The sequence below is a fragment of the Enterococcus sp. DIV1298c genome (genome assembly GCF_017316315.1).
Taxonomy (GTDB): domain Bacteria; phylum Bacillota; class Bacilli; order Lactobacillales; family Enterococcaceae; genus Enterococcus_B; species Enterococcus_B mangumiae.
The window spans coordinates 57,672-108,634 of sequence record NZ_JAFLWG010000010.1 but is presented as its reverse complement, the minus strand read 5'-3'; the positions used below and the strand labels follow the sequence as shown (position 1 = coordinate 108,634).

48 protein-coding genes and 1 other annotated feature are annotated in these 50,963 nt (G+C 39.4%); of the genes, 14 read left to right on the top strand and 34 right to left on the bottom strand.

Annotated features, from left to right (window positions below; all coding sequences use genetic code 11):
• Window positions 1-384 precede the first annotated feature (384 nt).
• Window positions 385-2,190: a DUF262 domain-containing protein gene (locus JZO83_RS02530; protein ID WP_207114907.1), complete on the bottom strand. Its 1,806-nt coding sequence runs from the start codon at window positions 2,188-2,190 to the stop codon at window positions 385-387.
• A gap of 126 nt (window positions 2,191-2,316) precedes the next feature.
• Window positions 2,317-2,796, bottom strand: coding sequence for a 23S rRNA (pseudouridine(1915)-N(3))-methyltransferase RlmH (gene rlmH / locus JZO83_RS02525; protein WP_206856814.1), 480 nt, complete (start codon window positions 2,794-2,796; stop codon window positions 2,317-2,319).
• Between the two features lie 427 nt (window positions 2,797-3,223).
• Between rlmH and JZO83_RS02520 the strand changes: the two genes are divergently transcribed.
• Window positions 3,224-4,525, top strand: coding sequence for a trypsin-like peptidase domain-containing protein (locus tag JZO83_RS02520; RefSeq protein ID WP_207114906.1), 1,302 nt, complete (start codon window positions 3,224-3,226; stop codon window positions 4,523-4,525).
• A 55-nt stretch (window positions 4,526-4,580) separates the two neighbouring features.
• On the opposite strand, the gene ytpR is transcribed toward JZO83_RS02520, so the two are convergent.
• From ytpR to pepA, 4 genes are all read right to left on the bottom strand, one after another.
• Window positions 4,581-5,186, bottom strand: coding sequence for a YtpR family tRNA-binding protein (ytpR, locus tag JZO83_RS02515; RefSeq protein ID WP_207114905.1), 606 nt, complete (start codon window positions 5,184-5,186; stop codon window positions 4,581-4,583).
• A gap of 263 nt (window positions 5,187-5,449) precedes the next feature.
• The gene (locus tag JZO83_RS02510) at window positions 5,450-5,905 is read right to left on the bottom strand and encodes a universal stress protein (protein ID WP_206856819.1); all 456 of its coding nucleotides are present in this window, start codon (window positions 5,903-5,905) and stop codon (window positions 5,450-5,452) included.
• Window positions 5,906-5,929: 24 nt separating this feature from the next.
• Entirely contained in the window at window positions 5,930-6,268 is a 339-nt protein-coding gene (locus JZO83_RS02505) for a thioredoxin family protein (protein WP_339093310.1), read from the bottom strand.
• A 102-nt stretch (window positions 6,269-6,370) separates the two neighbouring features.
• Entirely contained in the window at window positions 6,371-7,450 is a 1,080-nt protein-coding gene (gene pepA / locus JZO83_RS02500) for a glutamyl aminopeptidase (RefSeq protein ID WP_206856824.1), read from the bottom strand.
• Between the two features lie 198 nt (window positions 7,451-7,648).
• On the opposite strand from pepA, the gene JZO83_RS02495 reads away from it, so the two are divergent.
• Complete coding sequence (locus JZO83_RS02495; protein WP_206856830.1) at window positions 7,649-7,999, top strand: PepSY domain-containing protein; 351 nt, start codon at window positions 7,649-7,651, stop codon at window positions 7,997-7,999.
• A gap of 141 nt (window positions 8,000-8,140) precedes the next feature.
• Window positions 8,141-9,097, top strand: coding sequence for a glycosyltransferase family 2 protein (locus JZO83_RS02490; RefSeq protein ID WP_206856833.1), 957 nt, complete (start codon window positions 8,141-8,143; stop codon window positions 9,095-9,097).
• Window positions 9,098-9,248: 151 nt separating this feature from the next.
• Here the strand turns inward: JZO83_RS02490 and JZO83_RS02485 are convergent, their stop codons facing one another.
• A complete protein-coding gene (locus tag JZO83_RS02485; RefSeq protein ID WP_207114904.1) occupies window positions 9,249-10,709 on the bottom strand; it encodes an NAD-dependent succinate-semialdehyde dehydrogenase in 1,461 nt (486 codons plus the stop codon).
• Window positions 10,710-10,926: 217 nt separating this feature from the next.
• On the opposite strand from JZO83_RS02485, the gene JZO83_RS02480 reads away from it, so the two are divergent.
• Window positions 10,927-11,307 carry a PH domain-containing protein gene (locus JZO83_RS02480; RefSeq protein ID WP_206856837.1) on the top strand — a complete coding sequence of 127 codons (381 nt, stop codon included), beginning with the start codon at window positions 10,927-10,929 and terminating at the stop codon, window positions 11,305-11,307.
• A gap of 115 nt (window positions 11,308-11,422) precedes the next feature.
• Here the strand turns inward: JZO83_RS02480 and JZO83_RS02475 are convergent, their stop codons facing one another.
• From JZO83_RS02475 to pepV, 6 genes are all read right to left on the bottom strand, one after another.
• Window positions 11,423-11,608, bottom strand: coding sequence for a hypothetical protein (locus JZO83_RS02475; RefSeq protein ID WP_206856838.1), 186 nt, complete (start codon window positions 11,606-11,608; stop codon window positions 11,423-11,425).
• Between the two features lie 140 nt (window positions 11,609-11,748).
• Window positions 11,749-11,928: a hypothetical protein gene (locus JZO83_RS02470; protein WP_206856840.1), complete on the bottom strand. Its 180-nt coding sequence runs from the start codon at window positions 11,926-11,928 to the stop codon at window positions 11,749-11,751.
• Between the two features lie 225 nt (window positions 11,929-12,153).
• Entirely contained in the window at window positions 12,154-13,545 is a 1,392-nt protein-coding gene (locus tag JZO83_RS02465) for a glycoside hydrolase family 1 protein (RefSeq protein WP_207114903.1), read from the bottom strand.
• Between the two features lie 49 nt (window positions 13,546-13,594).
• On the bottom strand, window positions 13,595-14,926 hold the full coding sequence (locus tag JZO83_RS02460) for a PTS transporter subunit EIIC (protein ID WP_207114902.1): 1,332 nt from the start codon (window positions 14,924-14,926) through the stop codon (window positions 13,595-13,597).
• Window positions 14,927-15,095: 169 nt separating this feature from the next.
• A complete protein-coding gene (locus JZO83_RS02455; protein WP_206856843.1) occupies window positions 15,096-15,800 on the bottom strand; it encodes a GntR family transcriptional regulator in 705 nt (234 codons plus the stop codon).
• A 313-nt stretch (window positions 15,801-16,113) separates the two neighbouring features.
• Entirely contained in the window at window positions 16,114-17,532 is a 1,419-nt protein-coding gene (pepV, locus tag JZO83_RS02450) for a dipeptidase PepV (protein ID WP_206856848.1), read from the bottom strand.
• 142 nt (window positions 17,533-17,674) lie between these two features.
• On the opposite strand from pepV, the gene JZO83_RS02445 reads away from it, so the two are divergent.
• The 3 genes from JZO83_RS02445 to JZO83_RS02435 all read left to right on the top strand — a co-directional run bounded on the left by JZO83_RS02445 (window position 17,675) and on the right by JZO83_RS02435 (window position 19,218).
• Window positions 17,675-18,502, top strand: a complete 828-nt coding sequence (locus JZO83_RS02445) for an NAD(P)H-hydrate dehydratase (protein ID WP_207114901.1) — start codon at window positions 17,675-17,677, stop codon at window positions 18,500-18,502.
• Window positions 18,503-18,515: 13 nt separating this feature from the next.
• On the top strand, window positions 18,516-18,974 hold the full coding sequence (locus tag JZO83_RS02440; RefSeq protein WP_206856850.1) for an acyl-CoA thioesterase: 459 nt from the start codon (window positions 18,516-18,518) through the stop codon (window positions 18,972-18,974).
• A 73-nt stretch (window positions 18,975-19,047) separates the two neighbouring features.
• The gene (locus tag JZO83_RS02435; RefSeq protein ID WP_206856860.1) at window positions 19,048-19,218 is read left to right on the top strand and encodes a hypothetical protein; all 171 of its coding nucleotides are present in this window, start codon (window positions 19,048-19,050) and stop codon (window positions 19,216-19,218) included.
• A 168-nt stretch (window positions 19,219-19,386) separates the two neighbouring features.
• On the opposite strand, the gene JZO83_RS02430 is transcribed toward JZO83_RS02435, so the two are convergent.
• The 4 genes from JZO83_RS02430 to infC all read right to left on the bottom strand — a co-directional run bounded on the left by JZO83_RS02430 (window position 19,387) and on the right by infC (window position 22,785).
• On the bottom strand, window positions 19,387-21,207 hold the full coding sequence (locus JZO83_RS02430) for a DUF6056 family protein (protein ID WP_206854244.1): 1,821 nt from the start codon (window positions 21,205-21,207) through the stop codon (window positions 19,387-19,389).
• A 368-nt stretch (window positions 21,208-21,575) separates the two neighbouring features.
• Window positions 21,576-21,935: a 50S ribosomal protein L20 gene (gene rplT / locus JZO83_RS02425; protein WP_104871857.1), complete on the bottom strand. Its 360-nt coding sequence runs from the start codon at window positions 21,933-21,935 to the stop codon at window positions 21,576-21,578.
• A 53-nt stretch (window positions 21,936-21,988) separates the two neighbouring features.
• Entirely contained in the window at window positions 21,989-22,189 is a 201-nt protein-coding gene (rpmI, locus tag JZO83_RS02420) for a 50S ribosomal protein L35 (protein WP_010736566.1), read from the bottom strand.
• Window positions 22,190-22,260: 71 nt separating this feature from the next.
• A complete protein-coding gene (infC, locus tag JZO83_RS02415; RefSeq protein WP_010736567.1) occupies window positions 22,261-22,785 on the bottom strand; it encodes a translation initiation factor IF-3 in 525 nt (174 codons plus the stop codon).
• A 43-nt stretch (window positions 22,786-22,828) separates the two neighbouring features.
• Window positions 22,829-22,959, bottom strand: a sequence feature (ribosomal protein L20 leader region).
• Between the two features lie 479 nt (window positions 22,960-23,438).
• On the opposite strand from infC, the gene JZO83_RS02410 reads away from it, so the two are divergent.
• Together JZO83_RS02410 and JZO83_RS02405 are read left to right on the top strand one after the other, a co-directional pair.
• A complete protein-coding gene (locus JZO83_RS02410) occupies window positions 23,439-24,809 on the top strand; it encodes a lytic polysaccharide monooxygenase (RefSeq protein WP_206854294.1) in 1,371 nt (456 codons plus the stop codon).
• Window positions 24,810-25,468: 659 nt separating this feature from the next.
• Window positions 25,469-26,872 (top strand): lytic polysaccharide monooxygenase, encoded by a 1,404-nt coding sequence (locus tag JZO83_RS02405; protein ID WP_206854296.1) that lies wholly within the window; start codon window positions 25,469-25,471, stop codon window positions 26,870-26,872.
• A gap of 126 nt (window positions 26,873-26,998) precedes the next feature.
• Here the strand turns inward: JZO83_RS02405 and JZO83_RS02400 are convergent, their stop codons facing one another.
• Window positions 26,999-27,649, bottom strand: a complete 651-nt coding sequence (locus JZO83_RS02400; protein ID WP_206854297.1) for a deoxynucleoside kinase — start codon at window positions 27,647-27,649, stop codon at window positions 26,999-27,001.
• A 300-nt stretch (window positions 27,650-27,949) separates the two neighbouring features.
• Between JZO83_RS02400 and mvk the strand changes: the two genes are divergently transcribed.
• Genes mvk through fni form a run of 4 tightly spaced genes read left to right on the top strand, consistent with a single transcriptional unit; the run spans window position 27,950 to window position 32,005 of the window.
• Entirely contained in the window at window positions 27,950-28,897 is a 948-nt protein-coding gene (mvk, locus tag JZO83_RS02395; RefSeq protein ID WP_206854299.1) for a mevalonate kinase, read from the top strand.
• Window positions 28,890-29,867: a diphosphomevalonate decarboxylase gene (mvaD, locus tag JZO83_RS02390; protein ID WP_206854300.1), complete on the top strand. Its 978-nt coding sequence runs from the start codon at window positions 28,890-28,892 to the stop codon at window positions 29,865-29,867. Before mvk ends, mvaD begins: the two co-directional genes overlap by 8 nt.
• Window positions 29,868-29,879: 12 nt before the next feature.
• Window positions 29,880-30,965 carry a phosphomevalonate kinase gene (locus tag JZO83_RS02385; protein WP_206854303.1) on the top strand — a complete coding sequence of 362 codons (1,086 nt, stop codon included), beginning with the start codon at window positions 29,880-29,882 and terminating at the stop codon, window positions 30,963-30,965.
• Window positions 30,962-32,005, top strand: a complete 1,044-nt coding sequence (fni, locus tag JZO83_RS02380; protein ID WP_206854307.1) for a type 2 isopentenyl-diphosphate Delta-isomerase — start codon at window positions 30,962-30,964, stop codon at window positions 32,003-32,005. The genes JZO83_RS02385 and fni overlap by 4 nt, the downstream gene beginning before the upstream one ends.
• Window positions 32,006-32,046: 41 nt before the next feature.
• Here the strand turns inward: fni and JZO83_RS02375 are convergent, their stop codons facing one another.
• The 15 genes from JZO83_RS02375 to tgt all read right to left on the bottom strand — a co-directional run bounded on the left by JZO83_RS02375 (window position 32,047) and on the right by tgt (window position 47,246).
• Entirely contained in the window at window positions 32,047-32,850 is an 804-nt protein-coding gene (locus JZO83_RS02375; protein ID WP_206854311.1) for a gluconate 5-dehydrogenase, read from the bottom strand.
• A gap of 15 nt (window positions 32,851-32,865) precedes the next feature.
• Window positions 32,866-33,708, bottom strand: coding sequence for a 5-dehydro-4-deoxy-D-glucuronate isomerase (kduI, locus tag JZO83_RS02370; protein ID WP_206854313.1), 843 nt, complete (start codon window positions 33,706-33,708; stop codon window positions 32,866-32,868).
• Window positions 33,709-33,724: 16 nt separating this feature from the next.
• The gene (locus JZO83_RS02365) at window positions 33,725-34,732 is read right to left on the bottom strand and encodes a sugar kinase (RefSeq protein WP_207114900.1); all 1,008 of its coding nucleotides are present in this window, start codon (window positions 34,730-34,732) and stop codon (window positions 33,725-33,727) included.
• Between the two features lie 6 nt (window positions 34,733-34,738).
• Window positions 34,739-35,383 (bottom strand): bifunctional 4-hydroxy-2-oxoglutarate aldolase/2-dehydro-3-deoxy-phosphogluconate aldolase, encoded by a 645-nt coding sequence (locus JZO83_RS02360; RefSeq protein WP_207114899.1) that lies wholly within the window; start codon window positions 35,381-35,383, stop codon window positions 34,739-34,741.
• A gap of 93 nt (window positions 35,384-35,476) precedes the next feature.
• Entirely contained in the window at window positions 35,477-36,238 is a 762-nt protein-coding gene (locus JZO83_RS02355; RefSeq protein WP_206854322.1) for an IclR family transcriptional regulator, read from the bottom strand.
• A 51-nt stretch (window positions 36,239-36,289) separates the two neighbouring features.
• Window positions 36,290-37,201: an AraC family transcriptional regulator gene (locus tag JZO83_RS02350; protein ID WP_206854325.1), complete on the bottom strand. Its 912-nt coding sequence runs from the start codon at window positions 37,199-37,201 to the stop codon at window positions 36,290-36,292.
• Window positions 37,202-37,258: 57 nt separating this feature from the next.
• Complete coding sequence (locus tag JZO83_RS02345) at window positions 37,259-38,098, bottom strand: sugar phosphate isomerase/epimerase family protein (RefSeq protein ID WP_207114898.1); 840 nt, start codon at window positions 38,096-38,098, stop codon at window positions 37,259-37,261.
• A 13-nt stretch (window positions 38,099-38,111) separates the two neighbouring features.
• Window positions 38,112-39,407, bottom strand: a complete 1,296-nt coding sequence (locus JZO83_RS02340; RefSeq protein WP_206854330.1) for a TRAP transporter large permease — start codon at window positions 39,405-39,407, stop codon at window positions 38,112-38,114.
• A 10-nt stretch (window positions 39,408-39,417) separates the two neighbouring features.
• The gene (locus JZO83_RS02335) at window positions 39,418-39,897 is read right to left on the bottom strand and encodes a TRAP transporter small permease (protein ID WP_207114897.1); all 480 of its coding nucleotides are present in this window, start codon (window positions 39,895-39,897) and stop codon (window positions 39,418-39,420) included.
• Window positions 39,898-39,900: 3 nt separating this feature from the next.
• Window positions 39,901-40,908, bottom strand: a complete 1,008-nt coding sequence (locus tag JZO83_RS02330; protein WP_207114896.1) for a TRAP transporter substrate-binding protein — start codon at window positions 40,906-40,908, stop codon at window positions 39,901-39,903.
• Window positions 40,909-40,924: 16 nt separating this feature from the next.
• Window positions 40,925-42,031 carry a glycoside hydrolase family 88 protein gene (locus JZO83_RS02325; protein WP_207114895.1) on the bottom strand — a complete coding sequence of 369 codons (1,107 nt, stop codon included), beginning with the start codon at window positions 42,029-42,031 and terminating at the stop codon, window positions 40,925-40,927.
• A 196-nt stretch (window positions 42,032-42,227) separates the two neighbouring features.
• Window positions 42,228-42,482 carry a hypothetical protein gene (locus JZO83_RS02320; RefSeq protein ID WP_207114894.1) on the bottom strand — a complete coding sequence of 85 codons (255 nt, stop codon included), beginning with the start codon at window positions 42,480-42,482 and terminating at the stop codon, window positions 42,228-42,230.
• Window positions 42,483-42,717: 235 nt separating this feature from the next.
• Entirely contained in the window at window positions 42,718-45,315 is a 2,598-nt protein-coding gene (adhE, locus tag JZO83_RS02315) for a bifunctional acetaldehyde-CoA/alcohol dehydrogenase (protein WP_207114893.1), read from the bottom strand.
• Window positions 45,316-45,629: 314 nt separating this feature from the next.
• Window positions 45,630-46,007, bottom strand: a complete 378-nt coding sequence (gene yajC, locus JZO83_RS02310; RefSeq protein ID WP_206854351.1) for a preprotein translocase subunit YajC — start codon at window positions 46,005-46,007, stop codon at window positions 45,630-45,632.
• A 93-nt stretch (window positions 46,008-46,100) separates the two neighbouring features.
• A complete protein-coding gene (gene tgt / locus JZO83_RS02305; RefSeq protein ID WP_206854354.1) occupies window positions 46,101-47,246 on the bottom strand; it encodes a tRNA guanosine(34) transglycosylase Tgt in 1,146 nt (381 codons plus the stop codon).
• A gap of 207 nt (window positions 47,247-47,453) precedes the next feature.
• Between tgt and JZO83_RS02300 the strand changes: the two genes are divergently transcribed.
• Window positions 47,454-48,146: a DUF975 family protein gene (locus JZO83_RS02300; protein WP_206854357.1), complete on the top strand. Its 693-nt coding sequence runs from the start codon at window positions 47,454-47,456 to the stop codon at window positions 48,144-48,146.
• A 76-nt stretch (window positions 48,147-48,222) separates the two neighbouring features.
• Here the strand turns inward: JZO83_RS02300 and JZO83_RS02295 are convergent, their stop codons facing one another.
• Window positions 48,223-50,874, bottom strand: a complete 2,652-nt coding sequence (locus JZO83_RS02295) for a calcium-translocating P-type ATPase, PMCA-type (protein ID WP_207114892.1) — start codon at window positions 50,872-50,874, stop codon at window positions 48,223-48,225.
• Window positions 50,875-50,963: the final 89 nt, after the last annotated feature.

Sequence of the window (50,963 nt, the reverse complement as noted above, 5' to 3'; positions counted from 1 at the left end):
TCATAAAATATCGTTTTAGTTTCATAATCGTTTAAATAACTAAAATTAATTTTAGTTATCTTATATATATATTTCTTCAATAAGAAAATTTGATTTTTTATAGATTAAAAAATACTCGGAATCTGTTATAGCATACTGTCTTTCAATTATGATACTGGGCTAGAAAATAAAGAAGAAATGCTTTTTTCAAAGTAAATAAGGTATTCCTATCATCAAAAAGGAATACCTCATACATAGATTATTTTCTTTCTAAAGGGAAAAGCAGATAACACTAGCTATGACACTTTTTATTATCTGTATAACCACAACAATATTTCAACCGTTAATGCCAATTTTAATAGTTGTTTGAATATTTCCTACTTCTCTTCCGTATCTAGGATTCACCTACATCATAGTTAAAAACATTTGTCTTGTTTCATCCGAATCCTCTTTATTAAATATCTTGATAAATTGTTGATAGTCACTTAGCTTATCTTCAGGGATAGGAATTAGTTGTCTACTCTCTTCTGTTTCACTTTGATAAAGCCCCCACTGACTTAACAAATTGAATAATTCATCCGCAATACGTATATCTCGCTCACGAATTTCATCTAAGCCCCAATCATTATGAGAATTAGATAATTCACGCAATATACCGACTCTTGATTGATTGTAAATTTCTTTTTTCTTTGTAAAATAACCGTTACTTGCAGTGATATTCAGCTTTTTCTCGAATGGTATTTTATTTCCTATATGTTCTACTAGACTTCTTACTTCTTTATCTGATGTAGTAGGAAAATAAGTCGGTTGCCATTTTTGAGGGAAGATGTGCTCGATCTCCCATTTTTCGGGCAATAGATCTTCCTGATGTTGATAGGAAATCATCTTCAGTATCATGCGTACTGTATTACGATGGGCATCTTTTATTTTTTCCTTTAATTCTTTTTCATCTATCGGAGTAAAGTCAAACTTAGGTTTAGGTGATTTGACAATTTCCGCATTCAAATTCAAGATCCCTCTTTTTACTGCGTTAATTGTCGGAGTTACAATGTATCTAGCTGACAATGTTGCCAATAAACGACGAAGAAATGCTAAAAAATCATCCTCAAATTCAACACTTTTATGATAATGCAAATAATAAGTCACGACTGGATATTTCCAAAATTCATTAGGATAGGAAGTTAAACAATCAAGCACTTGCTTAATCTCTTTATTTTCTGACCACGGTTGACCATCGAGTGAATTTCTATTATTTACTACAATCCATAAATTAAGTATTGTATTCAGATTAGTTAATACATCATCGGAATATAATCGTTCAAAATTATTTTTTGAGTAATATTTCCTTACTCCAGGTGTTGTAGTATTACGATCATTCTCCAATGCTCTCAAATAAAACATATAATAATAAAATAGTTTTTGAATACTTTCATTAGCATTAGTAGCCTCTTCATCCAGTTGCTGCCACTTTTCTATGAAATCATTTTTCCCTTCAACATCCAAATGATTATAAATTTTTGCTTTGAAGATATCTGCGTCTGATAACGCAAGTCCTCGATCATTCAATGTGGAGAAAATAGTCAGCGCTGTATCCTGAGTATCCGCAGTGATTGGTAATAAAATAGCCTTATTCAATATATTACTAATAAACCGATAAAATGACAGTGGTTCATTTGTTGCATAATCATTTAATAAGTGTTGGATCAAGATATAATTTTTTGAATAATTACTTTTTGATTTAACATCAGCTTGACCCCTTACTAGGATATTGGCAAATTCTTCATTGCCTTCGTCCCCCATTACCTTAGACCTGATCAAAATTTTATCTAACTTAACCTCGCCAGTTAGATCATCTTGTTCCCATAAGGCAGGTTCAATTTGACTCTTCAAGAATACTGCTTCTTTCTCACTACTATTTTCTAATTTACCATAGATCGCTCTAAGTAATAAAAATAGCGTAGTTATCCGTTGCTGACCATCAATGATTTCTTGTTCTTGTTGTTCATTTTCATAAGCCACGATACTCCCCAAAAAATAAGTACTCTCGTTATTATTGGCAGTGTACTCTGCTAAGTCATCAAACAACACTTGAATTTGTTCGTCAGTCCAAGCATATGGACGTTGATATTCTGGAATAACAAATTTTTTGAGTTTTCCTGTTTCAAGAAATTGCCTCACACTTTGTTTGTTCACTTCGATTGTCGTTGTCATAATTCAAACCTCCGAAACGGCACTATTTTTAGGTATATATCTATTTACTTTATTCTAACATAGCTGATATAACCGAATGACTTTTTTAATAGATAACAGATTTTATAATATTTTACTTTGCGATCCTCACTTATGATAAGGAGCCCCCGTATTGATCCGAAACGCACGATAAATTTGCTCAACGAGGATCAGGCGCATTAGTTGATGCGGATAGGTCATTTTGCCGAAGGAGATTTGGGCATTGCTGCGTTGCATGACGTCGTCGCTTAATCCTAGTGACCCGCCGATGACAAAGACGAGCTGACTTTTTCCTTGGATGCCTAATTGGTCGATTTGTTTGGCAAAGGCTTCGCTTGTAGGATTTTCTCCTTGGATTGCTAGTGCGTAGACATATTCATGATCTTTGATTTTTGAAAGAATGCGTTCGCCTTCTTTTTCTTTGACTTGACGCATTTGGGCATCGCTAAGATTTTCTGGTGCTTTTTCGTCAGGAACTTCGACTAGTTCAATTTTCCCATAAGCTTTAAGTCGCTTGACGTATTCATTGATTCCTTGGATCAAATATTTCTCTTTTAATTTTCCAACTGAAATAATTTTTATATTCATAATCTTTTCTTTCCCTCGTTCTTTCCTATCGAATGCTACCTTCTTATTATAATAGAGGATGCTTATTCAACAAAGAGATTTAAAAAAGTTTTCCCACATAGTTATACACATCTTCCACAGGTTTATCCACAGTATTCGGGCTATTTAGTGCTTATTTCATAAGTATTTCTTAAGCAAACATATGTTTCACACAGGTTTTTCCACTTTTTCCACAAGCTGTTGATAACTTTATTCATTACTTATTCGCATTTTTTACAATTAGTTTTCCACATTCTCTGTGTATAACTATCTATTTTATTTTTTCATATGGAAACAATCATTTTTCCTAAAGTTTTTCATAAAAAGTTCACAGTCTGGAAGTAGACTAAATTTAGCAAATAAGTCTATACTTAACTTATCAAGAAAATAATAAATGGAGGCAGATCACATGGACAGAAGAGATGTGACACCAAAAATGAAAAAAAGAAAATCTAATGGCATTTGGCGTAAGCTAGGTCTTGGCGTAGTTGGCGGCGTGATTGGAGGATTACTGACTTTCGGTATTTTTTATGCAGCGACTGGGGGCGGAAATTCAGTAACAACTTCTTCTAGCGGGACACAAAATGCATCAGGCGAAACCGTTGTAGAAAATGTGAAAGTCAATGTAGATTCAGATATCACTTCCGCAGTGGATAAAGTACAAGGGGCAGTTGTTTCTGTCATCAATTTACAAAAACAAAGTTCATCATCTGATCCGTTTGGCTCACTATTTGGTCAACAACAAGGAAGTGGTGACGAAGACGGTGAATTGCAAGCTTATAGTGAAGGTAGCGGCGTGATCTATAAAAAAGAAGGCGATTCTGCTTATATCGTAACGAATAATCATGTGGTCGATGGACAACAGGGATTAGAAGTTTTATTAAAAGATGGTACAAAAGTGAAAGCTGAATTAGTCGGTACAGATGCTTATACTGATTTAGCAGTTTTAAAAATCAGTGCAGACAAGGTAGACACTGTTGCTTCATTTGGCGACTCTGCTTCATTGAAAGTCGGCGAACCAGCAATTGCGATTGGTTCTCCTCTAGGTTCTCAATACGCGAACTCCGTAACATCAGGAATCGTTTCTTCCTTGAATCGTCAAGTAACAAGTACAAATGAATCTAATGAAACGGTGAATATCAATGCGATCCAAACAGATGCAGCCATCAACCCTGGGAACTCTGGTGGTCCACTAGTCAACATTGAAGGTCAAGTGATCGGTATCAATTCAAGTAAAATTGCATCGACTTCTGATTCTTCAAGTGTCAGCGTTGAAGGAATGGGCTTTGCTATCCCAAGTAATGATGTCGTAAACATCATCAACCAACTTGAAAAAGATGGAAAAGTGACGCGTCCTGCGCTAGGTATCACTATGACTGATCTTTCAGCAGTCTCTACACAACAACAGGAACAAATCTTGAAATTACCTTCTTCCGTAACAAACGGCGTGATCATCCGCTCTGTTCAACCAGCAACTCCTGCGGAAAAAGCTGGCTTAGAACAATATGATGTTATCACTAAAATCGATGATACAGAAGTTTCTTCTGGTGTTGAATTACAATCTGTGCTTTATGGTAAAAAAGTCGGTGACTCTGTGAAGATCACTTATTACCGTGGAGAAGAAGAAAAAACAGTAAACATCGAATTGACGATCGATAATACCGCATTGAATCAAGGAAATTCAAATAATTCAAACAGCTCAAATAATTAAGAAAAAAAGACAAGTACCTCAAATTTGATGAGGTACTTGTCTTTTTCTATACCTATTAGATTTTAAATGCTTCACCAACAACAGCATCTTCTGGTAATACCAAAATGCCTTTTTTCTCTGGTGCATTAGGGACATGCAGTTCCTTTGCAGAACAAATCATTCCGTCACTTTTGACGCCTCTTAACTCACCAGGCCAAATCATCATACCGTCTGACATCATCGCACCTGGTTTGGCAACGACTACTTTTTGGCCTGCTTCAATATTCGGTGCGCCACAAACGATTTGTAAAACTTCCCCACCATCTACTTCTGTTTCAGTCACTGATAAATGATCTGAATCTGGATGAGGTTCACAAGTTTTGACGTAACCGACAACGATTTTCGGTTGATTGTCTTTTTCAAGTGTTTCTTCAAAGCCGGCTTCCTTTATCAAACGATTCAGTTCAGCTAGTTGTTCTTCTGAGATCGTTACTTGGCCATTCCCTTCAATTGTTAGGTGATCTGAGATATGGAAAAAGTTCCATGCAACGATTTGTCCAGATTCATCCTTGATTTGCGCAACATTCCATTTACGTGTAACGGTGTTTTCCGTTCCTTTATCGTCGGCTACGATCACCATTAATGTGTCGCCCACATGTGCGCGATTATAAGCAAAAATCATTTTGTTTCCTCCAATATCATTTGTTGAAGTTGTTTTTATTCTTGGCAACTGAGTACTTCGCTCTTTGTAAAAAACTACGTAGAACAGTGCCAAACTCTCTTGCTTTATCTTAACAAAAAAAGGCAGTTCTTGCATGATAATTTCTCTTAGAAAGTCTTTCAACAAATTAAGGAAAGAACTCCTCACAAAAAAGACAAGAAAAGATGAGATTTTTCGTTTCCTTGTCTTTTTATGTTTGCTGTTTTAGCTCTTCATTGAATGGCTCAGGCTTCTCTTGGTTCTGAAACGACTAAAACATCGCACGGTGCTTGGCGAATCACGTAACTTGCCACACTACCTGTCATAAACCGTTCAACCGCATTCAACCCTGATTGGCCGATCATGATCAAATCGATTTGGTATTTCTTCGGCAGTTTCACTGCCATGGATTCTCTGACGGAACCATAAGCAACAACGCCTTCAATTTTCTGATAATCAACAGATTTTCCGTAATTTTTGCATTCATCAATCAATTGTCTTGCTGTTTCAGTCTGTTGATCGATCAAGGATTGGTCAATAGGCGTATATCCCATAAACTGATAAAATTGTTGGTCGATTACATTTGTCACGTATACTGTTCCTTCGTTTCTACGAGCTACCTCGACGGCTTTTTTGAATGCAGCAAAGGCTTGCTCGCTTCCGTCGATTCCAACCAATATTTTCTTATATGCTTGTTCCATTTTCGCCACTCCTCTCGTTTCTACCTACTGAATCGCTTTGGTTAAGAATTCTTCGATTTCTTCTTTCGTTTTACGATCTTTGTTGACAAGGCGTCCTAATTCTTTGCCATCTTTGATGACAATAAAACTTGGAATACCGAAAATATTCCATTCTGCTGCTAAATCGATGTACGCATCTCGATCCATTTCTACAAACGTCCACTCTGAAAAGCGACGCTCGATTTCTGGCATTTGTGGTTTGATGAAGCGACAATCGCCACACCAATCGGCAGTAAAGAAAAAGATATGATTGCCTTTTTCGACATAACCTGCTACTTCCTCAAGACTTTTAGGAATAATCATTTGATCACACTTCTTTCTTATTCTATGTTCTACTTAAATTATACACCTTTACAAAAAACTGACCAAACTATATCTAAAAAATAAAAAACGAGTAAAAGCGACTAGCCTTTACTCGTTGATCGATTATTTTCCGTAAACAATCGTATTCACTGTTGATTTATCTAAACCTTTCAATGTTTGGATCAACATTTCTCTCGCTGCTTCAAAGTCACGGATACTAAACATTGTTTGATGCGTATGGATGTAACGTCCGACTACACCAATAACCGTACTTGGGATTCCTTCATTTTGTGTATGCGCTGCACCTGCGTCGGTACCGCCTTTTGATACGAAGTATTGATAAGGAATATTGTTTGTTTCAGCGATATCCAATAGGTATTCACGTAAACGTGGCAACATGATCAATCCTGGATCTTGGATACGCATCAATGTGCCTTCCCCTAGGTGACCAAATGTTCCTTTTTTCGTCACAGTATCATCCGCAGCTGAGCAATCTACAGCAAAGAATAGATCTGGTTTGAATTTGTTCACTGAAGCTTTTGAGCCGCGTAAGCCAACTTCTTCTTGGACGTTAGCACCGGCGATCAATGTATGACCTAATGTTTCTTTTTCTAATGCTTCTAATGCTTCCAAGACCATCGTACAACCGTAGCGGTTATCCCATGATTTACTGATGATGTTTTTACCATTCGCTGTTTTGATTGTTTCTGCAAAAGGAACGATCGTATCTCCTGGCAACACACCAAAACTCATTGCTTCTTCTTTTGATTCAAAGCCAGCATCAAATAAGATATCTGTCACTTCAACTGCTTTTTGTCCGCTTGTACCACGCAATAAATGTGGTGGCACTGAAGAAGAAATACATGGGTAATTTTTACCCGTTGATGTTTTTAATGTAAAGCGTTGGGCAGAGACCACATAAGGGTTCCAACCGCCTAATGGAACGACTTTGAACAAGCCATTGTCTTGGATCTGTGTCAACATAAAGCCAACTTCGTCCATGTGGGCAGCAACCATGACGCGAGGGGCATCTGCCTCTTGGTGATGGCGTAATCCAAAGATTCCACCTAATCCATCCAATTGTAATTCATCAACTAGTGGCTCCATGTGCTGTTCCATGTAAGCACGGATATCTTGTTCAAATCCGCTGGTTCCTTGTAATTCGGTCAATTCTTTGATACGTTGAAATGTTTTGTTATCCATAATAATGATCGTCTAAAATTTAGACTTGTCTCCCTTCAATCTCAGCTTTGATTTGTCTCAAAAAAAAACTGGACAAATCTATCGTGATTATTATACCGTATTTTATTTCAAAACGGTTATTTATTTCAAAGAAAATCCGAGAGTGTGGTAAAATAAAACCAAAGAAACTTGTGAAGATGTAAAGGAGGGATTAGCAGCATGTATGAAGAAAGTGAACAGGCCTATTTCAAAGGTGGCTTAGCTGTCGGAATTGGTCTTGGATTATTAAGTGGCGTAGCAACTGCATTGTGGTATAACCGCAACAAAACATTGTCCGCTGATGAAGTCTTAGCTACCATCAAAGAAGCATTTTTAGATGAAGGATCGATTGAAGGCTCTTGGATCTCCTTTGAAAAAGAACCGACACGCAAATTCGCGATCCATTCTAAAGCCTATCGTGGTGGGATCTCTCGTATAGAAGATGGGGAAGTCGTCTACTATGAATTTTTAGCAGATGCCTATACAGGAACTGTTTTAGATATTTCTAGAAAAAAAGGAACAGATGCTTGATTTCAATATTTCTAAAAGATTCTCTTAGAAATAGGTTTTCCTATGGATAAGAGCTTCTTTTTTTGCGTAAAAACTGGTATAAACGTTCATGATAGGTTATGCTTAGTGTGAACTTTTTCAAATTACTTAGGAGAGTGAAACATGGTCCAACAAGAAAAAATTGCTGTCCTGATCCCTTGTTATAATGAAGAAGCAACGATTCCTACAGTCATTGCCGACTTTAAACGAGAGTTACCAGAAGCAGATATTTATGTATATGATAATAACTCAACAGATAAAACCTACGACTTAGCAGTTGCCGCTGGTGCAATTGTCAAAAAAGAGCCTCGTCAAGGAAAAGGAAATGTTATCCGCCAAATGTTTTTTGATATTGATGCCGACTACTATTTGATGGTAGATGGAGATGATACTTATCCGGCAGAAGCGGTACATGGACTTTTAGACAAATTGCGTTCTGGTGAAGCCGATATGGTGATCGGCGACCGTCTTTCTAATGGCACTTATTTTGAAGAAAATAAGCGTGCGTTCCATGATTTTGGCAATAATTTAGTTAAAAATACGATCACTCGTTTATATAAAACAAAAATAAGAGACGTGATGACGGGCTACCGCGGATTCAATCGTATTTTTGTCAAAAGTTTCCCGATCATGAGTGCTGGTTTCCAAATCGAAACGGAATTGACAATACACGCCTTAGATAAAAAATTCAAATTAGTTGAGCTCCCTATTGATTACCGTGACCGTCCAGAAGGCAGCGAATCAAAGCTGAATACATTTTCAGATGGATTTAAAGTCATTATGATGATCATCAAAATGTGCAAAGACTATAAACCAATCTTATTTTTCAATATCTGGACAGTCATATTCTTTTTAGCCGGCCTATTCACTGGGATTCCTGTGATTCGAGAGTTTATGTTGACGAGCTTTATTACTAAAGTTCCTTCTGCTATTCTCAGTACAGGATTGATGATCTTAGCTTTACTTTCGCTAGTTACCGGTATGATTTTAGATACCGTCGTTACGAATGCGAAAAAAGAGTACGAACTAAATCTCTATCATGTGTACCATGAATACCACCAGAATAATAAAGAATCTTAGCTATAATGTTTTACAATAAAATACCCGAACGATAAAGAGTTTGCTTCTCACCGAAAATGGTGGTGATTTCTGCAATGGCTCAATATTCGTTCGGGTATTTTTGACTATAGTTTTAAGAATGGAAGGTCTCCACTCTTAAAAAAATGTTTTTCTATTCATTTTCTGTCGCAATCGTCACAAACTTCACTTCAACGTATTCTTCTACGCCGAATGTGCCGTTTTCACGTCCAAACCCTGAGTGTTTGACCCCACCAAATGGCGTGGCAGAGTTTGAGATGGCTGTGTTGTTGACGCCAACCATACCATATTGCAATTTATTGCTTACATTGTTGATCGTATGGATATTTGTCGCAAAGAAATAGGATGCTAAACCGAAGATCGTATCATTCGCATCTTTGATCACTTGCTCTTCTTCTTCAAACGTAATGATTGGGATCACTGGACCAAATGTTTCGTTATAGAAAATGTCCATTTCCTTTTTCACACCGTCTAAAACTGTTGGTTCAAAGAAGAAGCCATTTGCATAGTCTCCGTCTGTGAGTCGGTGACCGCCCGCTAAGATCTCTGCGCCTTTAGCTACAGCATCTTTTAGCTGTTCTTCGACCTTTTCAACACCTTCTTGATTGATCAAAGGTCCCGTAGTTGGATCATCCAGTCCATTGCCTACGGTCACTTCTTTGATTTTTTCCACGATCAATTTGGTTGTTTGCTCTTTGATCTCTTTATGGATAAAGATTCGATTCGGTGACGTACATACTTGCCCATTATTAATAAATTTTGTTTTGATCAGTGTATCTACGGCTAACTCTACATCCGCATCTGGGAAAATGATAAATGGCGCATGTCCACCTAACTCCATAGAAACTTTTTTCAAGGTAGGTGCTGCTTGTTCATTTAAGATTTGTCCGACTTCTGTTGAGCCAGTAAAGGTGATCTTTTGGATGTCATCCGATTCAGATAAAATCTTCCCGATCGTTGAGGAATCACCCATGACGATATTTACAACACCATCTGGAAAGCCAGCTTTATGAAATAGTTCCATTAACGCAAGTGCCGATAATGGCGTTGATTTTGCTGGTTTTAGGACAACCGTACACCCTGCGGCGATTGCCGGCGAGATTTTGCGAATGATCATGTTGGAAGGAAAGTTCCATGGTGTGATCGCACCTACGACACCGACTGGTTGTTTACGTGCTTGCCATTCTTTGCCATCAGGTGAAGGAATGATCTCTCCCATGATTCGTTGGCCTTGTGCCGCATTCCATCGAAGATTTTCGACATTTGTTTGGATCTCAGAAGAGGCTTGAGCAAGAGGTTTCCCTTGTTCCATCGTCATGATTTTTGCTAAACGTTCACGATCTTCTTCGACCAAATCAGCCATTTTGTTCATTAGTTTTGCTCGTTCACTTGGTGCTGTTCTTGACCAGCCTTCAAATGCTTTATTCGCAGCTTCGATTGCTTCTTTTGTCTCTTTTTCGCCACCTTGTTGCACACTTACTAACGTTTCTCCAGTTGCCGGATTGATAACATCGACTGTGCCCTCAGATCCTTCAATCCATTTGCCATTAATATAAAGATGCGTTTCTACTTGCGGTAAATCATACTTGCCCATAGTTTGCCTCCTTTATTCTCAATTACATAACAACCGTAACATTAATAAAGTCAAACCTCAAACCATCTGTTTAAGGATAGTTTTTTGAAATCATTCGTATGAATCATATAGTTTTTTCTTATTTTTGAATAATAAAACTATAGTTCATTCAAAAGCTTTGTTACAATGACTTTAAGAAATACTTGCTTTTTTATTCTATGACCAAAGGGGTGCTTTTATGGGACTATTTGATGGCTTGATGGGCAATGCCACTCAAAAAGATACAACGAATATTACGAGAGAAGTTCAAGAAATCTTGATTCCAACAGAACAGGTCGAGTTAGCATTCAAATTAGTACGCGATTTGATTATTTTTACGGATCGACGAATGATCATCGTTGATAAACAAGGAATGACTGGCAAAAAAAGCGAATATAAATCGATTCCTTATCGCTCGATTTCACGTTTTTCGATTGAAACAAGCGGACATTTCGATTTAGATGCCGAACTAAAGATTTGGATCTCTAGTGCAGAATTACCCGCTGAATCGCTACAATTCAGAAAAGATAAGAATATCATCGCCGTCCAACAAGCGCTAGCAGCGGCTGTTTTATCTTAATCTCACGATCAATAAAAAGAGCCTGCCCACCAAAACACTCCAAGCTTTGGTGGGTAGGCTGATTTTTAACTATTGACGACTGCTGTGAGAAACTCTTTTTTAAATAGTGAACACTTTATAATGCACGGCCTTCATTTTTTTGATCCTTTGCTCTTTTTTCTTTGAAGTTCTCTTTGTTTAGTTTAAGTTTTTTCATGTTCTTCGCTTTTATTTTACTTATTTCTGCAAAAGAACGCTGTTTCATACCTTCGATTTCTTCTTTTCTTTTCTCTTTTATTTTATCCAGCTCTTTTTCTTCCATGATCCTTCTCCTTTCTTTTGAATCGCCTTGATTCCCTAAATCCCACTACAATCATAGGGTTTTAGGAAGTAGCATCAATCGACTAAGAAAATTGGACGTTCAAGTTATTTTCAATCCCACACATTGAATGGTTGAAAAATTTATCTCTCTTTATTTTTGTCGCTTTGCTCAACAGCTTGAGATTCCCCACTATGTAATGTTTCTTTTCTTTGTTGCTCTCCTTCTTTCTTCCTGTCCACTTCACTCATCGCTTGTTTTTTCATTGTTTCTAATTTTTGTTGTTGTCTTTCTCTAAGACTTTCTAATGTTTCGTATTCCATCGTAATCCCTCCTTTAGCAACTATTCTACTGAATAAATGTAGGCAGAACGAACGAATTTTTTTGAAAAATAAAAAAAGACTTTCCTTTATGGAAGAAAAGGAAAAATGATCTCTTACACTCAGCGACCATCTTGAGCAATGTGTCTATGTTTTAAACCGAACCAATAGATAAAAAAACTATCTATACCCACTTGATCAAGCGGATACAGACAGCTTTTTTCCATCTTATTTTACTGTTATTTGATCATTCGATGATTTTTGTTCTTTTTCAAGAAACTCTTTGAACCAATAGAAACTTTTCTTTGGTACACGTTTCATATCACGTAAATCATGATTCCCTCTATTCACGTAAACCATTCCGTATCTTTTTTCCATGTCTCCTTTTGAGCTAGGTAAATCAATCAACCCCCAACCAAGGTAGCCTAGCACTTCGCAGCCGTCAATATGCATAGCATCTTGCATCGCTTTGATGTGCTGTTCATGATAAAAAATTCGGTAATCGTCTTGAATGAGTTGGTTGTCCTCCCACTTTTCCTGAGTACCTATGCCGTTTTCGACAGGAAAAATCGGCACATCATATTTTTGATACATCTTGTTAATGATATCTCTAAACCCAAGGGGATCGATTCCTAGATCCCACTCATTCATTGAAACAAATGGGTTTTCTACTTCACCATACGTTAAATAATAATTTGGTGCTGCATCTGCTGGAATATTTTTATGACTGATGCTTCCAGTGCAATAGTAACTGAATGCTAAATAGTCACTTGTTGCTTTGCTGATTTCAGTAAGTTCTGTTTCTGTCATATCTACGTTCAAATGTTGTTTTTCAAACGTCAAAACTTGTTTTGAATAACCGCGTCCACAAAAGGCATCTAAAAGATTCTGATTGATAAATTCATCCCATTCTCTCGCAACTAATACATCTTTGGGGTGATTTGTCGCAGGGTACATATTGGAATAAGCGAGCATTCCACCGATTTGTCCATCGGTCGTTTCATGGATATAGTTAGCGATTTTGGCATGTGCGACCATGATATTATGCGCGATTTGATGAATATTATCCGCTGTATCTTCCGTATTCAATGTTCCACCATATAGCAGCGCTAAAGGTGTCGAATATAAGTTTTGTTCGTTGAACGTTACCCAATACTTCACTTTATGCTTGTAGCGGTCTACCATCTTTTTCCCATATTCCACAAAAGCATCTACGACATGTTTACTCATAAACCCTTCGTGATTTTGTGCAAGATGGAGTGGCATATCAAAATGATAAAGACAAAGCATCGGTTCGATATTCCGTTTCAACATCGCATCGATATAGCGATCATAAAATAAGAGTCCTTCTTCATTGAATGCCCCATCGCCCTGTGGATTGACGCGTGACCAAGACGTTTGAAAGCGATAGAAGTTCATGCCCATTTCTTGCATCAAATCGAGATCTTCTTCATATCTGTTGTAACGATCGATCCCATGTTTCCAATCCGAAGTAGTTTCAGTCGCCTCACGAATGTCATAAACAGATGGCCCTTTGCCACCTTCGTTCCAAGCACCTTCCGTTTGCATACTTGAGGAGGAATCTCCCCAGAAAAATTTTTTCTTTCCCAATCTTCTCATTCCAATCATTGTTCTATTAATCGTTCATCGATTTCTTTTAGTAATCTGTTTAAGAAAGACTCATTTCAGCGTTTGTACGAGCCACCCGTTCACTGATTTTTAAGAATGGCAGATAGAAGAATACCAAGGCAACGATAATAACTGCCTGCACAACGATTGCTCGCCAATCACCGGCTGTTGCTAAAAATCCACTTAAAAATGGTGGTGTCGTCCAAGGAATTGTCACCACGCAGCGATTGACTAGATCCATCGATGTTGCTAAATAGCCAATCGTCGTACCAACGATCGGTGATAATACAAAAGGAATGATCATCGGTAAGTTGAAGACGATCGGTAACCCGAAAATCACAGGTTCATTGATGTTGAAAATATTAGGACCTAACGCTAATTTGGACAAATCTTTATATGCTTGATAACGGCTAAAAATCAAAATGGCGATCACTAAAGCAATGGTCGAACCAGTACCACCCATCAAAGCACCATATACTTGATGGAACGCTGAGTTGATGATATGAGGCGCAGCTTCCCCATTCGCAGTCGCTGCCATGTTCTCATTCATATTGACCATCAATAATGGATCTAGGATCGGGCCTGTGATGACCGATTGATGAATCCCAAAAGAAAAGAGTAAATTCCCAAAGCAAACTAAAAATAAGTAACCAAAAAATGAAGTCCCTACACCACGTAACGGTTCTTGGATGAATTGCTCAATGATCCTCATGAAATCATTTCCTGTTAGTTGGATCAGGAATGATGCAAAAGCAAACAATGACACGACAATAATCAATGGGAACATCGTGTTAAATGATTTTCCTACTGCTGGCGGAACGCTATCACCTAAGTTGACTTGTAATTTTTTAGAACGTGTCAAACGAATATATAGCTCTGTTGCCAATAATCCAGTAATGATCGCAGCAAAAACGCCTTTTGAACCAATATTCCCGTAACTGATGACTCCACCGATTTCCACAGCAGTCTCCGCACCGATCGGCGTTGTCTCGATCATTGTTGGAAGCAACGTCAAAAATGCTGGAACAACAGCGATCACGACACCAATCGGGTTATCATATTCTCTATTTTTTGATAAGAAATAGCCAATCGTGATCACAAGGATGATCCCAGTGATATTAAGTGTCGCGTTCGTAATGAGCGAGCCCCAGTTTTGCCAAGAGACCATCGTATCCGCGCTGATCATATTTTGGAACCACCCCGATGGATCTAACACGACTGAATTAATTAAAATAGCAATACCCGCTAAAATGAATAAAGGCATGATAGTAGCAAATGAATCGCGTAACGTTCTTAAATAAATTTGATTACCGATTTTTTGAGCAGTTAACACAAATTTCCCCATCAAAGCTTCCCTTTTTCTCTCATCCATTTATTTGTACCTCCTAAATTGTCTATAGTTGTATACCAACTTTTAATACATAATATCACCTGTAAGCTTTTTTGTAAATACAATATTTATATTAGTGTATACTTATTTTTCGAATAAAAGAAAAAGACCTCACTTGATCGTTACAAGTAAAGTCCTTTAACTATTATTTTTAATTGATATCCGCGACGATTTTTCCAGATGTGTAAGGATATCTTGTCTTAGATAAATCAAACGGCGTGCCATCATCAAAAAAGACGATCTGATTTGTTTCCAAGATTGGCTCTCCTACTTCAATCCCAAATTCTTCGCTGTCTAGATGATTAGCTTTAGAAGCAATGATCACGCGACGGGCCGCACTGACCACATACCCCAGCTCTTCTCTGATATAGTTATAGATCGAACCCTTCAAGATTTCTTCATCCAAATCTTTGATGTACTTGAGCGGCATGATCGAACTTTCAATACTTCTAGCCTCCCCATTGACATACCTCACACGCTTGATGTCATAGACCGGATCAGTCGCTTTTATTTGCAGCTCCTCGGATTCATAAGAAGTTGGAAAACGCACATCAAAGCGAATGATTTTACTCGTCACCTCTGTACCTTCTTGCGCAGAAGTGCCAAATACACTATTGATTTGCGTGACATTCTCATTGTCCTTTTTAATGTTACTTCTAACATATGTCCCTGAGCCTCGTCTTGTGTATAGTAAAGATTCGTCAATCAACAGTTGTATCGCTTTTCTAATCGTTACTCGGCTCGTATTGTAGGTTTTTGCTAAAGCTTCTTGATTCGGTAATAGCTCGCCTTCTTTAAACACCCCTTCAATGATTTTATTTTTCAAAGAGTGCGCGATTTCTATATATTTAGGCATATTTATTTCACCTCCAAAAATTTGTATACACTTATTATAATATTAGATAAACAACCAATTGTAAATAACCTTTACAACTATAACGAATAAATAATCGATTTGTTAACCTAATGTTTATTCATTTATCCAAATAAGCAATATTCGGAGCAAAAAAAGCCTTCAGAGAATCCCACTTCTCTGAAGGCCATTTGCCACTCAAGGCTTTATCGCTTATTACCTATTGAATTTTATCATGTTTAATCAAAAATAAACGTACAACTATTTCTGATTTTCGCAATTAGTGCTTTAATACGAACAAACATATTTTCAATTTTTACTTCGCCAAACGGTAGATGGCATCCGCATAAATCGCCGTAGCACGGAATAAGTCATCTAGACTCATAAATTCATTTGCTTGGTGCATCGTATCTGTGTATCCTGGGAACATTGCGCCATAAGCGACCCCACGTTTCAATAAACGTCCGTATGTGCCGCCACCGATGATTTGTTCGTAGCCTTTTTCGCCAGTATGATCTTCGTAGACTTGCAACAATGTTTCAACCAATGGATCATCCATTGGTACATAATGTGGTTCCATCACACGAGCGCCACGAGTGACAGTTGCACCTTCTGCGGCAACTGTTTCGTTCAGCTTGCTTTCCAATTCATCTGTAGTCGTGCCTTTAGGGAAACGGAAATTCATGTTGATGTAGTTATCGTCTTCTGATCCATTTTCTTTAAACGCAAACAATCCAGCGTTCATTGTTAGTTTACCCATTTTTTCATCTTCATGAGCAACGCCTAGTTTCTCGCCATAGAAGTCTTCATGGACGTAGGCTGCTGCCACGTGGATGAATTGTTTGGCTGCACCGATAAACTCGTAGTTATCAAGGAAGCTTGCTAAGAAAGAGCCTGCGTTGATCCCAGATTGTGGGCTTGCACCGTGTGCGCCTTTACCAACTACATTGATCGTGACAAATGTATGCTCTGCTTCGATCGTTCCGCTGATTGGATTTGCTTCAACAAATTCGTAAAATGCTTTTTCTAAAGCAATCGCTGAATCTGCACTTGGTACTTCAATTTTTGCAGTTGCTGTTCCTGGCACCATGTTTTCACGTAAACCAGACGTAAATGATTTCAATACATAGTCGCCGGCATTATCGCCTTTAAAACGCAAAGCAAAAGAAACATTTCCTTTTTCTCCGTTGATGATCGGGAATTCTGCATCTGGTGAGAAACCAAAATCAGGTTCTTCTTCATGTTCAAAGTAGTAAGCCATGTCTGCCCAACCACTCTCTTCATCGCTACCTACGACAAAACGAACTTTTTTCGATAATTCTAAGTCTAAGTCTTTGATGATTTTCATTGCATAGTATGCAGCCATACTTGGTCCTTTGTCATCGCTTGATCCGCGAGCAAAGATTTTCCCATCCTTGATTACTGGTTCGTAAGGGTCTGTATCCCAGCCATCGCCAGCTGGTACAACGTCCATATGTCCAAAAATACCTAACGTTTCGTCCCCTTCACCTAGATCGATGTGACCTGCGTAATTGTCCACGTTTTTTACAACGAAACCATCACGTTCGCCATATGCAAGCATGTGTTTCAACGCGTCACGAGGACCAGGTCCAAACGGTGCATCTTCCGTTGCTTGTGAATCATCACGTTCACTGCTCACGCGTAAAAGATTTTTTAAGTCTTCAAGCAAGTCTTCTTTACGTGCTTCGACTTCTTTTTGCCAATTGATTGTCATAAAGTTACTCCTCCACTCATTCAGTCTACGAGTTCATCATAACATAAATCAGGAGAATTGTTTAAAAAATCAGACAACGGCTAAACGAAACAGTTTTTTCCTTAAAAATTATGGGCTATAATGAAAAAAAGGAGGTTTCCCCATGGAATTAAACGAAAAACTACTCCAGCAAGTGATTACTCCTCGTCCTATTGAATCGCATAAAGGTACGTATGGCAAAGTCGTGCTGATTGGCGGAAATGAACAGTTCGGTGGTGCGATCATCATGAGCGCATTAGCAGCTGTCCATAGTGGCGCTGGTTTAACGACTGTCGTGACTGATCCTAACAACCATGTGGCAGTCCATAGTCATTTACCCGAGGCAATGGTGGGAGATTGGACAAATAAAGAAACATGGCATTCGGCTTTTGAAGATGCTGATGTCTTACTCATTGGCCCAGGGTTAGGAACTAACCAACAAAGTCTTGAGCTTCTGCAATTTGTCCTGACCAATCAAACGAAAAAGCAATGGCTCGTCATTGATGGCTCCGCCTTGACGTTACTTGCTACACATTCCCTTGCCCTACCTTATCCAGAACAAACCGTACTCACCCCGCATCAAATGGAATGGCAACGGGTCAGCGGTTTGAACTTGGATGAGCAAACTCAGGAACATAATCAGCAAAAGCAGCAAGAATTAGGTGCATTCCTTGTTTTAAAAAGTCATCAAACGACGATCTATGGGCCAAAAGGGAACTATCCCAATCCAGCCGGCTCACCAGCAATGGCTACTGGGGGGATGGGTGATACTTTAGCTGGCATGATTGCTGGTTTTTTAGCTCAGTTTCCCAAAAACGAAAAAACGATCAGTGCCGCTGTCTATTTGCATAGTTTTATTGGTGACCAATTAGCAAAAGAGCAGTATGTCGTTTTACCGACTCAAATCAGTAAAGAAATCCCAAAATGGATGCATTATTTTAGCCAAAAATAGAAGGAGCAGACGCATGGAAAAATATACTGGCTACATCAGAGAGCCTTTTTACTACGAAACCGACCAAATGGGAATCATTCATCACAGCAATTATATCCGTTGGTTTGAAGAAGCACGTGTTGCGTTATTGGAACATTTAGACTTTAGTTATAAGAAAATCGAAGAACAAGGAATCATTATTCCTGTATTAGGTGTGAGTTGCGAATACAAAGAAATGATCCGCTATGGCGATAGTATTCGTATCCAACCGATCATCGAGAGCTACACGGGAACGCGCCTAAATTTCCGCTATGAGATCTATGGTACAGAAGATCAGCGATTACGAACAACTGGTACGAGCCAACATTGTTTCCTGCTCGCAGAAAACCAACGTTTAGCAAAACTAAGTCGTATCAATCCCGAATTAGATGCCTTATTTCACACTTATGCAAAACTCGATACAGATCACGCTTCTGCAACAATCAAAAAATAAGTTGAAAAATAAGTGTTTTTTCTTGCCTTTTAACCTCCGATTTGTATAATGGAAAGAAAAAAAGCAGGTGATTATGATGTATGTCGTGAAAGTACTACACGGTTATATTGATAAAACTGGCTGTCGCACACGTGAAAAAAACCCGGAAAACTTGCTTGTCTTCAAAGACAAAAAAGAATCAGAAACCTTTGCCAATCAAATCGGTGGTCGTGTCAAACAACTGCAGGAAGTTCGCCCAAATTGACTGTTGCTTTCGTGAAAGGATGAGATGTTCGCATCATGGATATGTATTGAAAAGAGTCGACAAACCAATCGGTTGGCGGCTCTATTTTTGTGTTCTTTTCCTTGGAGTACCTTGCTAAAAAAACCACATCTAAGAAAACATAGATGTGGTCAAATCAAATGATTATTTTTATCTCGAAATGGTAACTCCCTGTTCAGTTGAAAGGATATTTACGGCATCCAAGATTTTTCCGTCTTTGGAAAGCACAACAATATTTATCCCTGTTTTATTTCTTGATACATCGGTACCATCGATTTTTATTCTAGAAAATTGTTGCTCTTCATATGGGGTAAAACTAGAACTCATTGAGACTTGCTTCTCAGCAAATTCTTGCCCCACCGCATTGTAATTTTCATTCTGTGAAAGAATAGGGTCTTGATCCGCTTGACGAATACCGCTAAAGTTCCAGCCCTGAGTAAACTGCTGCAAATCAAGCTCAGGTAAAAGTTTTGCTATATCCGCTGCTAAAGATTCATTCATCTGCTGTGACGTTCCAGCACCAGAAATCAGCACCGTATAATCTGAGTCTGCTAATTCTTTTAGATATTCCTTATAATCCCAAATGTTCATCAAGGTTGGATCGCCATTTTTATAAATCGTATTCCAATCATTTTTAGAAACCGAACGAATTGTTTCTAAGCCAAAATATTTAGCATTCGAACGATTCACTTGGGAATCTATGTTTGCCCCCACGTGTGACAACGCACTAGAATATGCAGGATAGGGCATCCCTTCATTTGCATTGAAATCAGCAATCAAAGGATTCAGATTCCCTTGCTTTTTTTGGTTCTCCACATAACGGTATTGCTCGTTGATATCTCGGTAAGATTGAACGATTCCATTCGCACCTATGACAAATGTAAACAAAAATTGAACGATCAAGACTGCACTGATCACACTATAAAAACTACCAGCTGTTGTCTTCGATAATTTATCTGGCCATTCAAGTAACATCGCAATGATAATGTACAATGCGCCTCCAAAGAATGAACGCCCCCAGTTAAGTCCAGTTGGTGAAAGAGATAATACATAGATAGTTGCTAGTCCAGCAAGAATATATACATATGAAAGTCGGAACCAGTTTTTATGTTGATTAAAAATAATACCTAGCGCAATTAAAATCGCCGTTAAAATAAATAATTGCAAACTATTTTCGTATAGAGTACGTGTAATCCCAAAAACACCAGTATATAATTTACGCGCAAATGACCATGTACTACGATCAAAATAAGTTGCTCGTATCGCATTTCCAGGCGCTGCAACCATCATCAATAGTCCAAAGATTGCTCCACCTAAACCTGTGAATAACCATGCTTTCATTGGTCGTTTTTCTTTATAAATAAAATAGAGATAACCTAAAACAACAAGAATCGCTCCACCAGATGTATTTTCATTACACCATCCGGCAAGAATCCCCAAAATTGTCATAAAGATAATTTGCAATGGTTGATTGAATGGTAATTCTTGACCTTTTGTATAATAGCGGTGATACAAGAAAAGGAAGCTAACGATGATGATGCCGCCCCATAGATAATTCGCCGCTCCAGTCTCCCATAAGATCGTTTGTCCAAAAGTTGGGATAAATAACCAAATCAACAAATTGATCATCAAATATTTAAACACATAAAAATTCTTATGATCTTTTGTTGATATTTTATAGATCAAAAGGGTTAGCAAAACATAAATCAACGGATTCATAAAATTGAATACGACTTTCGGCATCAATAAAAATAAACGTGCAATGATGTGAACCACTGATCGACCAGTCCAATTCATGTATTGTAGATATTCGTCATGGAGAATAGTTGAAAAACTTGTCGTTTTGTACATGTATTCAATATCATCTGCAATCAATGGTGTTAAAAAATTCAAGATGACCATGACTAGATAGACAGAAACAATCACTATCATCTTTTTATGCTTGCAGACACTATCGATTATTCGATTCATTTCATTCTTTCCTTCCAACAATTATTTAAGTGAACACTTACGAATATTATTATAACATTTAAAATCATTGGATGCTCTTAAATAAAACAACACTTTTTATTAATCTTCCGATATTTTTTAATCGACTGATATGACAAGGATGCTTTCCTCACTTCAAGAATCGTACGAAGTGATGTAACAAGACCGCTTAGGACACAAGTAACACACCAAAACAACAATGAACGTTTATGCCCACACCACGAAATGCTGACAAGAAGAAAGTGCATTGCTATTTGATAGTTATATGTCTCGCGAAAACAATCTGAGGAAAAATAAAAACCCCGCTCAATAAAGGCGGGGTAAACGTTGATGTAACAACGTTAGTTTGATTATTTGCTTAAAGCGTCTTTTGCTTGGTCAGCTAATGCAGTAAATGCTGCTGCATCGTGGACAGCCAAGTCAGCTAACATTTTGCGGTTGATGTCGATTTCAGCTAATTTCAAACCATGCATCAATTTTGAGTAGCTTAAGCCATTCATACGAGCCGCTGCGTTGATACGAGCGATCCACAATTTACGGAAGTCGCGTTTCTTTTGACGACGATCGCGATATGCGTAGTTGTATGAATTCATTACTTGTTCTTTTGCTGTTTTAAATAAAGTGTGTTTTGAACCGTAGTAACCTTTTGCTAATTTCAGCATTTTTTTGCGACGTTTACGAGTTACTGTTCCACCTTTTACACGTGCCATGTATAATTCCTCCTAATAAAAATAGATCTTTAAATTTCAGTGATTTTTCGTTCTTATTTCATTTTTGCTAGTTGTTGACGAATACGTTTGAAATCGCCACTAGAAACCATGCGCGCTTTACGTAATTGACGGCGTTGTTTTTTAGTTTTGCCGTGGAAACGGTGACTTGTAAACGCACGGAAGCGTTTCAATCCGCCTTTACCAGTACGTTTGAAACGTTTTGCTGATCCGCGGTGTGTTTTTTGTTTTGGCATGACTATATTTCCTCCTCAAAATCTTTCGTTATCCGACTATTGACTGTCCAACAATCAGTTAGTCATTCAAATTACTTACTGTCGTTTTTCGGTGCCAGCGTCAAGAACATGCTGCGTCCGTCCATTTTCGCTTTTTGTTCCACTGTTGCAATATCAGCAGTTTCTTCAGCTAAGCGATCTAAGACTTTTTGACCAATTTCTTTGTGGGTAATGGCACGGCCTTTGAAACGGATAGAAGCTTTCACTTTATCGCCTTTCTCTAAGAACTTACGTGCATTACGAAGTTTTGTATTGAAGTCATTCAAATCAATTGTTGGACTTAAACGAACTTCTTTTACATTGATCACTTTTTGTTTTTTACGCGCTTCGCGGTCTTTCTTTTGTTGCTCGAAACGGTATTTTCCGTAGTCCATGATTCGCGCTACTGGTGGTTTTGCACCTGGAGCAACTAACACAAGATCCAAGTTTGATTGTTCTGCAATTTGCAATGCTTCTGCTTTTGACTTAACTCCTAATTGCTCACCATCTGAACCGATCAATCGTAATTCACGTGCACGAATGCCGTCGTTAACCATCATATCCTTTGCTATGGTCATTCACCTCCAAATATTATGAGAGAAAGAAAAGCTTACCGAATAAACGGCAATAAAAAAACGAGTTCTTTTGATAGAACCCGCACGTACTCCATCTACATTACATCATAGATGAAAACTATCTAGCCCAGTGACTGTATCAACTAAGGCGAGAAGCGGGTGCTTCTGCTTTTATTTCTCAACTCAATTATCTTATCAAATTCAATTCTATTTGTCAAACCTTTTTTCTTACTTTATAGTACGTCTCCCAATCTTATTAAAGAAGCTCCACTATGGATTCGAATTCACTGATCATTTTATCAGTCATGTCACCTTTGTCTACTTAATAGCTTTCATTTTATATAACTGCCATACTATCAATTTTAAATAACTAAATAATGAGTATTTTAATTCAAAGAAAAAAGAAGTATCTATTTATACAACTATTTTTTCGCGTTTTCAAAAAAGGTACTAAAACCTTAAAAACCAACACAATAACAAACTATATCATTTATATCTGTGTGATTTTTATTACCTACACATCGGTATAAACTGGTTCGTATCTCCTTATTTTTTCTGATAATCTTATTTTAAGATAACAGAACAAAGAGTAACGGACGAATATTCCAATTCTTTCTTTCGTTATCTAAAAACTATTTTTACTTATGGAGGGAAAAATGAAAAAACAAATTTTGGGTACAGTTTTATGCTCGGGTATTTTATTCGGAGCAAGTTTAGCGATTGGGGAGCAAGATGCTTCTGCACATGGTTACGTACAATCGCCAATCAGTCGTGCGTATCAAGGACACTTGGATCGTAACGTTAATTTAGCTGCAGCAGTAGCAAAATATGGTCCTGTGATTTATGAACCACAATCATTAGAAACTGCTAAAGGTTTCCCAGCAGCTGGTCCTGCTGACGGACGCATCGCTTCTGCAAACGGTGCGGTTGGAGGAAGCTTTTTACTAGACAACCAAACAGAAACAATGTGGACAAAACAAAACTTAGATACAGGTGTGAATACCTTCAGATGGCGTTATACACAATCTCATCGTACAACTAAATGGCATTACTATATTACTAAAGTAGGTTGGAACCCAAATGCGCCATTAAAACGTAGCGATTTGGAATTATTAGCAACGATCGATCATGGTGGGGCGCAAGCTTCAACAAATCCTTCACACTCAGTGAATATCCCTAATGACCGTCTTGGTTATCATGTTGTTTTAGCTGTTTGGGATATCCATGATACAGGTGCTGCCTTCTACCAAGTAGTCGATGTCAACTTGAAAGGTGACTCAGCAATTCCTGTCGCACCAACTGCACCACAAAATGTTCGTGCAACGAACGTAACTTCTTCAACTGTACAATTAGCTTGGAACAGTCAAGCAAATACTGCGTCTTACAACGTTTACCGCGATGGCGCATTGATTGGAAATACAACATCTCCAGATTTCAGTGATGCTAACTTAACTGCTGATACTTCTTACAACTATGAGATCGAAGCAGTTGGACAAACTGGCTTAGTCTCTGCTAAAACAGCATTGACAGTGAAAACAGCAACAGAAAATACACAAGAAAAACCAACGACACCAACTCATTTACACTCTATGGGTCAAACAAGCTCAAGTGTTTCATTGATGTGGGGTGCTTCAACTCACTCGAAAGGAATCAAACAATACAATATCTACCGTAACAATCAATTGATCGGCTCAACAAGCGATACTGTATTCGACGTGACTGGATTAGCTGCAAACACTGCTTACTCATTCACAGTTCGCGCAGTCAGCAACACGGATGAATTATCTGATGCAAGTAACGTATTGTCAATCACGACTGATCGCGATGACAACGGTGGAGACGGTGGCGGTGAAGTGACTCCTGGACGTCAATGGACAGTAGGAAGCCTATTTTCACCTGTTTCATATACAGCTGGTGAAGAAGTGATCCATAATGGTGTGACTTATATCACTTGGCAATCTCACTTGAACTATGGAGATACTAACTGGGCTCCTGGAATTGCTCATTCATTATTCTATCCTAAATAAACAAAACCTTATAAACGTAATTAAAACGATAATATAGAAAACGTTCCATAGAAACAAAACTCCAATAAAGTTGAGGCATAAACCGAAGTTTTGACCTCAAAATCAGTCAGCACCTGCGAAGTCCGGCTCGGATTTTGCGAGTGCTGATTTTTTTTAACAGGCCTTCCACTACTCTCTCTGTATCCAATTCCTTCTATAATATGTAGAATAGCTTCTAGTTGCTGTTTTGGGCAATTGAAAAGTTAATATATAAAGATCTACGTCCATAAAAGATGACACACCAATCTCCAAACTTTATATGTTAAATAAATGAGAAAAATTAAAAAATAACAACAGATTACAAGGGTTCATTTTGTGAAAGAAAAAAAATTTCATCATCATATTTCCCTTTTGTTTTTGTATATGCAAAATAAAAAACAAATTTCAAATAAAATAATCAATAAAATAGCCTTTAAATCAATATTTATTCATATTAGGGATAATACTACCACAACTTGGAGTCAAGACCCAATTTTACCTAATGGTCGGTATAAACAGATTATCAAAAGTTGCTATTCTCTGATAATATTAAATACAGATAACAACGAAACACATCGATCAAGTAATAAACATCGACTTTACTAGTTATCTAAAATATCATTTTATCTATGGAGGGAAACATGAAAAAACAAATTTTAGCAACAGTTTTATGCTCTAGCGTTTTAGTAGGAGTAGGATTATCTATCGGAGGACAAGACGCTTCAGCTCACGGTTACGTGCAGTCACCAATCAGTCGTTCTTATCAAGGACACCGTGACCGCCTAGTTAACCACAATGCAGCATTAGCACAATACGGTCCAGTAATTTACGAACCACAATCATTAGAAGCATTGAAAGGCTTCCCAGCTGCTGGTCCTGCTGACGGACGCATCGCTTCTGCAAACGGCGCGGTTGGAAACAACTTCAACTTAGACCGCCAAACTGCGACAATGTGGACAAAACAAGACTTGAATACAGGTCCTAATACTTTCACTTGGCGCTATACACAATCTCATAGTACAACTAAATGGCATTACTATATTACAAAAGCAGATTGGAATCCAAATGATCAATTAGATCGTAGCGATTTTGAGTTGTTAACGACAATCAACCACGGTGGAGCTCAAGCTGCAACGAACCCATCACACTCAGTGAATATCCCTAGCGACCGTCTTGGTTACCATGTTGTTTTAGCAGTTTGGGATGTACACGATACAGCAATGGCATTCTACCAAGTAATCGACGTGAACTTGAAAGGTGACTCAGCAATTCCAGTAGCACCAACTGCACCACGTAACGTTCGCGCAACTGACGTGACTTCTTCAACTGCTCAATTGACTTGGGATGGACAAGCAAATGCTTCATCATTCAACGTTTATCGTGACGGTCAATTATTAGGCAATACAGCTTCACCAGATTTCAGCGATCAAAACTTAACTGCGGAAACTACATACACATATGAAATCGAAGCAGTAGGCCAAACAGGATTAGTTTCTGAAAGAACAGCTCTATCTGTAACAACTTTATCTGAAACTGCAGAAGAAAAACCAACTGCACCTAGAAACTTACATTCAATGGGCCAAACAAGCTCAAGCGTTTCATTGATGTGGGGAGCTTCAACTCACTCGAAAGGAATCAAACAATATGATATCTTCCGTAATGGCGAGTTGATTGGTTCAACTTCTGAAACTGTTTTTGAAGTAGAAGGTTTAACTCCTGAAACACAATACTCATTTGTTATTCGCGCAATCAGCAATGAAGGCGATGTTTCAGAAGCAAGTAACACATTAACAATCACAACTGATCGCGATGAAAATGGCGGCGACAATGGCGGCGACAATGGTGGTGACAATGGCAACGGTGGCGGCGAAGTCGTTACTGGACGTCAATGGACAGTAGGAAGCTTCTTCTCACCAGTTTCTTATACAGCAGGTGAAGAAGTTGTCCACAACGGTGTGACTTACATCACTTGGCAGTCTCACTTGAACTATGGTGATACAAACTGGGCACCAGGAATTGCTCACTCACTATTCTTCCCTAAATAATTCAACTCACTAACCCTTGATCGACTAAACGACGATTAAAATAAAAAAGACAATCACTCATTTGTGGTTGTCTTTTTTTGCATTCATTACTTAGATAATACAAAGTTCAATTGGAGCTAGAACGCTTTATACGATTAGTCCTCTACGCGTTTCGACTAGCTTTTTTTCAATCATTTGCAACACTTGTGCTTTCGCTGTAGCGTCTTCTACAAAATTCAAGCAGTCTCCATCGATTTGGATCTTGGGGCTTTCATTGTACGCGTCATACCATTGATCATAACGTCGATTCAATTCTTGATAATAGTCATATAGATTCGGGTCAAAAGAAAGTTGCTCATACGCGCGCCCTCTTTTTTCGATCCGTTCCAACATCGTCGAAAAAGATACGCGAATATGAACTAATAGATCCGGATGTTTTTTTGATGCAGCGTATGGAAGTTCTTCCATCATATTCGCCAGTAATTCATCATACACTTGGACTTCTGTTTTTGTTGCTCGTCCTAGATCCGCATTTAAATGAAATAATAATGAATCCTCGTAGATCGAACGGTCTAACACATTATTATCGTCTTGCATCGCTTGCTTGATACTTGCAAATCGCTTATTCAAAAAATAAATTTGCAATAAAAACGCATATTGTTCCGGGTTTGCATAAAACAAAGGCAATACCTCGTTGTCATCGATCGATTCATAAAATGCCTGACTCTTAAAATGGTCAGCAATCATTTTGGTTAAGCTTGATTTCCCTGCTCCTATCGTTCCTGCTAAAACAATCACACTAATTGTCCTCCAACTCTCTTACCCACTAAATACAGTGCTTTTTTATCACGTTTTTAAATATAACCCCAATATCTTGTGGTGTCAAATAGATTCGGTGAATTTTCTTACCTAAAAAAATCAAAATTTTATTAAGAAAATGACGTTTTTTATCGAGAAATCGTATTCTTTATTTTACTTCTGGACTGGTTTTAGTAAAATAAAGAAGGACTGTTTTTTGAACAAATCTTGCGCACTTGGTAATAGGTGCTTTATTTTTTGTTCAAAAGCTACTTTTACAGGAAAAGAAGGAGTTGTATTATGGCAATTTGTGGCCAAGGGGAATCAAGTGGGAAATTGATTTTAATGGGAGAGCATGCGGTCGTTTATGGCGAGCCTGCGATTGCCTTTCCGTTTTATGCAACAAAAGTAACCGCTACACTTGAAACACTCCCATCAAACAATAAAGATCAACTTATTTCTTCCTACTATACAGGAAATTTAATCGACGCACCTCATGCGTTGAACAATATCAAACAGTTGGTTGCTGGTCTAAAAGCACAGCACCATATAGCAGACACGTTGCACTTGGATATTAAGAGTACCGTTCCCGCAGAACGTGGGATGGGCTCCAGCGCAGCTGTTGCTACTGCGATCACACGAGCTTTTTATTCAGCCTATGAATTGCCGCTATCCCGAGAGCAATTATTGGGACATGTGCAAATTTCTGAAAAAATCGCTCATGGAAATCCCAGTGGCATCGATGCTGCCGCAACAAGTGGACTCGAACCGATCTATTTCACGAAAGGACATCCTTTTGATTATTTCTCGTTGAATATCGATGCTTTCTTGATCGTCGCTGACACAGGAATCAAAGGACAAACCCGTGCGGCGGTGAAAGATGTGGCACACCTTTTTGAAAAAGATGCGCAGAAAACTGGACAAAAAATCCAACAACTAGGATACTTGACGAAACAAGCTAAAAAAGCAATCATCGACAACTCACCAGAAAACCTGGCTGAGGCAATGAATGATGCTCAGCTCATCCTGAAAAGTTTAACGATCAGCAATGACTTTTTAGATACTCTGATCACTACCGCTCGCACTGCTGGCGCTTTAGGCGCAAAATTGACTGGTGGTGGACGAGGCGGATGTATGATTGCCTTAGCACAAACAAAAAAAGAAGCTCAAGAAATCAGCCATGCACTAATTGAAGCAGGTGCAGCTGAAACTTGGATTCAAGGATTAGGAGTACATACCTATGCTTAAAGGTAAAGCCCGGGCTTATACAAATATCGCCTTGATCAAATATTGGGGCAAAAAAAACGAAGAATTGATTCTTCCAATGAATAACAGTTTATCTCTCACTCTCGATGCTTTCTATACAGAAACCGAAGTGATTTTTTCAGATACATTCACGAACGATCTGTTCTATTTAGACGATGAGTTACAAACAGAAGCTGCGACGAAAAAAATCAGCCGCTTCCTTGATCTTGTACGCAAACAAGCGAATATAAACAAACACGCAAAAGTAATTAGTCACAATTTCGTTCCCACAGCCGCAGGGTTAGCTTCTTCTGCAAGCGGACTAGCTGCATTAGCTGGTGCTTGTAATGAAGCTTTAGGACTCGGTTTGGATCAACAAGCCTTATCTAGACTTGCTCGTCGCGGCTCCGGTTCTGCTTGTCGTAGTATTTTTGGCGGCTTTGTCGAATGGGAAAAAGGCCACGACGATCAAACCTCTTACGCGCAACAAATCCCTTCGAACGGTTTTGAAGAGGATCTAGCGATGGTCTTTGTCTTGATCAACGACCAGCAAAAAGATGTTTCCAGTCGTGACGGCATGCGTCGCACAGTTGAAACTTCGCATTTTTATCAAGGCTGGCTTGATTCAGTCGAAAATGACTTACTGGAATTGAAGCAAGCTATCACTGAAAAAGCGTTCCAAACACTTGGTGAGGTCATGGAACGAAACGGCTTGAAGATGCACGGCACAACGTTAGCCGCTACACCGCCATTTACGTATTGGTCACCTGACAGTTTAAAGGCGATGCAAGCAGTTCGTGAACTACGTGCGTCAGGAATTCCTTGCTATTTCACCATGGATGCGGGGCCAAATGTCAAAGTGTTAGTTGAAAAGAAAAATCAAACGGCGGTTCAAGAAAAATTCATTGAATTATTTAGCCGACAACAAGTGATCGTTGCTCATGCTGGGCAAGGAATCACGATTATTGAATAAAGGGAGATTTTTATGGTTGAAGTGTCTGCACCCGGAAAACTTTATATCGCTGGAGAATATGCAGTGGTCGAAACAGGACATCCTGCAATCATCGTGGCAGTTGATCAATTTGTCACAGTGACAGTAGAAGCTGCTCGGAAAGTCGGAAGTATCCAATCCGCACAATACAGCGAGATGCCTGTGCGTTGGACTCGACGAAAAGGCGAACTCGTTTTGGATATCCGTGAAAATCCATTCCATTATATTCTTGCGGCCATACGTTTAACTGAAAAATATGCGCAAGAAAAGAACATTCTTCTTTCATTCTATGATTTGAAGGTAACGAGCGAGTTAGATAGCTCAAATGGTAGAAAGTACGGCCTAGGTTCGAGTGGTGCAGTGGCAGTAGCGACTGTTCGAGCGTTGAACCAATTTTATGCACTGAATTTGTCTCAGCTTGAGATTTTTAAAATTGCAGCGTTAGCGAACCTTGCTGTCCAAGACAATGGTTCTTGTGGCGATATTGCGGCTAGCTGTTACGGTGGTTGGATTGCGTTTTCCACTTTTGACCACCAATGGCTTAAAGAACAAGAATCAAACAAAACGATCAGCGAATTATTAGCTCTGGATTGGCCTGGCTTATCCATCGAACCATTGTATACACCGGAAGATCTCCGTTTATTGATTGGTTGGACTGGAAGCCCTGCCTCTACTTCTGACTTAGTTGACCAAGTGCATCGCTCTCGTGAAGATAAAATGGCAGCTTATCAACAATTTCTTGAAGATAGCACGCGTTGCGTCAACACGATGATCCAAGGATTCAAAGAAAACGATGTCGCTTTGATCCAAGATATGATTCGTAAAAACAGAGAGTTATTACGTGATTTATCTGCTATCACTGGCGTCTTGATCGAAACACCCGCATTAAATAAGCTATGTTGTTTAGCTGAACAATTTGAAGGTGCGGCGAAATCTTCTGGTGCTGGTGGCGGGGATTGCGGTATCGTGATCGTCGATCAAAAGTCAGGCATCCTACCGTTGATGAGTGCGTGGGAAGAAGCTGAGATCACTCCTCTTCCACTGCATGTCTACCATCAACAGAAAGAGGACAAATTATGAATCGAAAAGATGAACATGTCTCATTAGCCAAAGCATTCCATAATAAACAGAAAAATGAATTTGACTTCGTTCGGCTCGTTCATCATCCTCTCCCACAGAGCAATGTTGCACAGGTATCGCTCACGACAGAAGTTGCAGGGTTTGTTCTTTCGAGCCCGTTTTACATCAATGCTATGACAGGTGGTAGCGAAAAAACAAAAAAAATCAATCATGACCTTGCACAAATTGCCAAAAGTGCTGGGTTGATGATTGCTACCGGTTCTGTTAGTGCCGCGTTAAAGGATCCTTCTGTCGCAGATTCTTATACTATCATGCGAGATGTCTATCCTGAAGGAAAAATCTTAGCGAATGTCGGTGCTGGCACTTCTGTTGCACGTGCCAAAGAAGCCGTACAACTCTTCAATGCAGATGCGTTACAAATCCATTTAAATGCGCCGCAAGAGTTAGTCATGCCTGAAGGGGATCGTGATTTTTCACAATGGAAGGAACTGATTTCAGAAATCCAACAAACTCTTGATGTACCAGTGATCGTCAAAGAAGTGGGCTTTGGGATGACTAGAGAAACCATCATTGAATTAGCGGAATTAGGTATCCGAACGATCGATGTCAGTGGGCGTAGCGGCACGAGTTTCACGCAAATCGAGAATGCTCGTCGTAAAAAACGTGAATTGGCTTATCTGACTGATTGGGGACAGTCTACTGTGTCCTCTCTCCTTGAAGCAAATGAAGCAAACACGAATGTCGAAATCATTGCTTCTGGTGGTATACGAAACGCTTATGATATCTTTAAAGCTTTGTGCCTTGGTGCGAATGCTGTGGGGATTTCCGGAACGATTTTAACGCATTATATGACATACGGTGTCGAGGAAACGATTGCTCTGATGGCACAGTGGCAAGAAGAGCTCCGGATGCTCTATACCATGGTTGGCGCCACAAAAACGAGTGATTTAACAAAGCAATCCTTGATTTTGTCTGGCCCCGTCAAAGAATGGTGTGAGGCAAGAGATATTCCATTGTCGAAATATGGGCGACGTAAATAAAAATGACGAGTGCATACAAAGCACTCGCCATTTTTTGTTTATTATGGTTGTTTTCCGATATAAGCTAAGATACCGCCATCGACGTATAACACATGCCCATTCACGAAGTCTGAAGCATTCGATGCTAAGAAGACAGATGGTCCAGCTAAATCGATTGGATCGCCCCAACGAGCGGCTGGTGTACGGCCAACGATGAATTGATCAAATGGATGACGCTCCCCATTTTCTTGTGTTTCTCTTAATGGCGCAGTTTGTGGTGTCGCGATATAACCTGGTCCGATCCCATTACATTGGATGTTGTATTGTCCATATTCTGAAGCAATATTTTTCGTCAACATTTTCAATCCACCTTTAGCAGCAGCATAGGCACTGACTGTTTCACGACCAAGCTCACTCATCATTGAACAAATATTGATGATTTTTCCGCCACCTTTTTCAATCATATCAGGGATCACTGCTTTAGACATGATGAATGGTGCATTCAAGTCCACGTCGATGACTTGACGGAAATCCGCCGCATCCATCTCGATCATCGGTGTCCGTTTGATGATTCCTGCATTATTCACCAAAATATCGATTGCCCCAACTTCTGATTTAATTTGTTGGACCATTGCTTGTACAGCTGACTCATCAGTGACATCACAAACATAACCTTTTGCTTCAATGCCGATTTCTTTATAGTTGGCAATTCCTTCATCTACTGATTCCTGAGTTAGATTGTTAAATACGATTGTTGCCCCAGCTTCTGCTAATGAGCGGGCGATCTCAAAACCGATTCCGTAGACGGCTCCGGTAACTAAAGCGACTTTATTATCTAAGCGAAACATTTCCATATTGAATGACATTTTCATCTCCCTTTCTTATTTCAATTGATCCATTGATACCATATCCATATCTGTGTACGTGATATTTTCGCCGCACATTGCCCAGATAAACGAATAATTACTTGTCCCAACACCTGAGTGGATCGACCAGCTCGGTGAAATCACTGCTTGTTCATTATCTACAACTAAATGTTTTGTTTCATCTGGTTTACCCATCATATGGAAAACCCGTGTGTCTTCGTTCGCATAATCAAAGTAAACATACGCTTCCATACGTCGTTCATGTGTATGACAAGGCATGGTGTTCCATGAACTACCTGGCTCTAAAATGGTGTAACCCATCTGTAACTGACAGCTCTCACACACGTTTGGATGGATGTATTGGTAGATTTTACGTTCATTCAACGTCACACCTTCTCCTGTTTCCATCGGTTTTACTTGGTCGATGCTGATTTTTACATTTGGATATTTATGATGCGCTGGCACTGAACTGATATAAAATTTTGCTGGGTTTTCCGGATCGACTGAAGAGAACACCACATGTTTTGTTTCTTTGCCGATGTAGTAACCATCTTGTTTCTTCATTTCTTCTTTTTCGCCATCGATCTCAATAAATCCTGGCCCACCGATATTGATCACACCAAGCTCGCGACGTTCTAAGAAATAAGTAACGCCTAATTCTTTATCTAATGTGATTTCCAACTCCTTGGTCGTTGGTGTCACTCCGCCAAAGATCATACGATCATTGTGCGTATAAGTAAGGCTGATCTTGCCTGGAACAAAGACTTTCTCTACTAAAAATTCATTTCTTAATTGCTCCGTTGAGTAATGACGAATATCCTCTGGACTATGTGTATAACGTGTTTCCATTTCTTGCATGTTGATAGACTCTCCTTTATCGAATGATTTTTCCAGAACCGCTGGCGATAAAACCAGCAACTTCGGATTGATTAAATTGATTGCAATCCCCATGAATGGTATGTTTCAATGCAGAGGCTGCTGTGGCGAAAGCAATGATTTCTTGCGGCTGCATCTCCTCTAAGATTCCATGAAGCAAACCACCAGCAAACGCATCGCCACCACCTACACGATCAACGATCGACGTGATTTGGTGAACCGGTGATTCAACATATTGACCATTCATCCATAAGGTACCTTGCAAGTCATTTGCACTCGCTGAATGCACCGTGCGTTTTGTTGAATAAAACGTTTGGATGTTAGGAAATTTTTCTTGCATTTTTTCGTAATAATAAATGAGCGGATCTTCTGTCGATCGAGGTGCTTGTTCAATCCCCAATAAATAGAGCGCATCCATTTCTCCAGCTGAACAAATGTCCACGAGCGGTAATAATTGCTCTAAAGCCTGACCCGCTTCTTGCTGTGTCCACAGCTTCCCTCGGTAATTGATATCAAAACTGATTTGACAACCTGCCTCTTTGGCTGCCTCCATGATTTCTTTGGTCAGCCATCGCCAATTTTCTGATAATGCCGGTGTGATTCCTGAAACATGGAAGATATCGACTTCTTTAAAACAGTCCGCTAGTGACCACTCCAAGTGATCCATGACCGCAAAACTGGAACCGGCACGATCATAGATGACCGACGCTGCTCGTTCACCGATTCCTGTTTCCATATAATATGTGCCGAGCCGAGGGCCGCCTTTTAACAGTAGGCTAGTATCTACCCCATAGCTTCGTAAGTGTTTTTCGACTGCCAGTCCTAGTGAATGCTCTGGGACTTTTGACATGAACGAAACCCTATGTCCGTAATTTGCTAATGAGATCGCGACATTCGCTTCCCCACCACCGTAATGCGCGCAAAAACGATCACTGTCTTGCAACCGCTGCCCTTGTTCTGTTGACAAGCGCAGCATGATTTCTCCAAGTGTAACAACTCTTCCCATGAGCGGTTACCCCACAATTTCTTTCATTTTTGTTGCATATTGTTGAGCGACTTTTGTCACTTCTTCAAAATCCCCATGAGCTGCTGGAGCAAGTAAGTTTCCGCCAACACCTACAGTGACCACGCCTGCATCGAACCAATCCTTCATATTTTCTAAGCTGACTCCACCAGTTGGCATGATATTGACATGTGGCATCGGTGCTTTGAATGCAGAAATAATACTTGGTCCGAAAGCACTTCCAGGAAATAATTTGACGATATCTACACCACTTTTTAGTGCTGTTTTGATTTCATCGATCGTCATACAGCCCGGTAAGTATGGGACTTGGTATAAATTACAGAGTTCTGCAGTTTCCTGATCAAAACAAGGACTGACGATATACTCAGCACCTGCCAATATCGCTAAACGTGCGGTGAACGCATCTAACACTGTCCCTGCACCGATCACTACATCATTTTGATCTTTATAAGTTGTTACCAATTCTTTGATTACTAGATCTGCTTGAGGCACCGTAAAAGTTAATTCAATGCCTGTTAATCCACCTTTGATAATAGCATGACACGCATTTAATGCTTCTTCAGCTGTTGCTCCACGTACAACTGCAATAACCCCCGCTTGCTTCAAGCGAGATAAGATATCCATTTTTTTCATTTCCCCACCCATTTCTTATTTGGAAATCATATTTTACAATAAAGAAATTTACATCTTTATTATACGGCAGGAAAAAAAAAATGCAAACGCTTTTTAGCTATTTGCAAAAGTTTTTTCGATTTCTTCCTTTGTTTTTAAAATTGTTTGAATGATTTGAGCCTTACTTTCCTCACTCAATCGATACTTCGGCATACTGACACTGAATGCCCCAACTATTTGCTGGTCATGAACTAAAGAAGTACCGATACAGAAAATATCTTTTTCGACTTCTTCATCATCAAAAGCAATTTTTGTCTGTTCGACTTGTTGGATTTCTTTTTTTAATTTCAATGGATTGGTGATGGTATATTCTGTAAATGGAATCAACGGACATTGTTCAATATACTGTTGATATTGCTCGTCCGTAAAATGTGCTAGTACAGCTTTTCCCATTGCTGAGCTATACAACGGTCTGGTAATACCGATTTTCGAAGACATGCGGATCGTTTGATTTTTAGGGTCTAATTTATTGACGTAGAGAATCTCATTATTATCTAAAATACCTAAATGAATGGTTTCATCAATTGTTTGCTGTAATTTTTCCAAGAATGGTAAAGTCCGTTCTACGAGATCGATTTGATCGATATTTTTGTTTGCATATCGAACGAGTTTCGCACCTAAACGGTAATTCTTTTCTTGATTTTTATTTACGTAGCCAATCAATGACAAAGTATCTAAGATTTTTAATGTCGTAGATGAGGTCATGTTGCTGCCTTTAGCAATTTCTTGCAACGAAGCATCTGGATGCTCTGCTAAATAATCTAAAATATGTGAAGCTTTGATTAGAACGGTTCCATAAGGTTTTTTATTTTCCATATTACACTCTCCTATTTCTATATAGGAAATTATATCGGAAAGAAGGCAAATTTAAAAGGGTTCTTTATTTTCTTCTTCATAATGTGCGTAATGGACAAACTCTCCTGCCAAATCTTTTTTCAAAAATTCTTTCGGCGTCAAGCCAAATTCGGCTTTGAACGCCCGCAAATAATGCGGATAGGAGGCGAAGCCACATTTACTGTAAATGGAACTTGAACTGCCATATTCTCTTAATAGCTGTTTTGAATAGAGTAGTTTCTTCTTCATCACGTATTGATGGAAGGTAAAGCCTGTATATTTTTTGAATTCTCTGGTCACATGATATTTACTGATAAAAAACTCTTTTTCCATCTCTTTGAGGGTCAGCGGTTCGCTGAGATTCTTCGCGACAAATTGGATCATTTTTTCTAAGCGTTCATTCGGTACAGTAAAATTTTCTTCAGAAATATGCTCTTCCAACTGTACCATCCGATTGAGAAAGATCAGATATTCGACTAATGCTTGTTCATAGCGAATATCTGCACCATAATCTTTACGATCCAACGTTTGATCAACAAAGGCGAGTTTTTCTTTTAATATTTGCGGTTCGATATGTAATATCCGGCTTCGTCTTTCACCGATTGGCCAAAAACAGGCAGATAGATTCGACCATTTAGTGGAACGCCTTTCCAAGAATGCAGGGGTGATAAACATGTAGACTCGCTCAAATACGTCTGTTGATTGTCGAACGATCCGATGAAGATCTCTTGAGTGGATCAATAAGACATTTCCTGCTTGGATCGTAAATTGGCGGCCATCTAAATAAAAAATGGCTTCTCCCTCCAAAGTGGCGTGGATCTCATAGAAATCATGATGATGATAGACCGTTTTATTTTGGCTAACGATATCTTTCACGTGATAAATCTCATATTGATCAGAGATCATCGTGTTGACTTCTTTTCCATTGATGTGTTTTTTCTCCATGCCTATCTCCCCTTTCCAATTGCTCAACAATGAGCAAACGTGCATTCCTTCGCTTTCTTATCCAGTGACGTGATCCAGTACTGACACCGCGTGTTTTAGCGCACTATCTTTTGTTTCTTCTAACACGATATAAAGATATGGCCGATGCTTCTGCGCGATTTTTACGATTGCTTCATAATCAATCATTCCCGTACCTAGATCAACTGGGACAATCTCCCCTTCATCAGAAACGAGATAGTCTTTTAGATGCAATCCGCAAATTTTTTCTCCAAAACGTTCAAAGGCTTCTTCCACTAATCCGACTTGTTGGTGATGATTTTCTGCAGTGATCAAGTTGGTTGGATCTAAAATGATCCCTAAATAGTCCGAATCGATCGTTGCAATCAACTCTGCTACACGATCAAGCGAATACAGCGGATGATTCAAGCCTGGTTCGATCCCGACCATCATTCGATGTCTTTCTCCAGCTCGCACTAATTGGCGAATCGCTTCAACGATTTGTGAAAAGGCCTCATCCGAAAAATTCTTCTCTGTATAACCAGCTTCACTTACACTCCCCGTCTCAGTTGCGACCATTGTTGCCCCAAAACTAGCAGCATATTGGAGGTATCGTTCAAATTGTCGCAGTACGGTTTCTCGAACAGATAAGTTAGGATGGATCATGTTGATATAACAGCTCAAAATACCGACACTCACGTCTTCTTTTGCTAAGGACTGTTTTATATAATGCCCCATACCGGGATTGATTGCGTGACTATCTGTCGCGAGATCAGGAAAAGATCTACTTAATGCTAATTGTAGCGTAGAAATTTCTTGTTCGCTCGCTTTTTTTGCTAGATCATCCACGCTTTGTACAGTGGTCAAATCATGACCTCTAGCAACTAGGTTTAATTTCATCCTTTCTCCCCCTTTATCCTAAAAGATCCGGCAGCCACATCACGATTTGCGGGAAATACGTAATCAAAAATAAAACAGCTAAGATGACACCATAAAATGGTAACAATGGTTTCAACATTTTTTCTGCTTTCACACCACCGACACTTGCACCTACATAAAGACCTGTCCCAACTGGCGGAGTGATCGAGCCAACACACAGATTCATGATTGAAAATAGTCCATAATGTACCGGATCGACGCCAACACTTGTCGCAATCGGTAAGAAAATCGGCGTAAAGATCAAAATAGCTGGAGCGACATCCATAAACATCCCAACAAGTAATAAAATGATATTTATCAGTAATAAAATAATGAATCGATTATCAGTGACCCCAATGATCAAACTACTGATTGCTTGAGGTATCCCTGTAAATGCCATCGCAAAAGACATCATGGAAGACGTTGCTAATAAAAACATGATCGTTCCAGACATCGCGACAGATTGGACCAACATCTTAGGTATATCTTTTACTTTCACCGTCTTATAGTAGAACAAGGAAATCAATAAGGAGTACAATACGGCAATCGCTGATGCTTCAATCGCCGTAAAGATCCCAGTCAAAATACCACCGATGATGATCACGATCAACGCCAAGCTTGGGATCGCTTCTTTTAACACTTTGCCAACTTGCTTCCCTTGCCCTTTTTGGACTGTCGGATACTTATTTTTCTTCGCCACCACAAATGCAACCAACATGATCCCTAGCGACCACAGTGCCCCGACAAGGTAACCGCCCATGAATAAAGCGGAAATTGAAGCTCCTCCGGCGACTAGAGAGTACATGATGAACGCAGTACTTGGCGGAATCACCATCCCTGTAGGTGCTGAAGCAATGTTAACGGCTGTCGCAAATTTGCGGTCATAGCCTTCTTCTACTTGTTGTGGGATCAACACCCCACCAATCGCTGTCGACGCAGCAATCGCTGAACTGGAGATCGAACCGAACAACGCATTTCCTAAAACATTCGTATGCGCTAAAGAGCCTGGGATTCGTCCAACGAACAACATGGCAAAATCAACTAATTTCTTGGCGATCCCACCATGATTCATTATGATTCCCGAAAAAACAAAAAATGGAATGGCAATCAGCGAGAAACTATTGATACTACCGACCATTTTTTGTGCAGAACTAAACGCTGATACGTCAAAAGGTATCACTAATAACAATGTGACCATCGATGAAAAAGCAATACTGATTGCAATCGGCATGCCAACGATCAACAAAAAGACAAAAACAAAAAATAAAATTGCACCTGCTTCTAAAGCCATCAAATTCCCCCTATCCTTTTTCCTGAACGACAGATTTCCCATTCATTGCCTCAAGCAAATTGATCAAACTATAAATGATGATCAACACACCTGAGACTGGGACCGATAAATAGACATAGCCCATCGGAATACCTAATGACGGCGAAATTTGTCCCATTGTCAACGTGACGGCATTCCAACCACCATAAACCATGATTGTTACGGCAAAAGCCAAAAATAGACACTGAACGACGATTTCCAATACATTGGCTTTTTTACCAGTTAGTTTCTCACTCAGCAAAGTGACCGCTAAGTGACCTTTTTGACCAACAACATAGGCAGAAGAAAGCATGGCAAACCAAACTAGTCCAAAACGCACTAACTCTTCCGTTACTGTATTGGGATTCCCTAAAATCGTTCGTGAAAAAACTTGCCACAAAACAATCACGATCATGCTGATCAGCAGACACGCTCCTACTAGTTCCAACAGTCGACTCATTACTGCTTTCATCTGTTACACCCCTTCTTCTTGGATCATTTGATAAAGTGCTTGAAAGTCCGGATTATTTTTGAATTCATCATGCAGCGGTGCGACGGCTTCACGAAATGGCGCATTGTCTACTTCATTGAACTGAACGCCGTATTCTTCGGTTGCTAGCCTCTTTTCTTCCTCAATCGCTTGAGCAAAGGCTTCGATTTCAAAAACCGTGGATTCTTTTGCTGCTTCATCGATTGCTTGTTGTTGTTCCGCAGTCAAACGTTCTTTGATCGCATCGTTCATAATGATGATGTCTGGTACGCGGGTATGCTCATCATAAGAATAATACTTTGCTACACCGCCATGTCCTGCTGTATATAGAACAAACTCATTGTTCTCTGAGCCATTGATCAAGTTTGACTGTAGCGAAGTGTACACTTCATCACTTCCCATCGGCACAGGCGAGCCACCTAATAATTCCACCATTCGAATGGCTGTTTCACTTTGCATCACTCGAATTTTTTTTCCTCTTAAATCATCGGGTGTATGGATCGGTCCATCAACCATATAAAAACTACGTTGTCCGGAATCATAATAGGTGAGACCAGAAAAACCTAGATCGGATGTTGATTCATAGATAGACTGCATGATTTCTTCATTTTCCATGACATTGAAGAAATGTTGCTCATCATTGAACAAGTAAGGAACTGAAAAAATCGAATAGACTTTAGAAAAGCTTTCTAATGCTGAAGCACTGACTTTCGTAAAATCAATCGCACCGGATTGTGTCAGTTCGATCAACTCACGTTCGCCTCCCAACTGACCATCAGGGAAATATTTTACTGTGACAGAACCGTCTGTTTTCTCCTCGACTAACTCTCCGAATTTATTCATCGCATCGATTACTGGCTGACTATTACTGGCATAGGCAAAACGTAACGTGATCTGCTCTTCCGCTTCTGCCACAGTACCGACACTTGACTGACTACCACAACCACTCAAACCGATAATTCCTAGCAAAGCAAAAGCAAGTGTTTTTTTCATGTATTTCTCCTTTCAGTTAACAATACGATACAAGCAATTCTGTCAGACACAAAACAAGTAATGACTGCCCATAAGGCATCGCAGTCTTTCCAATCGTACGATAAAACTCCAAATCATCACCCATTCCTGTACCTACGGAAACATTTTGCACTTCACCAGTTTCATCAACTTGATCAAGTAACCCTTGGATCGCACGGTACGCAGTCTCTAGATATTTTTTTGGCAAATAGCGCTCATGTACCGCTTTTAAAATACCGTAAGCAAACCCTGCTGTCGCAGATGATTCTACGTAAGAAGTTGGATCATCGATCAAGGTATGCCATAAGCCGCTTTCTGATTGATATTCTGCCAAGGTTTGCACTTGTGCTTCTAGTGTTTCGATCAACAATTTACGGAAAGCATCTCCTTCTTTCAATTCAAGAATCGCGATGATTTCAGGAATCGCAATGGTCAACCAACAATTTCCACGCCCCCAAAATGCTTCCGCATAATTGTGGTTTCCTTCAAATGTCCATCCGTGGTACCACAGTCCTGTACGTTTATCCATCAAGTATTTGATATGGATCATAAATTGATATCTAGCTTCCTCTAAGTATTCTGGACGATCCAGAAGCTTACCGATTTTTGCTAATGGCAAAACAGTCATCATCAATGTATCGTCCCATAATTGATTCTTATTTTCCGGACCATATGTAGCGTGTTGTAACCCGTCTTCTTCCGTCCTTGGCATATCATGCATGACCCATTCCGCCCACTGTTGCAAATAAGGCAAGTAACGTGTATCTTGCGTCTCTTCATATAAATACGCCATCGTAAGGATCGGTGCCATCGTATTGACGTTCTTTGGCGGTGCGCCCTCTTGCATCCGTGCCTCAAACCACTCATTCACTACTTCCACTGCACGAGGATTTTTAGTCAGCTGATAATTTTTATAGATGCCATACAACCCTACACCTTGAGGCCAATTCCACACTGTCCAACTTTTGTCGTCCACCTTCAGCCCATCAAAATCCAATAAAAATTCACCTGAATCATCTTTGATCGTCGTCAAATTCTCGACTAATCGATCAATCGTTTTCTCCACTACTTCTTTTTCCACAAATATTTTTTCTTTAATGATCATTTGTTTCGCTCCTTTTTAAATCGCTTTCATTCTATGTTGTTAATATATCAGTAAACGCTTTCTCAATAAATAGCATCGTTTGAACAAAAACTATCTAAAATTGACATAACAACATTATTAATGAATTTGACCAAAAAAGCGCGAACAAAACAAAAACCATGACGCTTGCCTCTCGTCATGGCTTTAGAATCACCCTTTATAAAAAAGTATACACCATAAAAAATGGCAGACAAGCAAGTAACGGAAACCAAAAGTAGTTCTTACGAAAACCCAACTCGCTATTTTCCTGATTCGCCCGCATCCGATCGCCTGACACTGCTGTTCCGGAAAGCGCAATACCGATTAAGAGCAAACCGATCCCAATGTTACGTAAGGTCTCTCGTTCTAAAAGAAAGGATAGTCCGAGAGAAACGATACATGCACACAACAAACTAAACAAATATTTTTTCAAGCGCTCATCTCCTTTATATAGAAAAATAGTAGCACAGCGCATTCATGAACGACTTATTATTCCAATAATCTAATACTCTTTTTTTAAAATTCAGGAAAAAAATGTAATGAACTGCCTAGCTTTCCCAGAAGTTCTTCCCTTTTTTCCACCTCTGACTAAAAGTAAAAAAACAACGGACCAAGTGAGACGATTCTCTCATGCTTGATCCGTTGTTGGGACAACTTTTAGTTATGAATTATGCATTATATGCATCGATAATGATTTGTTTCAATTCGCTGATCAATGGCTCTTTTGGATTCGCTGTTGTACATTGATCTTCGTAAGCTAATTCAGCCATACGATCAACTGTTGTATCTAATGTTTCTTGAGTCACACCTTGTGCTTTCAAGCTCATGTCGATACCGACAGCTTTTCCTAAGTCGCTAACAGCTGTTGCCAATGCGTCCACAAGCTCTGCTGTTGTTTTCCCTTTCAAGCCTAAGAACTTCGCGATATCTGCGTAGTCTGTATCCGCACGGAAGTAGTCATATTTAGGGAACATTGCATGTTTTTGCGGGTCTTTCGCATTGTAGCGGATGATATGCGGTAATAGGATCGCATTCGTACGTCCATGAGGAATACCGTATTCTCCACCGATTTTATGCGCAACTGAGTGACAAATTCCTAAGAAGGCATTTGCAAAGGCCATACCAGCCATTGTTGACGCATTATGCATTTTCTCACGTGATTCCATATCAGGTGTTTTCACTGATTTTTCCAAGTAGTCAAAGACTAATTTGATTGCTTGTAAACTCAAACCACGAGTGTAGTCAGAAGCCATGACAGAAACATAAGATTCGATGGCATGTGTCAATACGTCCATACCTGTATCTGCTGTAACAGAAGCTGGTACTGACATAACAAATTGTGGGTCAACGATTGCCACATCTGGTGTCAATGCGTAGTCAGCTAATGGATATTTCACATGTGTTTCGCTATCTGTGATTACTGCGAATGGTGTTACTTCTGAACCAGTTCCTGATGTTGTTGGGATACATACAAACTGTGTTTTTTCAGGTTTGTCGATTTTGTACGTACGTTTACGGATATCTAGGAATTTTTGTTTTGCGCCAAAGAATGAAGTATCTGGGTGCTCATAGAACATCCACATGCCTTTCGCCGCATCCATTGCAGATCCACCACCAAGAGCGATCACTGTATCTGGTTTGAAGTCCGCCATCATTTTTGTTCCAGCATAAACTGTGTTTGTTGAAGGGTTTGGCTCAACATCTGAGAAGATCTCGATCTTCACATCATTTTTACGACGTGCTAATACTTCTCTTACTGTGTCGCAGTAGCCAAATTGGACCATACCTGGGTCACAAACGATCATGACACGTTCCACATTTTCCATTTTTTCCAAGTAAAGCAAAGAGTTCTTTTCAAAGAAGATTTTTGGTGGTAATTTGAACCATTGCATGTTATTTCTCCGTTTCGCTACAGTTTTGACGTTGATTAAGTTGACTGCTGATACGTTTCTTGAAACAGAATTCTTTCCGTATGACCCACAACCTAGTGTCAATGATGGAATCATTTCGTTATAGATGTTTCCGATTCCGCCTTCTGCTGATGGTGTGTTGACTAAGATACGGCAAGCTTTCATGCGTAGACCGAATTGCACATGTAAATCTTCGTTTTCTGAATGGATGACAGCTGTATGTCCTAATCCACCAAGATTCAACATTCCTTCACATAATTCAAAGGCATGTTCTGTACTGTTTGATTTGACCATTGCTAAAACTGGTGAAAGTTTCTCACGTGAAAGTGGATATTCAGGACCTACGCCTTCTAATTCTGCCACTAATAATTTTGTTCCTTCAGGCACTTTGATACCTGCTAATTTTGCGATATCCATTGCTGAATGTCCAACGATTGCTGGGTTTACAGCATATTTTCCTTCATTCATCACAGCATCTTCTAGTTTTGAAAGTTCTGCTGGTTTAACGAAGTAAACTTGATGCGCTTGGAATTCCGCTTTTACGGCTGCATAGATTTCTTTGTCTACGATGACCGCTTGCTCAGAAGCACAGATCATTCCGTTATCGAATGTTTTAGATACGATCAAGTCATTGACTGCACGTTTTACTTTTGCTGTTTTTTCGATATAAGCAGGAACGTTACCCGGTCCTACACCTAAAGCTGGTTTACCAGTTGAATAAGCTGATTTTACCATGCCTGATCCACCAGTTGCTAATACGATCGCAATTCCTGGGTGGTTCATCAACATAGAAGTCGCGTCGATTGATGGATACTCGATCCATTGGATACAGTTTTCTGGTGCACCTGCCGCGATTGCTGCATCACGAACGACTCTTGCTGCCTCAGCAGAACATTTTTGAGCGCTTGGATGGAAAGCAAAAACGATCGGGTTTCTTGTCTTCAAAGCGATCATTGATTTGAAGATCGTTGTTGAAGTAGGGTTCGTTGTTGGTGTTACCCCACAAACAACACCGACTGGTTCAGCGATTTCAATCAATCCTTTTTGTGTATCTTCATTGATCACTCCGACAGTTTTATCATATTTGATGCTGTTCCAGATATATTCTGAAGCATACATATTTTTGATTGCTTTATCTTCATAGATTCCACGGCCAGTTTCTTCAACCGCCATTTTTGCTAAAGGCATATGCTGATCTAATGCAGCCATTGCCATTTCATGCACAATGTGGTCCACTTTTTCTTGATCAAAATTTTCCATTTCTTTCAACGCAACATTTGCTTTTGTCGCCAAATCGTCGATCATCGCTTGTACATCAACAGTTTTCGTCTCTTCTTTTTCAATTATTTTAGCCATTATGCTCCTCCTACTGAGTCATGGTAATTTGTTAATTATTTCACATACACATCATACAATACTTTCTTTTCGATGTAAATACTTTTTTTGTGATTTTTTTCACAGTTATGTTTTCTTTAAAAAATCAACCATTCAACTCGGCAGAACATCAACTATTCTTTCATTATGAAGTAAGTGAATTTTTTCATAAATTCAAAAAAAAGACTGGTTGCCAGCTTATCTCCACACGAGATAAACATGACGATCAGTCTTTTTTGCTAAAGAATTGCCTAGCTCCTTGAACGTTTAGCCCACGGGTCTAAAACAACTGGTTCCTATAATTCTTTTTCTTCTTTTTTCTCTTCAGGTGTTTCTGGAACTTCAACAGTTTCAGTTACTTCTGGTTCTGTCGGTTCTTCTACTGGTGCGATTGGTGTACTTGTCATCGCGCCTGTCCCTGGTTTTACCGTTTTGATTGCTGCTCGATCGTATTCTAAAAAGATGCCTTCGCAGTCTAAAACAACAGTACGGTTTGTTTCGTCGATTTCTGAGACCACGCCATGAAGTCCGCCGATCGTGACTACTTCATCGCCAGCTTTCATACTATCAAGCAAATTTTGACGTTCTTGTTGTTGTTTCTTTTGTGTACGTGACATAAAGAACCACATCCCTAATAGGGCAACGAACATCACTAACATTGGTAATGAACCCATTTTTTTCACCTCACTAACTAAATATCTACACTAAACACTTTATCAGAAAACCGCACTAGAAACTAGTTTTTTAGCTAAATTTCACGAATCCTACTAGAAGCTTTTCGCGTTTTCTTTATTGAAGCCATACTCTTCAAAAAAGGCAGCACGGAACTCTAACAAATTATCATCCATGATCGCTTGACGTACTTGTTTCATCAAATTCAACAAGAAGTATAGATTATGGTAAGACGTTAGACGAATACCAAATGTTTCGTCACATTTGATCAAGTGGCGGATATAAGCTCTTGTGTAATTCTTACAAGTATAGCAATCACATTTTTCATCGATTGGGCGGAAGTCACGGGCATATTGCGCATTTTTCACGACTAAACGTCCTTGTGAAGTCATACATGTCCCATTTCGAGCGATTCGCGTCGGTAGCACACAGTCGAACATGTCCACTCCGCGGATCACGCCATCAATCAATGAATCCGCAGCACCTACGCCCATCAAGTAGCGTGGTTTGTGATCGGGGATCAATGGTGTTGTAAATTCTAGCACACGATTCATCTCAGCTTTTGGTTCGCCAACAGATAAGCCCCCAATTGAATAGCCAGGGAAATCCATACTGATCAAGTCTTTTGCACTTTGTTTACGAAGATCTTCAAATCCAGCACCTTGGATGATACCGAATAACCCTTGACGATCTGGATTCGCATGGGCTTTCAATCCACGTTCTGCCCAGCGAGAAGTCCGCTCAACTGACTTTTTCACATAATCGTAGCTCTCGTCAAATGGTGGACATTCATCAAAACTCATCATGATATCGGAGCCTAATTTGTTTTGGATATTGATTGCTTTTTCAGGAGATAAGAACATTTTTGATCCGTTTAAGTGGTTTTTAAAGTGAACGCCTTCTTCAACAATATTACGCATATCACTTAATGAGAAGACTTGGAAACCACCAGAGTCCGTCAAAATCGGCTGATCCCAATTCATGAATTTATGCAGACCACCAGCTTCTTCCACCAGATCTTCTCCAGGGCGAAGCCATAAATGATAGGTGTTACTCAAAATGACGCCAGCACCCATTTCTTTTAGTTCTTCAGGAGCCATAGTTTTAACGGTAGCTAATGTACCGACTGGCATAAACATCGGCGTCGGAAATGTCCCATGAGGTGTAATCAATTCACCCAGGCGGGCACCCGTATGTTTTTCTTTTTTTATTAAACGATAACGAATGGCAGGTTCTGTCATTCAATTCCCTACTTTCTTTTATATAATCACGTTTGCAACTCCCACCATCATAATCTTTTCAACTACTTTTTGCAAGAGCTTCTCCTTCTCCACAGATTTTTTTAATCTACTTTTTTTGTAAACCTTTCAATAACGATAGATGTTTCCTACAGCAAAATCTGTTCTTCTTTGATATACTAAGACTATCAAAAAAAAGGAGTGGAAAATATGGTATCTTCTGGTGAATTAAAACAACAGGCAAAAGATAGCTTAAAGGGACGTTGGGGGCAAGCAATTTTATTAAATTTAATTCCATCTTTAATTGCAATTGCACTTGTTATGATTCTTGTTCTTCCAATCGCACTACTTGTCGCAAGTATGCCTGATACAGCTACAATGATGGAGGAAGCGACAAATACAAGTAGTGGTGGCTCTGGAACCGGTCTATTTTCTAGTATCATCACTGCACTATTCATGAGCGGGATCTCTTGGACCTACCTAGACATTTTACGTGGACAACGAACGAAAATCGAACCATTCAAAGATGCGTTTCGCGGTTTCTCAGGAATGTTCTTTGGTGGCGTGATCTTGTTAGCTTTACTAACAACGATCTTTACTTCTTTATGGGCATTGTTACTTGTTATTCCTGGAATCATTAAAAGTTACTCTTACTCACAAAGCTACTTTATCTACTATGATATCGTGACGGAAACTGGCGAAAAACCAAAAGTATTAGATACGATCACTGCTAGTCGAAAATTGATGGATGGCTACAAAGGCAAACTTTTCTGGTTAGACTTGTCATTTATCGGTTGGCATATCTTAGCACTTGCAACATTAGGTATCGGCTATCTATGGTTGAATCCTTACATCAGCGCGACAAAAGCGGCTTTTTATAATCAATTGCCAAAAAATATCTAAGTATACTCCACTAAAAAAGAGGTCGGAAAAAATTCCGCCTCTTTTTTTGTTGGAAAATAAACGCAAAGAACGAATATTATGCGTCCGCTTCTTCTAGCTCATCTGCTTCTGGTAATTGGTGGAATTTGATCAATTCATTAACTGCGATCGGTACGATTGACAAGATCCCTACTAAGAACCAGTGATTCAAACTAATATGAACTAAACCAAATAATTCTTGCGTGAATGGTAATAAAGCAACTGCTGACGTGATTAGAACTGAGAGAATCGCCATTTCCACTAACGATTTATTCGTTGCTAAGTTCACTTTGAAGATCGATTGACTACTACGAACATTAAAGACATGGATGATCGAAGAGTAAGCCAACACTAGAAATGCTACAGTTTGTCCGACTTCTTGACTGGCATCGACCCAAGGGCTGATCGTATCCACGAAGCTTCCTAAGTAGTAACCGAATAAAGTGACTACCGTGAATATTCCTGCATTGATGGCGATTTTCTTCATTAGACCACGCGCGAAGATTCCTTCATTTTTAGGAATTGGTGCTTCATTCATGATGCCTTCTTCTGCTGGTTCTCTACCAAGAGCAAACCCTGGCAAGCCATCCGCTACCACATTAACGAACAATAATTGAACAGCGGTAAATGGAGCGCCCCAACCAACTAACATGGCAATCAATACGATAAAAATCTCAGAAATATTACAGCTCAACAAGAAGTTGATTGCTTTACGGATATTCTGATAAACGGAACGTCCTTGACTAACTGCATCAACGATCGTCGCAAAGTTATCATCAGTCAAAATCATGTCAGAGGCACTTTGCGCCACATCAGTACCGGTGATTCCCATGGCACACCCAACGTCACTTGCTTTCAAAGCTGGCGCATCGTTTACCCCATCACCTGTCATTGCGACCACAGCACCTGTACGTTGCCATGATTTGACGATCCGGATCTTATCTTCCGGAGTTACTCTGGCATAAACAGAAAGATCTTTGACACGTTCGTCTAATTCTTCATCTGATAATGCTCGAAGTTCAGCACCTGAAAGTGCTTCGTTACTATTGGTCAAAATCCCTAATTCTTTCGCAATTGCACTCGCTGTTACCACATGATCCCCAGTGATCATGACAGTTTTGATCCCAGCTTTCTTCGCACGTTTGATCGCCCCTTTACTTTCTGGACGTGGCGGATCGATCATACCGATCAAGCCAATCAAACTCAACTCTTTTTCTAAGGCTTCAGAAGTGATTTCTTGTGGTTTTTCGTCATATGTTCGATAACCTACTGCAATCACACGCAATGCACGTTTCCCAAAGCGGTCATTGACCACTTCAGCTTGCTCAACGTCCCCTGATGTAAATCTTGATGCCAAGACATCAAAAGCGCCTTTTGTAATAGAGATATATTTATCGCCCATTTCATGGACCGTCGTCATCATTTTGCGATCAGAGTCGAATGGGAGTTCATCGATCCTTGGGTATTTTTCTTCTAATTCTTCTTTTGTATGATAGTTTTCCTCGACTGCACGTACGATTGCGGCTTCCGTTGGATTCCCTTTGACGATCAATTCGTCGTCTTCTTTTTCAACGGTCACATCTGTACATAGAGCAGCCATTTTTAAAATTTCCATCGCGCTATTTGTCATCGAATCTTCGACGTCTGTCACTTCATCTTCTTTACTCCAAACACGACGGACACGCATCCGATTTTGTGTTAAAGTACCGGTTTTATCCGAACAGATGACATTCGCAGTACCTAGTGTTTCAACAGCTGGTAACTGACGAATAATGGCATGTTTTTTCGCCATCTTCTGCACACCATAGGCAAGTGTCAACGTAACAATGACAGTTAATGTTTCTGGTACAGCAGCAACAGCTAATGAAATCGAAGTCATGAACATTTCAAGTAATGGTTCACCTTGAAGTTCACCAATCAAAAAGACTAAGGCAGCCGCTGCTAACGCAATCACACTGATTCGTTTTCCTAGTTGGTTCAAGCGAACTTGCAGTGGTGTTTTCTGCATTGTATGGTCATTTAATAATCCGGCGATTTTACCCATTTCAGTCTGCATACCGATTGCTGTAACGATCGCTTTACCACGACCTGCGGCAACGGTACAGCCTTTAAAGACCATGTTTAATTGGTCACCGAGAGAGTCATCTTCTTGACTTATGTAACCTGCGTCTTTTTCGACAGCCTCACTTTCACCGGTTAGAGCTGATTCTTCTACGCGTAATTGTGATGTTTCTACTAAACGAGCATCTGCTGCAATCGCTGATCCTGATTCTAAAATCAGCACATCTCCAACGACTAAATTTTCAGCATCTACTTTTTCTACTTTCCCATCTCTAAGGACCGTAGCGGTTTGTTTATTCATATCTTGGAGAGATTCTAATGCTTTTTCTGCGTTCCCTTCTTGAACGATAGCTAGAACTGAATTGATAATAACGATCGCAATGATCAAGAGTCCTTCGAATAGGTCTCCATGTTCTGTTGCAAATGCGGTGTAAAATGAAATGACTGCGGCAACTAATAAAACAATTGTGGTAAAATCTGAAAGACTTCGTATAAATTTTTTGAAGAGTGATTCTTTGGGGGCTTCTTCGAATTGATTTTTTCCTTGTTGCCGACTTCGTTCCTTTGCTTCACTCATCGACAACCCTTGATCTATATCTACTTTTGTTTCTTCTGCTATTTCTTCTATTGTTTTTTTGTAACTATCCATCCTATACTCCCTTTCTTTTAAAAATGAACGTTATGTTAACGTACGATTTTAGTATAACATCATTTTTTTAATTAATTCAACTATATCGC

What these genes read in the sequence shown, in the direction of transcription:
- JZO83_RS02530 (WP_207114907.1), bottom strand. Translation starts at nt 2,190, where the DNA reads ATGACAACGACAATCGAAGTGAACAAACAAAGTGTGAGGCAATTTCTT.
- rlmH (WP_206856814.1), bottom strand. Translation starts at nt 2,796, where the DNA reads ATGAATATAAAAATTATTTCAGTTGGAAAATTAAAAGAGAAATATTTG.
- JZO83_RS02520 (WP_207114906.1), top strand. Translation starts at nt 3,224, where the DNA reads ATGGACAGAAGAGATGTGACACCAAAAATGAAAAAAAGAAAATCTAAT.
- ytpR (WP_207114905.1), bottom strand. Translation starts at nt 5,186, where the DNA reads ATGATTTTTGCTTATAATCGCGCACATGTGGGCGACACATTAATGGTG.
- JZO83_RS02510 (WP_206856819.1), bottom strand. Translation starts at nt 5,905, where the DNA reads ATGGAACAAGCATATAAGAAAATATTGGTTGGAATCGACGGAAGCGAG.
- pepA (WP_206856824.1), bottom strand. Translation starts at nt 7,450, where the DNA reads ATGGATAACAAAACATTTCAACGTATCAAAGAATTGACCGAATTACAA.
- JZO83_RS02495 (WP_206856830.1), top strand. Translation starts at nt 7,649, where the DNA reads ATGTATGAAGAAAGTGAACAGGCCTATTTCAAAGGTGGCTTAGCTGTC.
- JZO83_RS02490 (WP_206856833.1), top strand. Translation starts at nt 8,141, where the DNA reads ATGGTCCAACAAGAAAAAATTGCTGTCCTGATCCCTTGTTATAATGAA.
- JZO83_RS02485 (WP_207114904.1), bottom strand. Translation starts at nt 10,709, where the DNA reads ATGGGCAAGTATGATTTACCGCAAGTAGAAACGCATCTTTATATTAAT.
- JZO83_RS02480 (WP_206856837.1), top strand. Translation starts at nt 10,927, where the DNA reads ATGGGACTATTTGATGGCTTGATGGGCAATGCCACTCAAAAAGATACA.
- JZO83_RS02475 (WP_206856838.1), bottom strand. Translation starts at nt 11,608, where the DNA reads ATGGAAGAAAAAGAGCTGGATAAAATAAAAGAGAAAAGAAAAGAAGAA.
- JZO83_RS02470 (WP_206856840.1), bottom strand. Translation starts at nt 11,928, where the DNA reads ATGGAATACGAAACATTAGAAAGTCTTAGAGAAAGACAACAACAAAAA.
- JZO83_RS02465 (WP_207114903.1), bottom strand. Translation starts at nt 13,545, where the DNA reads ATGAGAAGATTGGGAAAGAAAAAATTTTTCTGGGGAGATTCCTCCTCA.
- JZO83_RS02460 (WP_207114902.1), bottom strand. Translation starts at nt 14,926, where the DNA reads ATGGATGAGAGAAAAAGGGAAGCTTTGATGGGGAAATTTGTGTTAACT.
- JZO83_RS02455 (WP_206856843.1), bottom strand. Translation starts at nt 15,800, where the DNA reads ATGCCTAAATATATAGAAATCGCGCACTCTTTGAAAAATAAAATCATT.
- pepV (WP_206856848.1), bottom strand. Translation starts at nt 17,532, where the DNA reads ATGACAATCAATTGGCAAAAAGAAGTCGAAGCACGTAAAGAAGACTTG.
- JZO83_RS02445 (WP_207114901.1), top strand. Translation starts at nt 17,675, where the DNA reads ATGGAATTAAACGAAAAACTACTCCAGCAAGTGATTACTCCTCGTCCT.
- JZO83_RS02440 (WP_206856850.1), top strand. Translation starts at nt 18,516, where the DNA reads ATGGAAAAATATACTGGCTACATCAGAGAGCCTTTTTACTACGAAACC.
- JZO83_RS02435 (WP_206856860.1), top strand. Translation starts at nt 19,048, where the DNA reads ATGATGTATGTCGTGAAAGTACTACACGGTTATATTGATAAAACTGGC.
- JZO83_RS02430 (WP_206854244.1), bottom strand. Translation starts at nt 21,207, where the DNA reads ATGAATCGAATAATCGATAGTGTCTGCAAGCATAAAAAGATGATAGTG.
- rplT (WP_104871857.1), bottom strand. Translation starts at nt 21,935, where the DNA reads ATGGCACGTGTAAAAGGTGGAACAGTAACTCGTAAACGTCGCAAAAAA.
- rpmI (WP_010736566.1), bottom strand. Translation starts at nt 22,189, where the DNA reads ATGCCAAAACAAAAAACACACCGCGGATCAGCAAAACGTTTCAAACGT.
- infC (WP_010736567.1), bottom strand. Translation starts at nt 22,785, where the DNA reads ATGACCATAGCAAAGGATATGATGGTTAACGACGGCATTCGTGCACGT.
- JZO83_RS02410 (WP_206854294.1), top strand. Translation starts at nt 23,439, where the DNA reads ATGAAAAAACAAATTTTGGGTACAGTTTTATGCTCGGGTATTTTATTC.
- JZO83_RS02405 (WP_206854296.1), top strand. Translation starts at nt 25,469, where the DNA reads ATGAAAAAACAAATTTTAGCAACAGTTTTATGCTCTAGCGTTTTAGTA.
- mvk (WP_206854299.1), top strand. Translation starts at nt 27,950, where the DNA reads ATGGCAATTTGTGGCCAAGGGGAATCAAGTGGGAAATTGATTTTAATG.
- mvaD (WP_206854300.1), top strand. Translation starts at nt 28,890, where the DNA reads ATGCTTAAAGGTAAAGCCCGGGCTTATACAAATATCGCCTTGATCAAA.
- JZO83_RS02385 (WP_206854303.1), top strand. Translation starts at nt 29,880, where the DNA reads ATGGTTGAAGTGTCTGCACCCGGAAAACTTTATATCGCTGGAGAATAT.
- fni (WP_206854307.1), top strand. Translation starts at nt 30,962, where the DNA reads ATGAATCGAAAAGATGAACATGTCTCATTAGCCAAAGCATTCCATAAT.
- JZO83_RS02375 (WP_206854311.1), bottom strand. Translation starts at nt 32,850, where the DNA reads ATGTCATTCAATATGGAAATGTTTCGCTTAGATAATAAAGTCGCTTTA.
- kduI (WP_206854313.1), bottom strand. Translation starts at nt 33,708, where the DNA reads ATGCAAGAAATGGAAACACGTTATACACATAGTCCAGAGGATATTCGT.
- JZO83_RS02365 (WP_207114900.1), bottom strand. Translation starts at nt 34,732, where the DNA reads ATGGGAAGAGTTGTTACACTTGGAGAAATCATGCTGCGCTTGTCAACA.
- JZO83_RS02360 (WP_207114899.1), bottom strand. Translation starts at nt 35,383, where the DNA reads ATGAAAAAAATGGATATCTTATCTCGCTTGAAGCAAGCGGGGGTTATT.
- JZO83_RS02355 (WP_206854322.1), bottom strand. Translation starts at nt 36,238, where the DNA reads ATGGAAAATAAAAAACCTTATGGAACCGTTCTAATCAAAGCTTCACAT.
- JZO83_RS02350 (WP_206854325.1), bottom strand. Translation starts at nt 37,201, where the DNA reads ATGGAGAAAAAACACATCAATGGAAAAGAAGTCAACACGATGATCTCT.
- JZO83_RS02345 (WP_207114898.1), bottom strand. Translation starts at nt 38,098, where the DNA reads ATGAAATTAAACCTAGTTGCTAGAGGTCATGATTTGACCACTGTACAA.
- JZO83_RS02340 (WP_206854330.1), bottom strand. Translation starts at nt 39,407, where the DNA reads ATGGCTTTAGAAGCAGGTGCAATTTTATTTTTTGTTTTTGTCTTTTTG.
- JZO83_RS02335 (WP_207114897.1), bottom strand. Translation starts at nt 39,897, where the DNA reads ATGAAAGCAGTAATGAGTCGACTGTTGGAACTAGTAGGAGCGTGTCTG.
- JZO83_RS02330 (WP_207114896.1), bottom strand. Translation starts at nt 40,908, where the DNA reads ATGAAAAAAACACTTGCTTTTGCTTTGCTAGGAATTATCGGTTTGAGT.
- JZO83_RS02325 (WP_207114895.1), bottom strand. Translation starts at nt 42,031, where the DNA reads ATGATCATTAAAGAAAAAATATTTGTGGAAAAAGAAGTAGTGGAGAAA.
- adhE (WP_207114893.1), bottom strand. Translation starts at nt 45,315, where the DNA reads ATGGCTAAAATAATTGAAAAAGAAGAGACGAAAACTGTTGATGTACAA.
- yajC (WP_206854351.1), bottom strand. Translation starts at nt 46,007, where the DNA reads ATGGGTTCATTACCAATGTTAGTGATGTTCGTTGCCCTATTAGGGATG.
- tgt (WP_206854354.1), bottom strand. Translation starts at nt 47,246, where the DNA reads ATGACAGAACCTGCCATTCGTTATCGTTTAATAAAAAAAGAAAAACAT.
- JZO83_RS02300 (WP_206854357.1), top strand. Translation starts at nt 47,454, where the DNA reads ATGGTATCTTCTGGTGAATTAAAACAACAGGCAAAAGATAGCTTAAAG.
- JZO83_RS02295 (WP_207114892.1), bottom strand. Translation starts at nt 50,874, where the DNA reads ATGGATAGTTACAAAAAAACAATAGAAGAAATAGCAGAAGAAACAAAA.